This is a genomic window from Streptomyces sp. LHD-70 (assembly GCF_031157275.1).
Classification (GTDB): domain Bacteria; phylum Actinomycetota; class Actinomycetes; order Streptomycetales; family Streptomycetaceae; genus Streptomyces.
The window spans coordinates 112871-170541 of sequence record NZ_JAVIFW010000016.1 but is presented as its reverse complement, the minus strand read 5'-3'; the positions used below and the strand labels follow the sequence as shown (position 1 = coordinate 170541).

The 57671-nt window shown below is 71.3% G+C and carries 45 protein-coding genes and 2 pseudogenes (2 of these 47 running past the window's edge); 28 read left to right on the top strand and 19 right to left on the bottom strand.

What is annotated here, in order from left to right:
* A protein-coding gene (locus tag RCO28_RS28320) for a nitrate reductase subunit alpha (RefSeq protein ID WP_308944117.1) crosses the window boundary here: on the bottom strand, nt 1-197 show its 5' end (the start). 3508 nt of this gene lie to the left of the window's left edge; the window shows 197 of its 3705 coding nt (coding positions 1-197); the start codon lies at nt 195-197; its stop codon lies beyond the left edge, outside the window.
* A gap of 275 nt (nt 198-472) precedes the next feature.
* Here RCO28_RS28320 and RCO28_RS28315 point away from each other — a divergent pair, with 275 nt between their 5' ends.
* Complete coding sequence (locus RCO28_RS28315) at nt 473-874, top strand: hypothetical protein (RefSeq protein WP_308944116.1); 402 nt, start codon at nt 473-475, stop codon at nt 872-874.
* Here RCO28_RS28315 and RCO28_RS28310 read toward each other — a convergent pair.
* The gene (locus tag RCO28_RS28310) at nt 864-1685 is read right to left on the bottom strand and encodes a helix-turn-helix transcriptional regulator (protein WP_308944115.1); all 822 of its coding nucleotides are present in this window, start codon (nt 1683-1685) and stop codon (nt 864-866) included. The two genes, RCO28_RS28315 and RCO28_RS28310, sit on opposite strands and share 11 nt — an antisense overlap.
* Nucleotides 1686-1772: 87 nt before the next feature.
* On the opposite strand from RCO28_RS28310, the gene RCO28_RS28305 reads away from it, so the two are divergent.
* Entirely contained in the window at nt 1773-2081 is a 309-nt protein-coding gene (locus tag RCO28_RS28305) for a 4a-hydroxytetrahydrobiopterin dehydratase (protein ID WP_308944114.1), read from the top strand.
* Nucleotides 2082-2179: 98 nt separating this feature from the next.
* Entirely contained in the window at nt 2180-3058 is an 879-nt protein-coding gene (locus RCO28_RS28300) for a class I SAM-dependent methyltransferase (RefSeq protein ID WP_308944113.1), read from the top strand.
* Between the two features lie 75 nt (nt 3059-3133).
* Here RCO28_RS28300 and RCO28_RS28295 read toward each other — a convergent pair whose 3' ends face one another.
* The 6 genes from RCO28_RS28295 to RCO28_RS28270 all read right to left on the bottom strand — a co-directional run bounded on the left by RCO28_RS28295 (nt 3134) and on the right by RCO28_RS28270 (nt 12044).
* Nucleotides 3134-3967, bottom strand: coding sequence for an aldo/keto reductase (locus tag RCO28_RS28295; protein ID WP_308944112.1), 834 nt, complete (start codon nt 3965-3967; stop codon nt 3134-3136).
* 141 nt (nt 3968-4108) lie between these two features.
* Nucleotides 4109-4885 carry an ABC transporter ATP-binding protein gene (locus RCO28_RS28290; RefSeq protein ID WP_308944111.1) on the bottom strand — a complete coding sequence of 259 codons (777 nt, stop codon included), beginning with the start codon at nt 4883-4885 and terminating at the stop codon, nt 4109-4111.
* Complete coding sequence (locus tag RCO28_RS28285) at nt 4882-7638, bottom strand: ATP-binding cassette domain-containing protein (protein WP_308944110.1); 2757 nt, start codon at nt 7636-7638, stop codon at nt 4882-4884. The genes RCO28_RS28290 and RCO28_RS28285 overlap by 4 nt, the downstream gene beginning before the upstream one ends.
* Before the next feature lie 12 nt (nt 7639-7650).
* Nucleotides 7651-8910, bottom strand: coding sequence for an ABC transporter substrate-binding protein (locus tag RCO28_RS28280; RefSeq protein ID WP_308944109.1), 1260 nt, complete (start codon nt 8908-8910; stop codon nt 7651-7653).
* Nucleotides 8911-9058: 148 nt separating this feature from the next.
* The gene (locus tag RCO28_RS28275; RefSeq protein ID WP_308944108.1) at nt 9059-10882 is read right to left on the bottom strand and encodes an AMP-dependent synthetase/ligase; all 1824 of its coding nucleotides are present in this window, start codon (nt 10880-10882) and stop codon (nt 9059-9061) included.
* A 274-nt stretch (nt 10883-11156) separates the two neighbouring features.
* On the bottom strand, nt 11157-12044 hold the full coding sequence (locus RCO28_RS28270; protein ID WP_308944107.1) for a LysR substrate-binding domain-containing protein: 888 nt from the start codon (nt 12042-12044) through the stop codon (nt 11157-11159).
* 150 nt (nt 12045-12194) lie between these two features.
* On the opposite strand from RCO28_RS28270, the gene RCO28_RS28265 reads away from it, so the two are divergent.
* A complete protein-coding gene (locus RCO28_RS28265; protein ID WP_308944106.1) occupies nt 12195-13274 on the top strand; it encodes a bile acid:sodium symporter family protein in 1080 nt (359 codons plus the stop codon).
* On the opposite strand, the gene RCO28_RS28260 is transcribed toward RCO28_RS28265, so the two are convergent.
* From RCO28_RS28260 to RCO28_RS28230, 7 genes are all read right to left on the bottom strand, one after another.
* Nucleotides 13210-14415, bottom strand: coding sequence for a DUF4185 domain-containing protein (locus RCO28_RS28260; RefSeq protein ID WP_308944157.1), 1206 nt, complete (start codon nt 14413-14415; stop codon nt 13210-13212). The genes RCO28_RS28265 and RCO28_RS28260 overlap by 65 nt on opposite strands.
* Before the next feature lie 106 nt (nt 14416-14521).
* A complete protein-coding gene (locus RCO28_RS28255; RefSeq protein ID WP_308944105.1) occupies nt 14522-16417 on the bottom strand; it encodes an exo-alpha-sialidase in 1896 nt (631 codons plus the stop codon).
* Between the two features lie 419 nt (nt 16418-16836).
* Nucleotides 16837-17721 carry a formate dehydrogenase accessory sulfurtransferase FdhD gene (fdhD, locus tag RCO28_RS28250; protein WP_308944104.1) on the bottom strand — a complete coding sequence of 295 codons (885 nt, stop codon included), beginning with the start codon at nt 17719-17721 and terminating at the stop codon, nt 16837-16839.
* Between the two features lie 7 nt (nt 17722-17728).
* Complete coding sequence (locus RCO28_RS28245) at nt 17729-18589, bottom strand: 2Fe-2S iron-sulfur cluster-binding protein (RefSeq protein ID WP_308944103.1); 861 nt, start codon at nt 18587-18589, stop codon at nt 17729-17731.
* Entirely contained in the window at nt 18586-20601 is a 2016-nt protein-coding gene (locus RCO28_RS28240) for an NAD(P)H-dependent oxidoreductase subunit E (RefSeq protein WP_308944102.1), read from the bottom strand. The genes RCO28_RS28245 and RCO28_RS28240 overlap by 4 nt, the downstream gene beginning before the upstream one ends.
* Nucleotides 20602-20610: 9 nt before the next feature.
* Nucleotides 20611-22548 carry a molybdopterin-dependent oxidoreductase gene (locus RCO28_RS28235; RefSeq protein WP_308944101.1) on the bottom strand — a complete coding sequence of 646 codons (1938 nt, stop codon included), beginning with the start codon at nt 22546-22548 and terminating at the stop codon, nt 20611-20613.
* Nucleotides 22545-23540: a 2-dehydropantoate 2-reductase gene (locus tag RCO28_RS28230; RefSeq protein WP_308944100.1), complete on the bottom strand. Its 996-nt coding sequence runs from the start codon at nt 23538-23540 to the stop codon at nt 22545-22547. Before RCO28_RS28230 ends, RCO28_RS28235 begins: the two co-directional genes overlap by 4 nt.
* Nucleotides 23541-23790: 250 nt before the next feature.
* Here RCO28_RS28230 and RCO28_RS28225 point away from each other — a divergent pair, with 250 nt between their 5' ends.
* From RCO28_RS28225 to RCO28_RS28125, 22 genes and pseudogenes are all read left to right on the top strand, one after another.
* Complete coding sequence (locus RCO28_RS28225) at nt 23791-25140, top strand: OFA family MFS transporter (RefSeq protein ID WP_308944099.1); 1350 nt, start codon at nt 23791-23793, stop codon at nt 25138-25140.
* Nucleotides 25115-25243, top strand: coding sequence for a hypothetical protein (locus RCO28_RS28220; protein ID WP_308944098.1), 129 nt, complete (start codon nt 25115-25117; stop codon nt 25241-25243). Before RCO28_RS28225 ends, RCO28_RS28220 begins: the two co-directional genes overlap by 26 nt.
* A gap of 79 nt (nt 25244-25322) precedes the next feature.
* Nucleotides 25323-25973, top strand: a complete 651-nt coding sequence (locus RCO28_RS28215) for a class I SAM-dependent methyltransferase (RefSeq protein ID WP_308944097.1) — start codon at nt 25323-25325, stop codon at nt 25971-25973.
* 236 nt (nt 25974-26209) lie between these two features.
* Nucleotides 26210-27166, top strand: coding sequence for a beta-ketoacyl-ACP synthase III (locus RCO28_RS28210; RefSeq protein WP_308944096.1), 957 nt, complete (start codon nt 26210-26212; stop codon nt 27164-27166).
* A 214-nt stretch (nt 27167-27380) separates the two neighbouring features.
* Nucleotides 27381-28055, top strand: a complete 675-nt coding sequence (locus RCO28_RS28205) for a GntR family transcriptional regulator (protein WP_308944095.1) — start codon at nt 27381-27383, stop codon at nt 28053-28055.
* 206 nt (nt 28056-28261) lie between these two features.
* Entirely contained in the window at nt 28262-29443 is a 1182-nt protein-coding gene (locus RCO28_RS28200; RefSeq protein ID WP_308944094.1) for an ROK family transcriptional regulator, read from the top strand.
* A gap of 243 nt (nt 29444-29686) precedes the next feature.
* Entirely contained in the window at nt 29687-31177 is a 1491-nt protein-coding gene (locus RCO28_RS28195) for a sugar ABC transporter ATP-binding protein (RefSeq protein ID WP_308944156.1), read from the top strand.
* Nucleotides 31174-32226: an ABC transporter permease gene (locus tag RCO28_RS28190; RefSeq protein ID WP_308944093.1), complete on the top strand. Its 1053-nt coding sequence runs from the start codon at nt 31174-31176 to the stop codon at nt 32224-32226. The genes RCO28_RS28195 and RCO28_RS28190 overlap by 4 nt, the downstream gene beginning before the upstream one ends.
* 68 nt (nt 32227-32294) lie before the next feature.
* Nucleotides 32295-33356 (top strand): substrate-binding domain-containing protein, encoded by a 1062-nt coding sequence (locus RCO28_RS28185; protein ID WP_308944092.1) that lies wholly within the window; start codon nt 32295-32297, stop codon nt 33354-33356.
* 59 nt (nt 33357-33415) lie between these two features.
* The gene (locus RCO28_RS28180; RefSeq protein WP_308944091.1) at nt 33416-34651 is read left to right on the top strand and encodes a Gfo/Idh/MocA family oxidoreductase; all 1236 of its coding nucleotides are present in this window, start codon (nt 33416-33418) and stop codon (nt 34649-34651) included.
* Nucleotides 34652-34657: 6 nt separating this feature from the next.
* A complete protein-coding gene (locus RCO28_RS28175; RefSeq protein ID WP_308944090.1) occupies nt 34658-35662 on the top strand; it encodes a sugar phosphate isomerase/epimerase family protein in 1005 nt (334 codons plus the stop codon).
* Between the two features lie 261 nt (nt 35663-35923).
* On the top strand, nt 35924-38353 hold the full coding sequence (locus tag RCO28_RS28170; RefSeq protein WP_308944155.1) for a PQQ-dependent sugar dehydrogenase: 2430 nt from the start codon (nt 35924-35926) through the stop codon (nt 38351-38353).
* Nucleotides 38354-38383: 30 nt separating this feature from the next.
* The gene (locus tag RCO28_RS28165) at nt 38384-39799 is read left to right on the top strand and encodes a ThuA domain-containing protein (RefSeq protein WP_308944089.1); all 1416 of its coding nucleotides are present in this window, start codon (nt 38384-38386) and stop codon (nt 39797-39799) included.
* A 112-nt stretch (nt 39800-39911) separates the two neighbouring features.
* Entirely contained in the window at nt 39912-41039 is a 1128-nt protein-coding gene (locus RCO28_RS28160) for an inositol-3-phosphate synthase (RefSeq protein ID WP_308944088.1), read from the top strand.
* A gap of 158 nt (nt 41040-41197) precedes the next feature.
* The gene (locus RCO28_RS28155) at nt 41198-42436 is read left to right on the top strand and encodes an SCO3242 family prenyltransferase (RefSeq protein ID WP_308944087.1); all 1239 of its coding nucleotides are present in this window, start codon (nt 41198-41200) and stop codon (nt 42434-42436) included.
* A 148-nt stretch (nt 42437-42584) separates the two neighbouring features.
* On the top strand, nt 42585-43619 hold the full coding sequence (locus RCO28_RS28150; protein ID WP_308944086.1) for a sugar phosphate isomerase/epimerase family protein: 1035 nt from the start codon (nt 42585-42587) through the stop codon (nt 43617-43619).
* The gene (locus RCO28_RS28145; protein ID WP_308944085.1) at nt 43616-44464 is read left to right on the top strand and encodes an EboA domain-containing protein; all 849 of its coding nucleotides are present in this window, start codon (nt 43616-43618) and stop codon (nt 44462-44464) included. Before RCO28_RS28150 ends, RCO28_RS28145 begins: the two co-directional genes overlap by 4 nt.
* Nucleotides 44464-45318, top strand: a complete 855-nt coding sequence (locus RCO28_RS28140) for a TatD family hydrolase (protein WP_308944084.1) — start codon at nt 44464-44466, stop codon at nt 45316-45318. Before RCO28_RS28145 ends, RCO28_RS28140 begins: the two co-directional genes overlap by 1 nt.
* A 3-nt stretch (nt 45319-45321) precedes the next feature.
* Nucleotides 45322-45930, top strand: a pseudogene (locus RCO28_RS39475) (xylose isomerase); the annotation flags it as partial.
* 312 nt (nt 45931-46242) lie between these two features.
* Nucleotides 46243-46797: pseudogene (locus tag RCO28_RS39470) on the top strand (xylose isomerase); the annotation flags it as partial.
* Nucleotides 46794-48197, top strand: coding sequence for an alkaline phosphatase family protein (locus RCO28_RS28130; RefSeq protein ID WP_308944082.1), 1404 nt, complete (start codon nt 46794-46796; stop codon nt 48195-48197). The pseudogene RCO28_RS39470 and the gene RCO28_RS28130, both read left to right, overlap by 4 nt.
* Before the next feature lie 83 nt (nt 48198-48280).
* Complete coding sequence (locus RCO28_RS28125) at nt 48281-49351, top strand: sugar phosphate isomerase/epimerase (RefSeq protein ID WP_308944081.1); 1071 nt, start codon at nt 48281-48283, stop codon at nt 49349-49351.
* 94 nt (nt 49352-49445) lie between these two features.
* Here the strand turns inward: RCO28_RS28125 and RCO28_RS28120 are convergent, their stop codons facing one another.
* The 4 genes from RCO28_RS28120 to RCO28_RS28105 form a co-directional block, all read right to left on the bottom strand.
* Entirely contained in the window at nt 49446-50831 is a 1386-nt protein-coding gene (locus RCO28_RS28120; RefSeq protein WP_308944080.1) for an OFA family MFS transporter, read from the bottom strand.
* Between the two features lie 117 nt (nt 50832-50948).
* Nucleotides 50949-53093: an acetate--CoA ligase family protein gene (locus RCO28_RS28115; RefSeq protein WP_308944079.1), complete on the bottom strand. Its 2145-nt coding sequence runs from the start codon at nt 53091-53093 to the stop codon at nt 50949-50951.
* A gap of 4 nt (nt 53094-53097) precedes the next feature.
* Nucleotides 53098-54330, bottom strand: coding sequence for a formyl-CoA transferase (gene frc / locus RCO28_RS28110; protein WP_308944078.1), 1233 nt, complete (start codon nt 54328-54330; stop codon nt 53098-53100).
* A 14-nt stretch (nt 54331-54344) separates the two neighbouring features.
* Nucleotides 54345-56030, bottom strand: a complete 1686-nt coding sequence (locus tag RCO28_RS28105) for a thiamine pyrophosphate-binding protein (protein WP_308944077.1) — start codon at nt 56028-56030, stop codon at nt 54345-54347.
* Nucleotides 56031-56252: 222 nt separating this feature from the next.
* On the opposite strand from RCO28_RS28105, the gene sucC reads away from it, so the two are divergent.
* Together sucC and sucD are read left to right on the top strand one after the other, a co-directional pair.
* Nucleotides 56253-57377, top strand: a complete 1125-nt coding sequence (sucC, locus tag RCO28_RS28100) for an ADP-forming succinate--CoA ligase subunit beta (RefSeq protein WP_308944076.1) — start codon at nt 56253-56255, stop codon at nt 57375-57377.
* A 25-nt stretch (nt 57378-57402) separates the two neighbouring features.
* Nucleotides 57403-57671, top strand: the 5' portion of a protein-coding gene (gene sucD / locus RCO28_RS28095; protein WP_308944075.1) for a succinate--CoA ligase subunit alpha. It continues 613 nt past the right edge of the window; the window shows 269 of its 882 coding nt (coding positions 1-269); it begins with the start codon at nt 57403-57405; its stop codon lies off the right edge, out of view.

Below are 57671 nucleotides of genomic sequence, written 5' to 3'. Positions count from 1 at the left end.
TGCGTGGAGTTCACCACCTTGTCGTGGCTCCACCGGTCCCGGTAGAACGCGTCGGCCTGCCGCCCGCCCGACAGCTCGATGCTGTGCAGGTCGGGCGCCGCCTTGCCGCGCCGGAAGAACTTCCCGGCGCGCAGCAGCGCGGCGCCCGGTTCCGTCACTTGGTCGGTCACCGCAGAGCTCCCTCGGACGTGGGCCATCGCCTCCGGCGAACGTAAGCGCGATAAGGGGCCGCTACATCTTTGCGGGGGCCGTCCGGGGCGGCCCGTGCGCGGCCCGGGGCTCGGGGCCCTTACCTGGGACGTAATCGACGCCCCCGCCCTCGCCCGGCACAGTCGTCGTACCGGACCCCGGGGCGGCGCACTCCGCCCCGGTGTCCGGGACTCGCGCACCAGACGCGGGCGCCACCCATGACCGCCCACGACCGCCCATGACGGCCATGACCACCCATGACCGCTCACCGAGAGGACCGATCATGTCGACTTCTTCGCTCACCCTGCGCCGTCTGCTCGCCCTCGACGCCGTGGGCACCGGCGCCAACGGCCTCGCCTACACCGCCGCCTCCGGGCCGCTCGGCCGGCTCCTCGGCGTCGACCCCGGGCTGCTGCTCGCCCTCGGCCTGGGGCTCGTGCTCTACGCGGGCGGCGTCGGGCTGCTCGCCTCCAGGTCGCGGCCGCCGGTACTCGCCGTGAACGCGGTCGTCGACATCAACGCCGTCTGGGCCGCGCTCAGCCTCGTCGCGCTCGCCGCGTGGCTGGAGCCGAGCGCGGCGGGCGCCGTGTACATCACGGTGCAGGCGCTCGTCGTCGCCGCGTTCGCCGTCGCGCAGTACGTCGCCCAGCGGGGCGTGCGGGCCGGGGCCGTCGTCAGGGCATGAGCTCCCGCAGGTGCTTCACCGTCGCCGGGTCGGCCGGGAGCAGCGCCTCCACGGCCAGCTCGGCGACCGTCACATCCATCGGCGTGTTGAACGTCGCGATCGACGACACGAACGAGAGCAGCCGGCCCTGGTGCTCCAGGCGCAGCGGCAGCGCGACGTACGGCAGCGGCGGCGCCTCCGGATCCGGCTGCTCGCCCGGATCCGCGACCGGGTAGGCCGCGACCTCCTCGTACAGCTCGCGCAGCGCGTCCGAGCGGCGCAGGGCGATCTGGCGCTCCATCTGGTGCAGCAGATGCCCGCGCCACTCGCCGAGGTTGCGGATCCTCGGGGCGAGGCCCTCCGGGTGCAGGGTCAGGCGCATGGCGTTGAGCGGCGGCGTGAGCAGGCGCTCCGGTACCCCGTCGAGGAGGATCGCCATGCCCCGGTTCGCCGCGACCACCTCGTACGTGGCGTCCACGACGAGCGCCGGGTACGGCTCGTACGCCTGCAGCAGTTGGTCGAGACTGGCGCGCAGGGCGTCGAGGGACGGGTCGTCCAGCGGGGTCTCCGGGAAGCGCGGCGCGTATCCGGCGGCCAGGAGCAGCGCGTTCCGCTCCCGTACGGGGACGTCCAGATGCTCGGCGAGGCGCAGCAGGAACTCCTCGCTGGGCCGGGACCGGCCGGTCTCCACGAAGCTGATGTGCCGGGCCGAGGAGTCCGCGCGCAGCGCCAGCTCCAGTTGGCTCATGCGGCGCTGCTCCCGCCAGCCGCGAAGCAGGGGCCCGACTCCCTTGTCCCGTACGGCAGTTGGCCTTCGGTGAGCGCTGGTCATGACAGGACCGTAACCGATCCCGGGCGGTCGGGCTGTGGCAGGCTGACGGCGAGTACCCCGACTCGTACCCCCGTGAGGAGCACCGCCATGGCACTGGCACCGCTGTCGCAGCAGGAGATCGACGACCGGCTCGCGGAGCTGCCCGGCTGGGAGTTCCGGGACGACAAGCTGACCCGCTCGTACCGCCTCGGCTCGCACTTCGCGGCGGCGGCGCTCGTGGTGCACATCGCGCAGGTGCAGGACGAGCTGGACCATCACTCGGATCTGACGCTCGGCTACAACTCCGTCGAGCTGTCGGTGAATACGCACAGTGTGGGGGGCGCGGTCACGGAGAAGGACTTCGGGCTGGCGGGGCGGGTGGAGGGGGTGGCCACGGCGCACGGGGTCAAGGGCTGAGCTCTTCCCCTACCCGCCCCGGGAAAGATTGCTGGAACCGCAACGAGGTTTGCCCGCCCCGGCCACGTGCGCGCACTCTGCCCCCGTACCCGTACGACATGAGGGGCGACCACATGGGCAACCACCAACACGGCCACGGCGACGTCGACTGGGAACGGCTGAGCGCGAGCCTGACGCGGCGGGCCGAGGCGTACGCGCCGATGACCGCGCAGATCATCGAGCAGCTGCGCACCGCACAGCCCCAACCGCGCCGGATCCTCGACGCGGGCTGCGGCCCCGGCGTCATCGCCTGCGCGCTCGCCGAGTCCTTCCCGGACGCCGAGGTCGTCGCCGTCGACGGCACGCAGGCCCTGCTCGACCTGACCGCGCGGCGCGCCGAGCGCACCGGGGTCGCCGACCGGGTGCGGACACACCTCGCCGACCTGCCGGACGGCCTCGCGGACGTCGGCGAGGCGGACGTGATCTGGCTCGGCCTCGCCCTGCACCACCTCGGCGACCAGCGCGCCGCGCTCGCCGAGTTCGCCCGCCGGCTCGCGCCCGGCGGCACCCTCGTCCTCCTGGAAGGCGGGCTTCCGGCGCGCTGTCTGCCCCGGGACATCGGCATCGGCAGGCCCGGGCTGCAGGCCCGACTCGACGTGGCCCAGGAGGACCGGTTCAACGAGATGCGCGCCGCGCTGCCCGACGTCAAGGACGAGGTCGAGGACTGGGGCGCCCTGCTCACCGCCGCCGGACTCACCCACGTGGAGACGCGCACGCATCTGCTCGATCTGCCCGCCCCCGCGTCCCCCACCGTCCGCGCACACGTCGCCGACCTCTTCGGGCGGCTGAGCGGCGGCCTGCGCGAGGGGCTCGACGCGGACGACGCCGCCACCCTCGACCGGCTCCTCGACCCGGACGACGTGGCGGGCCTGGACCACCGGCCCGATGTGTTCCTCCTTGCCGCGCAGACCGTGCACCTGGGGCGCAAGGGCGCCTGAGCCACGTACGGGAACGGCGGAGCCGCCGCCCGGAGGTGTTCCGGACGGCGGCTCCGCCGCATGCGTGAGAGGGGCTCAGACCACGTCGAACGTCGCCGGGTCCGGGCCGAGGCGCTTGCCCTCGTCGAGCGCGGCGATCGCCGTCAGGTCCTCGTCGTCGAGCTCGAAGCCGAACACGTCGAGGTTCTCCTTGATCCGGGACGGGGTCACGGACTTCGGGATCACGACGTTGCCCAGCTGGAGGTGCCAGCGCAGCACGATCTGGGCCGGGGTGCGGTCGTGCTTCCGCGCGATCGCGACGATCGTCGGCACCTCGAGCAGGCCCTTGCCCTGGCCGAGCGGCGACCAGGCCTCGGTCGCGATCTCGCGGCGCGCGTGGGCCGCGCGGGACTCGGCCTGCTGCAGCTGCGGGTGCAGCTCGATCTGGTTGAGCACGGGCACGACCGACGTCTCGTCGAGCAGCCGCTCCAGGTGCTCCGGCAGGAAGTTCGACACGCCGATGGCCTTCGCGCGGCCGTCGGCGTAGATCTTCTCGAAGGCCTTGTACGTGTCGACATACGTGCCCCGGGCGGGCAGCGGCCAGTGGATCAGGTAGAGGTCGACGTGGTCCAGGCCGAGCTTGGCCAGCGAGGTGTCGAAGGCGCGCAGCGTCGAGTCGTAGCCCTGGTCGGCGTTCCACAGCTTGGTGGTGACGAACAGCTCGTCGCGCGCGATGCCCGAGGAGGCGAGGGCCCGGCCGGTGCCCTCCTCGTTGCCGTACACGGCGGCGGTGTCGATGCTGCGGTACCCGGCCTCCAGGGCGGTGCCGACCGCGCGCTCCGCCTCGTCGTCCGGCACCTGCCAGACGCCGAAGCCGAGCTGGGGCATGGCGACGCCGTTGTTGAGGGTGATGGTGGGGACCTTGCTCACGAGCTCTCGATCCTTCGGTGGTGGGTGGTACTTACATCCTCAACGATCACGCCGTACCGTGCATTCCCGTTCGTCGTCTCGTTCACGACACGTTCACGCTGGTCGGCCGCCTGTGCCGGGACGCGTATCCGGGTACGGCGGTCAGCCCGCCACCGTCCCCAGATACGCGTCCCGCACCCTCGGGTCGGCCCGCACCTGGGCCGGGGTGCCCTCCGCGAGGACCGCGCCGAGGTCCAGGACGACGACGCGGGCGCAGAGCTCCATCACGAACGCCACGTTGTGCTCGACGAGCAGCACCGCACAGCCCCGCTGGTCCGCGAGATGGCGTACGACGGCGGCCAACTGGGCACGTTCCGCGGCCGTCATCCCGGATGCGGGCTCGTCCAGGAGCAGCACCCGGGGCGGGTCGGCGAGCGCCCGCGCCAGCTCGACCATGCGGGCGCGGCCGACCGGCAGGGCGCCCGCGTGCCCGTCGGCGAGATCGTCGAGGCCGCACTCCTTCAGGACCTCCGACGCCCGTTCCCGGCGGGCCCGTTCACGCCTGCGGCGGCCGGGCGCACCGACCGCGTCGGCCACAAGCCCGCCCCCGCCGCCGCGCCACTCCTGGGCGACGAGCAGATTGTCGGCGACGGTCAGCTGGCCGAAGAGCTGCTGACGCTGGAACGTACGCCGCATGCCGTGCCGGGCCCGCCAGACCGGGGAGCGCCGGGTGACGTCCGCCCCGTCGAGCAGGACCCGGCCGGAGTCCGGGCGGCGGATCCCTGAGACGACGTCGAACAGGGTGGTCTTCCCCGCCCCGTTGGGACCGATCAGGCCGCAGACCTCGCCGGGGCGCACCGCGATCCGCGCGTCCCGCAGGGCCCGTACACCGCCGAACCGGACGTCGATCCCGGTCGCTTCGAGCACGTGACGGGTCATGGCCCGCTCACCTCCGTACGTGTCGCGTGCGGGCCGTCGGCCGCGATGCCGAGGTACGCCTCCGTCAGCCGGTCCGCCTCGACCTCCGCGCGCGGGCCGCACCACGAGACGCGGCCCTGGGACAGGTAGGCGACCCGGTCCGCGACGCCCAGGATCTCGGCGGCCTTCTCCTCGACGAGCAGCAACGCCGTGCCCGCGTCCCGGAGTTCGGCAAGCAGCCGGAACACCTCCTCGACGACGCGCGGCGCGAGGCCGAGCGACGGCTCGTCGGCGATCAGCACCTTCGGCGGGCGCTGCAACAGCGGGGCGAGGGCGAGGAGTTGCTGCTCACCGCCGGAGAGCGAACCGGCGCCGACGCTGCGGCGGGCGGCGAGTGCGGGGAAGCGTTCGTACACCGCGTCGCGGTCGGTGCGGTCCGGCAGGTGCAGGGTGAGGTTCTCGTCGATGGTGAGTGCCGGGAAGATGCCGCGGCCCTCGGGGGCGAGGAGGGTGCCTGCGCGGGAGCGGGGGACGGGGCCGGTGCGGGTGACGTCGTGGCCGTCGGCCAGCACCTGGCCGGTGCGGGGCGTGAGGATTCCGGCCGCTACTCGGCAAGTGGTGGTTTTGCCCGCGCCGTTGGGGCCGAGGAGGGCGAGGATCTCGCCTGCTCTTACGGTGAGGTCCACTCCGTGGAGTACGGGGGCTCCGTCGTATCCGGCGTGGATGTCGTGGAGGGCGAGGGCTGCTTCTTCCCCAGTCCCGCCCCTTCCCGAAAGTCCTGCCGGACGGGCCTCCTCAATCGCCGGAGAGGCTGAAAATTCAGCCTCTCCGGCGATTGAGGAGCGGGGGCCCGGGGGCGGAGCCCCCGAAGCTCGGCGCCGGTACCGCCGCACCGAAACCGCCGCCGCATACCCGTCAGGGTCATTCGCCAGCGCCAACCCCGCCAACCCGAACAGAATCACCGGCAGGTGCACGGACTCCGTCACATAGTCCGCGATCAGGTGGGGCACGAGGGCGAAGACCAGGCCCGCCACCACCGCGAACTGCGGCCTGCGCACACCCGCCGCGACGACCACCGCGAGCCAGATCAGGCCCGTCATCGCGGTGAAGTCGGTAGCGGTGATACGGGTGTTGTACGAGGCGTACATGACCCCGCCGAACCCGGCGAGCCCCGCGGACAGCGTGAACAGGAGCAGTTTCGTACGGACCACGGAGACGCCGGAGGCCATCGCCGCGGCGGGTGCGGAGCGTACGGCGAGCATCGCGCGGCCCGTCGGCGAGTGGCGCAGTGCGCTGAGGGCCGCCACGACCGCCGTGACGAGGACGAGCAGGGCCACGCCCATCGCCCGGTCGTCGCCGAGATCGATGGGGCCGAAGACGGGCCGGGGTATCGCCCAGCCCGTGTCGCCGTTCCTCAACCAGCCGGTCTGGAACAGGACTTGGTCGGCGAGGAAGGCGAGCGCGAGCGTCGCGAGGGCGAGGGAGCGGCCGCCGAGGCGCAGCGCGGGCAGCGCGACCACGGCGCCGAGCAGCGCGGCCGCGCAGGTGCCGACGAGCGCGGCGCCGAGGAACGGCCAGCCCTGGCTCATCAGGAGCCCGGCGACCAGGGCCGCGCCGGTGACGAACGTGGCCTGCGCCAGCGAGACCATCGCGCCGAGTCCCGTGACCACCGTGAAGGAGAGGAAGACGAGCGAGACTGCCAGGCCCTGGGCGAGGATGCCGCTCCAGAACGGGGTCGTGACCGTGTAGAAGGCGATCGCGAGCAGCACCGCGCCCGCCGCCCACGGCCCCCAGCGCCGGGCCCAGGAGCTGCCCGCGAGGTAGTCGAGCGGCGGCGCGTCCACGGCGGCGGTGCCCGCGGTGCGCTGCCGCCGCGCCATCAGGAGCAGCCCGCCGAAGAGGATCAGGAACGGTACGGCCGTACGGAAGCCGGTGAGGTCGTCGGCGAACGAGGCGTACCCGGCGACGAGGTTCTGCAGCACACCGAGGGCCAGGCCGCCCGCGAACGCCAGCGGGATCGAGGCGAAGCGGCCGAGGACGGCGGCGGTCGCGGAGACGAAGAGGAACAGGGTGAAGTCGTGGGCGGACAGGCCGAGGAGCGGAGTCGCGAGCACTCCCGCCAGGCCCGCGAGGGCCGACGACAGCATCCAGGCCACCGAGGAGAGCCGGTCCGCGCTCATGCCGCGCAGCTCGACAAGCGACCGGTTGTCGACGACGGCGCGCAGCCGCAGGCCGAGCGGGGTGTGCCGGAGCAGCAGCCACAGGCCCGCGGCGACCACGGCCGTCGTCACCCAGGTGATCAGCTGGTCCGAGTCGACGCCGACGCCGTCCATCAGCTGCCAGGACTCGGCGGGGCTCGGCCCCACACCGGGCAGTCCGAACTGGTTCTCGGCGGGTTTCACCGGCGCACCCGCCTGCTCAAGCAGCTCGACGATCCACAGGCCGAGCGCGGGCAGCGCCACAAGGAGGCCGATGGTGGCGACGATCTGAGCCGTCTCGCCGACTCGCGCCAGCTTGCGGAACATCAGCCGGTCAAGGGCCCAGCCGAGCCCCGGCGCGATCACCAGGACGAGCAGCAGCGCCGTCGGTACGGCGGGCCAGCCGAAGCCGGAGTGCAGTTCGTGGAAGGCGAGCGCGCAGAGGTAGGCGGTCGCGCCGTGGGCGAAGTTGAAGAGCCCGGACGCCGAGTAGGAGAGCACGAGCCCGGTGGCGAGCAGCGCGTACAGCGCACCCGAGACGAGGCCGCTGAGGACGAAGCCGAGAAGGTCAGCCATGCTGGGCCGCCGTCATTTGAAGGGGATGGGTTCGTAGCACCGGAACGGCGAGGACACCTCGTACCTGCCGTTCTTGAGCTGGACGAGCGCGCCGCAGCCGAACGACTCCTTCTGGCCCTTGGGCAGGGCGCGGTCGCCGACCATCGTGCCCTTGTCGGAGAAGCCCTTGGCGGCCTTCTGGAAGGAGGCGGTGGTGAGGTCGCGGCCGGCCTTCTCGGCGACGGCGAGGAACAGGTCGGCGGACATGTAGCCGGTCATCATGTGCATGTTGAGCGGCACGTCCTTCCCGGCGGCCTTCCTGATGTCGGCCTTGAACTGCTTCATCCGCGCGCTGTCCGACTCGAACGGCTCGAAGGTCAGCAGCACATGCACCCCGTCGAGCGCCTTCCGGCTGGCGCTCTTGGTGAGCAGGCCGGGGTCGTAGTCGGTGGGGTCGGTGATCACGCCCTTGAAGCCGCTGCGCTTGACCGCCGTGAACAGGCCGATGTTGTACGGGGTCTGCATCACGGACACCACCGCGTCCGGCGCCTTCCCGCCGTCGCTGCGCAGGATCTCCTTGGTGTACGCGGACCAGTCGCTGGGCGCCGAAGCGGCGGGGACGACGGCCTTCGCGTACGTCACGTCGAAACCGGCGGCGGCGAAGCCCTGCTTGTAGGTGCGGATGGCGAAGGTGCCGGCGTCGTTGTCGTTGGCGAGGATCGCGACGGACTTGCCCTTCGCGCCGCCCATCACCTCGGCGAGGCCCTCGGGCCAGCTCTGCGTGATGGTGCCGCCGGGCATCGGGACCATGCAGCCGCCGTAGCCGTAGATGTACTCGGGCCCGCAGAACTGCGGAAGCGTGCCCCAACCGAAGGTCGGCACCTTCTCCTTGTTCAGGAAGTCCGCCCCGGAGAAGGTGACCGAGCTCATCGGCGATACCGCGAACACCTTGTCCCGCTGGACGAGTTTGCGGGCCGCCGCGAGGTTCTTGGCGGGGTCCTGGCCGTCGTCCTCCGCGCCCAGGTAGTCGATGGTCCGGCCGTGGACGCCGCCCTCGGCGTTGGCGCGGTCGTAGCGGGCCTTGGCGCCGAGGTCGGTGTCCTTCTTGCTGTAGCCGCTGGACGTGGTCATGGAGACGATGCCGCCGACCTTGATGCTGTCGTCGCTCACGCCGCGCGTCGAACCGCCCTTGTCCCCACCGGAGGCGGGGGTCGCGGCGGAGTTGCAGGCGGTGGCGGCGAGCAGCAGGGCGGCCGTGGCGGCGAAGGTGCGGATGCGGTTGTGTCGAGGCACGGGCCGGTTCCCTCCGTCGAAGTGAGGGAGATTCTGTGGCGGACCTGATGAACCGTCAATAACTGACGCATCGGTAATTGATGAACCGTCAGAAGTGGCGCCGGGCCCTCTTGCCGAAGGTGCTCACGCGGTGTACAGGCCTACGTGCTCACGCGCGGTAGAGCGCCTCCACCTCGGCCTCGTAGGTCTGCTCGATCGCCTTCCGCTTGAGCTTCAGGGACGGGGTGAGCAGGCCGTGCTCCTCGGAGAACTGGTGCGCCAGTATCCGGAACGTACGGATCGACTCGGCCTGCGAGACCAGCGTGTTGGCGGCGACCACCGCGCGCCGGATCTCCGTCTCCAGGTCCGGGTCGCGCACCAGGTCCACCGGGCCGAGGCTGGGCTTGCCGCGCATGTTCAGCCAGTGCTCGACGGATTCGCCGTCCAGGGTGACGAGGGCCGCGATGTACGGCCGGTCGTTGCCGACGACGATGCACTGCGCGACCAGCGGATGGTCCCGTACCCGCTCCTCCAGTTGCGAGGGCGAGACGCTCTTGCCGCCGGAGGTCACGATGATCTCCTTCTTGCGGCCGGTGATCGTCAGATAGCCGTCCTCGTCGAGATGGCCCAGGTCGCCGGTGGCGAGCCAACCGTCGTGCAGCGTCTGGTCGGTGGCCTTCGGGTTGCCCAGGTAGCCCTGGAACACCTGGTCGCCGTAGAGCCACACCTCGCCGTCGTCCGCGATGTGCACCGTGGTGCCGGGGATCGGGCGGCCGACCGTGCCGAAGCGGGTCTGCTCCGGCGGGTTGGCGGTCGCGGCGGCCGTCGACTCGGTGAGGCCGTATCCCTCGTAGATCAGGACGCCCGCGCCCGCGAAGAACAGGCCGAGCCTGCGGTCCATGCCGGAGCCGCCGGACATCGCGTGCCGCACCCGGCCGCCCATCGCCGCGCGGACCTTGGAGTACACCAGTTTCTCGAAGAGCTGATGCTGTATCCGCAGCGCCGCCGACGGGCCCGCGCCGGTGCCGAACGCCTTGTGCTCCATCGCGTCCCAGTACTTCACCGCGACCTCGACGGCCTTGTCGAACGGCCCGAGCTTGCCGTCCTTCTCGGCCTTCCTGCGGGCCGCGTTGAAGACCTTCTCGAAGATGTACGGCACGGCCAGGATGAACGACGGCCGGAACGCGGCCAGATCGGGCAGCAGGGCGGCCGCGTTCAGGTTCGGCTGGTGGCCCAGCTTGACCCGGCCGCGGATCGCCGCGACCTCCACCATCCGCCCGAAGACGTGCGCGAGCGGCAGGAAGAGCAGCGTCGTCGCCTCGTCGCCGCGCTTGGAGTGGAAGACCGGCTCCCAGCGGGTGAGCACGGTGTCCGCCTCGTACATGAAGTTGGCGTGGCTGATCACGCAGCCCTTGGGGCGGCCCGTCGTACCGGAGGTGTAGATCACCGTCGCGACCGAGTCGGGCGTCACCGCGCGCCGGTGGCGGTGCACCACCTCGTCGTCGATGTGCTCGCCCGCGGCGCGGAGTTCACCGACCGCGTCCGAGTCCAGCTGCCACAGGCGGCGCAGCGCGGGCAGCCGGTCGATGACCGAGCCGATCGTCATGGAGTGGTCCTCGTGCTCCACGACGCAGGCCGAGACCTCGGCGTCGTACAGCATCCAGAAGACCTGCTCGGCGGAGGACGTCGGGTAGATCGGCACGACCTGCGCGCCGATGGTCCACAGGGCGAAGTCGAAGAGCGTCCACTCGTAGCGCGTACGGGACATGATCGCGACGCGGTCGCCGAACCGTACGCCGTGGGCGAGCAGGCCCTTGGCCAGGGCGAGGACCTCGTCACGGAACTCCGCGGACGTGACGTCCCGCCACTCGCCGTCGACCTTGCGTCCCAGGGCGATGCGCAAGGGGTCCTCGAGGGCATGGTCGAAGACGACATCGGCCAGACCGCCCACCAGCGGCGCCGACGCCAGGGGAGGTGAGGTGAACTCGCGCAATGGTTCTCCTTGTGGCGCTCCACACAGCGCGGGTGACGGTACCCCACGCGGCTTCCGGGCGGGAGGGGTGGCGGGCCTCGGATCGCCGTCATCGTCACAGGTCAGGCGGCGAAATGGGGCGACACGGGCGTGGGCCCGGGCAGAAACCTGACTTCCGGGTAAGTTTCGCTTCCGTAACCTCCACGGAATCTGTACGCGACGGTTACGCGGGGGCGGTCTTTCTCCCCGCTTCGGGGCGGGGAGGGGAAATCACCGCCCCGACCGGCGCGGCGTTTCAGCGGTCCCGTCCGCCCCGGTGCAACCGGTCCCCGCCCGCCAGGATCGCCGCGGCCAGCGCGTCCGCCGCCTCCTGGGCGCGGGCCCGGGTGCGGCCGTGGCGGAGTACGAAGTCGACGCCGCCGAGGTCCGGCAGGCCCGAGCGGATCCGGACCAGGCCCGGCGGGATCAGGCTGCGGGTGTGGGCCATCACGCCGAGGCCCGCGCGGGCCGCCGCCACCAGGCCGTTGAGGCTGCCGCTCGTGCAGGCGACGCGCCACGCGCGGCCGCTTTGCTCCAGGACTTCGAGCGCGCGGGCCCGCGTGATGCCGGGCGGCGGATAGACGATCAGCGGCACCGGCTCCTGGGGGTCGACCCGCAGCCGCTCCCCGCCGGTCTCCGCGCCGATCCACACCAACTCGTCCCGCCACACCAGCGTCCCCTCCGCCTCCCCGTCCCGCGGATGGCGCTTCGCGAGGACCAGGTCGAGCCGCCCGTCCGCGAGCCTGCGGTGCAGCGTGCCGGAGAGCTCGACCGACAGCTCCAGGTCGACCTCCGGATGCTCGCGCCGGAAGGCCTTGAGGATCTCCGGCAGTTCGGTGAGGACGAAGTCCTCCGAGGCGCCGAACCGCAGCCGCCCGCGCAGCCGCGTGCCCGCGAAGAACGCCGCCGCCCGCTCGTGCGCCTCCAGGATCGTGCGGGCGAACCCGAGCATCGCCTCGCCGTCCTCGGTCAGCTCCACGCTGTGCGTGTCCCGGGCGAAGAGCGTGCGGCCCGTGGCGTCCTCCAGGCGCCGCACGTGCTGGCTGACCGTCGACTGGCGCAGGCCGAGCCGGCGCGCGGCCCGCGTGAAGCTCAGGGTCTGCGCCACGGCCAGGAACGTGCGCAGTTGTGCGGGGTCGTACATGCACGCCAGGCTAGCCCTCCTATCACGTATCGCGATAGCAGTCAGTCCCGTATCCCGGATTCCCGATCACGGCGATCAGGAGGACGATGGAGAGGGCACGCTCCGCATCGCGTGCCCGTCCCCGACCACCGCACTGGAGCACAGCGCACCGTGAAACGCCCGACCTGGCCGTCCTGGATGCCGATCGACCCGTACGTCCTGCTGCTGCTCGGCACGGTGGGCATCGCCGCGCTGCTGCCCGCGCGGGGCACGGGCGCCGATGTCGCCTCAGGTGCGGCCACCGCGGCGGTCGCCTTCCTGTTCTTCCTCTACGGCGCCCGCCTCTCCACCCGCGAGGCGCTCGACGGGCTGCGCAACTGGCGGCTCCACCTCACCGTCATCGCCTGCACGTTCGCGGTCTTCCCGCTGCTCGGCCTGGCCGCGGGCGGGCTCGTGCCGTACGTCCTGACGCCCGCGCTGTACAGCGGCTTCCTGTTCCTGACCCTGGTGCCATCGACCGTGCAGTCGTCGATCGCGTTCACGTCCATCGCGCGCGGCAACGTACCCGCCGCGATCTGCGCCGGGTCCTTCTCCTCGCTCGCCGGGATCGTCCTGACGCCGCTGCTCGCCGCCGGGCTCATCGGCGGGCACGCCGGGTTCTCCGCGGACTCGCTCGTCAAGATCGTGCTGCAGCTGCTCGTGCCGTTCCTCGCCGGGCAGCTCCTGCGCCGCTGGATCGGCCCGTTCGTCGCCCGGCACAAGAAGGTCCTCGGCCTGGTGGACCGCGGCTCCATCCTGCTCGTCGTCTACGCCGCGTTCAGCCAGGGCATGGTCGCCGGCATCTGGCAGCAGGTCACCCCGCTGCGGCTGCTCGCGCTCCTCGGCGTCGAGGCCGTGCTGCTCGCCGCGATGCTGGCGCTGACCTGGTTCGGCGCGAAGCGCCTCGGCTTCGGGCGGGCCGACCGGGTCGCGATCCAGTTCGCCGGGTCGAAGAAGTCCCTGGCGGCCGGACTGCCCATGGCCAGCGTGCTGTTCGGCGCGCAGGCCTCGCTCGCGGTGCTTCCGCTGATGCTCTTCCACCAGATGCAGCTGATGGTCTGCGCCGTCATCGCCAAGCGCCGCTCCCGCGACCCCGAGGCCTCCGCCGACGCCGCGCCGCCCGAGGCCGAGCAGGAGCCCGGCCCGATCAGTCGCCTGGAACGAGCCGCAGCCGCAGGAACCGTGGTCGGTACAGCGACACGTTCCGGCTGACGTTCGCCTGCGCCGCCTGCGGGTTCGACTCCAGCCAGTTCACGTCGTAGCTGAGCAGCAGCCGGCCGTCGTCCGCCCGTAGCGCGGGGTGTGCCTGCGGGTTGTAGACGGCGGTGCTCTGCCGCGCCGCCCCGTCCGGTGGCAGCGGCGGCGCGAAGCCCTTCGCCGGGCCGTGCCAGGGCCCGTTCGGCGCGCACGACCAGTACGACGTGATCGTCGACAGGCCCTCCGCCCCCGCCGCCATCGTGAAGAGCACCCACGTCCCCTCGTCCCGGACGACGGTGTACGCGCTGCCCACGCCCTTCTTCTCGCCGTCCCCGAGCACCGGCGCGGCCTTGCGGCCGGTGGACCAGCCCTCGCCGTCCCAGTACCGCCAGGCGCCGGGCTCGGCGAGCCGCCCGTGCGGGACGCGCGCCACGTACGCCTCCGAGGCCGGCCGCACCGCCGTCTTCCCGTCGTTGCCGCCGAAGACGTACGTGTACTCCTCGCCGTCGACCGCCGTCGTCCCGTACAGCACGCGCTCGGCCGGGTCCTTGACGCCGCTCTGGTCGGAGACCCGGACCGTGCCCTCCAGGCGCAGGTCCGGCAGGGAGAGCGTGGCGACCTCGGTGGCGAGGGGAAGCCCGTAGATCCACGGGCCGGTGCCGGTGGCGCGGGTCCACAGCAGGACGCGGACGACCTGTTCGGAGGAGCCGGGGGAGCGGGGCTCGACCTTCGCCGCGACCGGCCAGCGCCACTGCCCCGCCGCCGGATCGGCGAACAGTGGGGCGGGCAGGGTCCGCTCGAGACGACCCGAACGGCCCATCACCACGGCCGAGTTGCGCACGAACGGCGCGGTCGTGTCCCGCCAGGCGTGCGGCTGGCCCGACAGGTTCGGTGGTCCGTGCACCTTGCCGAGGAACGTGTCCGAGAACAGCCACAGGACCCGCCCGTCCGGAAGCCGCACCGAGTGGGTGCCGTCGCCGCCGGACCAGTCGTCGTCCCGGGAGGCGTCGTTGCCGTACCGGGCGAATTCCCCGGTCGTGCGCTGGTCCGCCGTCCAGGACGCCACCTTGCGCGGGGCGCACGCGGCGCCGCCCTCCCGGTCGTCCTGCTCCGGGAGGGCGGTGAACAGGGTGCCCGCGAGGACGGCGGCGAGCAGCAGCACCAGACCGGTGCCGTACTGCCACCGCCGGCCCGCGGGCTTTCCCGTGCGCCTCGTGCGCCTCGTATGCCTCGTTCGTTCAGCGGCTGACACGCACGGGACGTTAACGGCTGCCGTTGATCCGGTCCATCGGCAGCCGCAGCACGGTGCCGAGGGTCACACCGGCACCGGGCCTGCGCAGCCGCTTCAGCTCGGCGTCGCTCAATGCCCGGTCCCACACCTGGACCTCGTCGATCGCACCGGCGAAGTGGGCCCGGCTGTCGACGCGCTGGCCGACATGCACCCCGAACCCGGACGTCCGGCTCACCGAACCGGGCACGGCCCCCGTCGTGGCGACCTTCGTGCCGTCGACGGTGAGGCTGAACTCGCCCTCGGTGCGCCGCAGCACGGCGTGGTGCCACGTGCCGTCGTTCAGCGCGGACGTGCTGCGCACCCACGCCGAGCGGGGCGCCGCGGCGCCGTCCCGCGCGGTCATCAGGCCCATGATCCGCCCCGATGCGGGCTCGCCGCGCAGCCACACCTGCGGCTGATTCGAGCCGACTCCGCCCATCCACAGCAGCGGATGCTCGCCGCTCGCCGCCGAGTAACGGAACCATACGGAGGCAGTGAACTGATCGCCGTAAAGGGGGAGTTGAGAGCGGTACGGAAGGCGTACGGCGTCGTCCTTGCCGTCGAGGGCGAGCGCGCCGCCGAACCGGCCCGAGGTCGGCCGGGCGCCGCCGAGCACCGTGGCGCCGGGCGCGCCGAACGCCAGGTCCCGGGTGGTCGGATCGGGGCCGCGGCGGGGCTTCAGCCAGTCCTCGGTGAAGCGGGCGAAGCGGATCTCGTCGCGCGCGTCCACCGCGCCGCCCTCGTAGAGCAGGCCGACGGTCCCCGGAGCGCCGTCCGCGCCGTTGATCGCCACCAGGTCGGAGTAGCCGGACCAGTCGGTGGACACGACCGTGCCGCGGTCCACGCTGTCCCAGGTGCGGCCCCCGTCGTACGAGGAACGCACCATCATCGTGCGCCGCCGGTCCGGGTCGGCCGGGCAGGACAGCAGCATCCGGCTCTCCAACCCGACGGTCGCGCACTGCACTTGGGGTGCGTACAGGTCCGGGATGGCGCGGAACTTGCCGGTGAAGGACGCGCCGCCGTCCTGGCTCACGGCGTGCGTGCGGTGGCCGAGGTCGGTGCCGTCCTGCTCGCGTCCGCTGACGTAGATCTCGCCGTCGCCGCGCTCGGTGAGCGTCACCTCGGAGGGCTTCTGGCGGAACGTGCCGTCCTGGGCTATCGGCCAGGAGTCGGTCGCGCCGACCTTCCAGGTGTCGCCGCCGTCGTCGCTGTGGATGAGGGCGGCGTGGTTGGCGGTGACCCGACTGCCGTTCCACGTCTCGGTGTTGACGCCGAAGACGAGCCGGCCCGCGTGCGGCCCGCGCTCCAGCTGTATGCCGTGCACGGGGCCCGTCGCGTACCAGGAGTTCCAGTGCTCCGGCAGGATCTGGTCGCTGAGGTCGCGCGGCTGGGACCAGCTGCGGCCGTCGTCGTCGCTGTACTGGAGGTGCGGGGTGCGCTTGCAGGGCACGTCGCAGTTGCCGCCGCCGGGCTTGCCCGGGTTCCAGGTCTCGGCGAGCAGGATGCGGCCGGTCTCGCGGTCCACCATGGGCGCCGGGTTGCCGTGGGTGTCGCCCCCGCCCTCGTTGACGACCTGCAGCGGGCCCCAGGTGCGGCCGCCGTCCGTGGAGCGTTTGACGACGAGGTCTATGTCGCCCGCGTCCGTGCAGTCGTTCACCCGGCCCTCGGCGAACGCGAGCAGGGTCCCTGACTTTGTCTGCACGACGGCCGGGATGCGGAAGCAGGCGTAGCCCGGGTCCTGGGAGGCCTTGAAGAGGACCTGCTGCGTGAAGTCCGCTGTTTCCGGGGCGAGTGGGGCGGCCTGGGCGGCGGTGGCGGGGGCGGCCAGGGCGAGGGCGGTGAGGGTGGCGAGGAGGGGGCGTAAGGCTCTGCGGGGTCCGGACGGCATGTGGAGACCTGCCCTTCTGCGGTCCTGCGCGGCACGTGCCTGTACAAGGATCACGTCATCCGGACATCCCACGTCCAATGTCCGGTTCCCAGAAGGTACTTGGGGGTGGGGGCGCGGACAAGGACTCGCGCGGCCGTTGCTTTTCCCCTCCCCGCCCCTTCCCGAAAGTCCTGCCGGACGGGCCTCCTCAAACGCCGGAGGGGCTGATTGATAGGGGCGCGGGGGAACTGCGCATCTTTTAGGGGCGCGGGGCTGTGACATTGGCGGCTCCGCCGCGGGGCGCGACCAGCCACGACGGCGCCGCAGACGAACGACGGCAGCACTGAACGCCCCTGCGGGGCAGCCGCACGGGCCCGGCCGGCGCAGGGGGCGCTCCTCACCGGCCGGGACCCCGCCGCCGCGTAGGCGGGCGCTCGCGGTCAGCCCTGACCGGCCGCGGCCTGCAGGGCGATGCGATGGTCGCCCGCGTACACGTTCATGGACGTACCGCGCAGGAAGCCCACCAGGGTGAGCCCCGTCTCGGCCGCCAGGTCCACGGCGAGCGAGGACGGCGCGGAGACCGCGGCGAGCACCGGGATGCCCGCCATCACGGCCTTCTGCGCCAGCTCGAACGAGGCGCGTCCGGAGACGAGCAGGATCATGCGGGCCAGCGGAAGCCGGCCGTCCTGCAGCGCGCGGCCGACCAGCTTGTCGACCGCGTTGTGCCGCCCCACGTCCTCCCGCACGTCGACCAGCTCGCCGTCCTCCGTGAACAGCGCCGCCGCGTGCAGGCCCCCGGTCCGGTCGAAGACCCGCTGGGCCGCGCGGAGCCGGTCGGGGAGGCTCGCGAGCAGTTCGGGGGCGAGCCGGACCGGGGGAGTGCCGGGTTCCGTGCCGTGCGTGCCGTCGCCGGTCGCGTCGTCGATGGGCCAGCGCGCCGTCGTCCGCACCGCGTCCAGGCTGGCCTTGCCGCACAGCCCGCACGACGAGGACGTATAGACGTTTCGCTCCAGCGTGATGTCCGGGATCACGACGCCGGGCGCCGTCGAGACGTCCACCACGTTGTACGTGTTGGAGCCGTCCTGCGTAGCCCCCGCGCAGTACACGATCGAGCGCAGCTCCTCCTTCGAGCCGAGCACGCCCTCGCTCACCAGGAACCCGGCGGCGAGTGCGAAGTCGTCGCCCGGTGTGCGCATCGTGATCGCGAGGGGCTTGCCGTTCAGGCGGATTTCCAGCGGCTCCTCCGCGACCAGCGTGTCCGGGCGGGTGGAGACCGCCCCGTCCCGGACACGGATGACGCGGCGTCGCTCGGTGACGCGTCCCATCAGGTGATCAGTCCCGGTTCTGTACGTGTTGATAGCCGAAGCGGCCCTTGATGCAGAGGTTGCCGTGGGTCACCGGGTTGTCGTGCGGCGAGGTGACCTTGACGATCTCATTGTCCTGCACGTGCAGCGTCAGGTTGCAGCCCACACCGCAGTACGCGCACACCGTGGTCGTCTCCGTCTGGGCCGACTCGTCCCACGTACCGGCCGCCCGCATGTCGAACTCGCTCTTGAAGCTGAGCGCGCCCGTCGGGCACACCTCGATGCAGTTGCCGCAGTACACGCACGCGGAGTCGGTGAGCGGGGCGTCGTGCTCGACGGCGATCCGGGCGTCGAATCCGCGCCCGGCGACCGCGATCGCGAAGGTGTTCTGCCACTGCTCGCCGCAGGCGTCCACGCACTTGTAGCAGAGGATGCACTTGTCGTAGTCGCGTACGTACAGGTCGTTGTCGACCTTCGGGGACTCGTTCAGGCGGGCGGCGTCCGGGCCGAAGCGGTCGGGCTTCGCCTCGTACTCCTTCAGCCACTCCTGGACGCGCGGCGTGGTCGACAAGTCGACCGAGGACGCGAGGAGTTCGAGGACCAGTCTGCGGCTGTGCCGGGCGCGCTCGGTGTCCGTACGGACCTCCATGCCGGGCTCGGCCTTGCGGGAGCAGGCCGGGGCCAGCGTGCGCGCTCCCTCGACCTCGACGACGCACACCCGGCAGGCGTTCTTCGGGGTGAGCGTGTCACCCTCGCAGAGCGTCGGGATGTCCTTGCCCGCGGCCCGGCAGGCGTCCAGGACGGTGGACCCCTCCGGGACCCGTACGGGTTCGTCGTCCAGCGTGAACTCCACGAGGCGACGCGGCGGCTGCAGCGGAATGGCGGTCATGCGTACGCTCCCAGACGGTCGATGGCGGACTCGACGGCGTTCCACGCGGTCTGCCCCAGACCGCAGATCGAGGCGTCCTTCATGGCCCGCCCCACGTCCCTCAGGAGTGCGATGTCGTCGGCTGCGGCGGCCCCGGTGCGCTCGGCGATCCGGTGCAGGGCCTCCTCCTGTCGTACGGTGCCGACCCGGCAGGGCACGCATTGGCCGCAGGACTCGTCGCGGAAGAACTCGGCGATACGGAGGAGCATGCGGGGGAGTGGGACGGTGTCGTCGAGGGCGAGCACGACGCCTGAGCCGAGGGTGGTGTTGGCCTCGCGGGTGCCCTCGAAGGTCAGCGGGATGTCCAGCTCGTCCCCGCGCACGAACCCGCCCGCGGCGCCGCCGAGCAGCACGGCCCTCAACTGGCCTGGTTTCCCGGCGAGTTCGAGCAGATCGCCGAGCGTCGCGCCGAACGGCAGCTCGTAGATGCCGGGCCGTTCGACGTTCCCGGAGACGCAGAACAGTTTGGGTCCGGTGGACTTCGGCGTCCCGATGGCCGCGTACGCCTGGGCCCCCATCGTGAGGATCGGCAGGACGTTCACGAGCGTCTCGACGTTGTTGGCCGCGGTGGGCTTGCCGAACAGGCCCTTCTCGACGGGGAACGGCGGCTTGGAGCGGGGCTCGCCCCGGTACCCCTCGATGGAGTTGAACAGCGCGGTCTCCTCACCGCAGATGTACGCGCCCGCGCCCCGCCGGATCTCGATGTCGAAGGCGTAGCCCTGCCCGAGGACGTTCTCCCCGAGGAGGCCGCGGGCGCGGGCCTGCGCGATGGCGTGGGTGAGGCGTTCGAGGGCGCGTGGGTACTCGCCGCGCAGGTAGAGGTAGCCGAGGTGGGCGCCGGTCGCGTACCCGGCGATCGTCATCGCCTCGATCAGCGCGTACGGGTCGCCCTCCATCAGGACGCGGTCCTTGAAGGTGCCGGGTTCTGATTCGTCGGCGTTGCAGACGAGGTAGTGGGGCTGGTCGGGCTGGGAGGCGGTGGCCTGCCACTTTCTTCCCGTGGGGAAGGCGGCTCCTCCTCGGCCGACCAGACCGGCGTCCGTTACCTCGCGGATCACTTCGGCGGGGCCGAGCTTGAAGGCTCTGCGGAGGGCTTCGTAGCCGCCGGCTGCCCGGTAGTCGTCGAGGCTGTGCGGGTCGATCCTGCCGATCCTCTTGAGCAGGATCAGGCCTTCCTGGCCTGCTTGGGGGAGGGCCATCGTGGCCGGGGGTTCGGGTTCCGCGGACTCCGGTTCGGCGGCGGCTCGGGTGATCGCGTCCACGGTCGCGGGGGCGAGGACGGCGGTGGCCCTGCGGGGCGCTTCTTCCCCACCCCGCCCCTTCCCGTAACTGGGGCTCCGCCCCAGACCCCGCTCCTCAAGCGCCGGAGGGGCTGAATTTTCAGCCCCTCCGGCGCTTGAGGAGGCCCGTCCGGCAGGCCACGCGGCGCCAGCCGCATATCGGACACAGCCGGGAAGGGGCGGGGTGGGGTGAGAGCCCGCCGCAGGCGGACCCGCACGCGTCACCAAGGCCGCCGGAGCCCGTTCGCACAAGCCCAGGCACGGGCTCTTCTCCCACACCGCGCCGGACGGCCCGAGGCGGGACTCGAGCTCCGAGCAGAGCTCGGAAGAACCGCGCGTCGCGCAGGCCAGGTCCGTGCAGACCTGGACGCGCGTCGCCGGTCGCGGGCGCACCGCGAACAGGGAATAGAACGTCGCCACCCCGTACGCCTCCGCCGGCGGCACCGTCAGCCGCCTGCACAGGTACGCGAGCGCGCCCTCGCTGATCCAGCCGACCCGGTCGTTCACCGCGTGCAGCCCCGGCAGCAGCAGATCGCGCCGGTCCCGGGCCGTGCGGCCGCCGCGGGCCCAGCGCAGGTCCGTGTCGGGGCGGTCCGACGCGCCCTCCCAGGGGGACTCGGGCGGGCCGAGGAGGGCGTCGACGGCGGCGCGCTCCTCGTCGGTCGGCTTGCTGTCACCGAAGTGCAGATCCATGTCAGCTCCTCAGCTCCTCACGGCCACATCGAGCTTCTCGATCCGGATCGCCGACGCCTTGAACTCCGCCGTGCCCGCGATCGGACAGTTCGCCTCGATCGTGAGCAGGTTGGTGTCCACCTCGTCGGGAAAGTGCATGGTCATGAAGGCGAGGCCGGGGCGCAGGCCGGGGTCGACCCAGACCGGTGCGACGACCGTGCCGCGCCGCGAGGCCACCCGTACCTCCTCGCCCACCACCACGCCGTACCGCTCCGCGTCCTCCGGGCACAGCTCCACGTACTCGCCGCGCCGCAGCGGAGAGGCGAAACTGCCGCTCTGCACACCGGTGTTGTACGAGTCGAGGCGCCGGCCGGTGGTGAGGCGGAGGGGGTACGACTCGTCGGTGAGGTCCACCGGCGGGTCGTGCTCGACCAGGCCGAACGCCGCCCGTGGGCCCCGCAGTTCGGGGTCGGGGTCCCACAGACGGCCGTGCAGGAAGCTCGACGGCAGCTGCTCCAGGTCCGGGCAGGGCCACTGCAGGCCCTGCTGCTCCTCCAGGCGGTCGTACGTCATGCCGAAGTGGTCGGGGGACAGGGCGCGCAGCTCGTTCCAGACCGACTCCGCGTCGGCGAACTTCCAGGCGTGGCCGAGGCGTTCGGCGATCTCGCAGATGATGTCGATGTCCTCGCGGGCCTCGCCGGGCGGGGTGAGCGCGGACCGTACGCGCTGGACGCGGCGTTCGCTGTTGGTGGTGGTGCCGTCCGTCTCCGCCCAGGAGGCCGTGGCGGGCAGGACGACGTCCGCGAGCTCGGCGGTCTTCGTCAGGAAGATGTCCTGGACGACCAGGTGGTCGAGGGCGGCCAGGCGGCGCAGGGCCTGCTCGCTGTCGGCCTCCGACTGGGCCGGGTTCTCGCCGATGCAGTACACCGCGCGCAGCGAGCCGTGCTCCATCGCCTCGAACATGTCGGTGAGCGTCATCCCGTACCGCGGTGGGATCACCGTGTCCCAGGCCGCCTCGAACTTGGCGCGGTGGCCGTCGTCGAGGATGTCCTGGAAGCCGGGGAGCCGGTTGGGGATGGCGCCCATGTCGCCGCCGCCCTGGACGTTGTTCTGCCCGCGCAGCGGCTGCACCCCGGCGCCGTACCGTCCGACGTGCCCGGTGAGCAGCGCCAGATTGATCAGGGCGCGGACGTTGTCGGTGCCGTTGTGGTGCTCGGTGATGCCCAACGTCCAGCACAGCTGGGCGCGTTCGGCTCTCGCGTAGGCGTGTGCGAGGTCGCGGATCGCGGCGGCCGGGACTCCGGTGACCTTCTCGGCGAGGGACAGCGTCCAGGGTTCGACGAGGGCGCGGAACTCCTCGAAGCCGCTGGTCGCCCGCTCGATGAACGCCTCGTTGTGCAGCCCGGCGTGGATGATCTCGCGGGCGACGGCGTGCGCGAGGGGGATGTCGGTGCCGACGTTCGGCCCGAGCCAGGACTCGGCCCACTCGGCGGTGGAGGTGCGGCGCGGGTCGACCGCGTACATCCGCGCCCCGTTGCGTATCCCCTTCAGGACGTGCTGGAAGAAGATCGGGTGCGCGAAGCGGGCGTTGGAGCCCCACATCACGATGAGGTCGGTGTGCTCGACCTCCTCGTACGAGGACGTGCCGCCGCCCGAGCCGAAGACGGCGGAGAGCCCGGCGACGCTCGGGGCGTGGCAGGTGCGGTTGCAGGAGTCCACGTTGTTGGTGCCCATGACGACACGCGTGAACTTCTGTGCCACATAGTTCATTTCATTGGTCGCGCGGGCGCAGGACAGCATCGCGAACGCGTCGGGGCCGTGCGCCACGCGCGCGTTCCGGAAGCCTTCGGCGGCCTTGGCGAGCGCCTCGTCCCAGGTGGCGGGGCGCAGCGGCCCGCCCTTGCCGTCGCGGACCAGGGGGTGGGTGAGCCGGTGGTAGGTCTTCGGGGTGCGGTCGCGTTTCCTCATGCCGCCTCGCTTTCTGGACTGGTCGGCAGGGTGCGCGTGGCAAGGAGGTCCGAGAGGGCGTGCACGGTGCGGAGCGTGGGCACCGGAACGCCGGTGATCGTGGCGAGTTCCACCACCGCGGCGAGCAGCACGTCGAGTTCGAGGGGCTTGCCGCGCTCCAGGTCCTGGAGGGTGGAGGTGCGGTGGTCGCCGACGCGTTCGGCGCCCGCGATGCGCCGCTCCACGGAGATCTCCGGGCGGCAGCCGAGCGTGTGCGCGACGGCCAGGGTCTCCCGCATCATCTGCTCGATGACCTCGCGCGTCGTGCCGTGCACGCACATCTGGCGCATCGTCGCCCGGGTCAGGGCGCTGATCGGGTTGAACGAGATGTTGCCGAGCAGTTTGATCCAGATGTCGTCGCGCAGCTCCGGCTCGACGGGGCACTTCAGTCCGCCCGCCCGCATGGCCTCGCTGAACTCCAGGCACCGCTTCGAGGTGGACCGGTCGGGCTCGCCGATGGAGAACCGGGTGCCCTCCAAGTGCCGTACGAGGCCCGGCGCTTCGAGTTCCGTGGCCGCGTACACCACGCAGCCGACGGCCCGCTCCGGGGCGAGCACCGCGCTGACCGAACCGCCGGGGTCGACGCTCTCGATCCGGTGCCCGTCGTGCGGCCCGCCGTGCCGGTGGAAGTACCACCAGGGGATGCCGTTCTGGGCGGCGATCACGCTGGTGTGGTCCTGGAGCAGCGGCGCCACGAGCGGCCCGCACGCCGCGTACGAGGTCGCCTTCAGGCCCAGGAAGACATGGTCGACCGGGCCGATCTCGGCGGGGTCGTCGGTGCAGTGCGGCCGCGCGGTGAAGTCGCCGCGGGGGCTGAGCACACGCACGCCGTGCTGCCTCATGGCCGCCAAGTGCGGTCCACGGGCGACGAGATGGACGTCGGCGCCCGCGCGGTGCAGCGCGGCTCCGACGTAGGCGCCGATCGCTCCGGCGCCGAGGACTGCGACTTTCACGGTGTGGCTCCTGTCGGTTGAGGGGACCGAGGGAGTTGAAGCACCGGTGGGTGCTTCAGGGAGTCGCACGGTGTCGCACCTGTGTCGACGAAATATTGTCTACAGTATGGAAGTTGGGGCGACAAGGGTTCGCACGGCACATTGCCAACCGTTGACGCGGGTGGGTGTGGCGGGCGGTCTGCGTGCACGACAGGTCGAACACTGTTCGCGCTCTTCCCAACTGCCCTTCCCCTTCCTAGGGTTCGCGACCATGACCACCCCGCCCCTCGCCCCACCGGGATGGAGCCGCTGGCTGGTACCCCCGGCCGCGCTCTCCGTGCACCTCTCCATCGGACAGGCCTACGCCTGGTCCGTCTTCAAGCCGCCCCTCGAATCCGCCCTCGACCTCTCCGGCACGCAGAGCGCGCTGCCGTTCCAGCTGGGCATCGTGATGCTCGGCCTCTCCGCGGCGTTCGGCGGCACGCTCGTCGAACGCAACGGTCCGCGCTGGGCGATGACGGTCGCCCTGTGCTGCTTCTCCTCCGGGTTCCTGCTCGCCGCGCTCGGCGCCGCCACCGAGCAGTACTGGCTGATCGTCTTCGGCTACGGCTTCGTCGGCGGCATCGGACTCGGCATCGGCTACATCTCGCCCGTATCGACGCTGATCAAGTGGTTCCCCGACCGGCCCGGCATGGCCACCGGCATCGCGATCATGGGCTTCGGCGGCGGCGCGCTCATCGCCTCACCCTGGTCCTCGCAGATGCTGGAGTCCTTCGGCAGCGACTCCGACGGCATCGCCCTCGCGTTCCTCGTGCACGGTGTGACGTACGCCGTCTTCATGACGCTCGGAGTGCTCCTTGTGCGGGTGCCGAGGGCCCCTACGGGGGCGGCGGAGGCCGTGCGGGCGACCGCCGACGGACCGCAGGTCTCCGCGAAACAGGCGATGCGCACCCCGCAGTTCTGGTGCCTGTGGCTGGTGCTCTGCATGAACGTGACCGCCGGGATCGGCATCCTGGAGAAGGCCGCCCCGATGATCACCGACTTCTTCGCCGAGACCCCGACCCCGGTCTCCGCCTCCGCCGCGGCCGGTTTCGTGGCGCTGCTCTCCGCCGCCAACATGGCGGGCCGCATCGGCTGGTCCTCCACGTCCGACCTCATCGGCCGCAAGAACGTCTACCGGCTCTACCTCGGCGTCGGCGCCCTCATGTACCTGCTGATCGCCCAGTTCGGGGCCGACTCCAAGCCGCTGTTCATCTGCTGCGCCCTGGTGATCCTCTCCTTCTACGGCGGTGGCTTCGCCACGGTCCCCGCGTACTTGAAGGACCTGTTCGGCACGTACCAGGTCGGCGCCATCCACGGCCGGCTGCTCACCGCCTGGTCCACGGCCGGTGTGCTCGGCCCGCTGATCGTCAACTGGGTGGCCGACTCCCAGGAGGCCGCGGGCAGGAGCGGCCCCGGCCTGTACGGGCTCTCGCTCACGATCATGATCGGCCTGCTGCTGCTCGGCTTCGCCGCGAACGAGCTGGTCCGACCCGTCCACCCGCGCCACCACCACGTATCCGCCGGGCCCGCGCCCGCCACCGCAGAGGTAACCGATGCCGCACCCCGACACCCCGCCTAGCCGCCGCGCCCTGACCGCCTTCGCCTGGCTCTGGGTGGGACTGCCGCTCGCCTACGGGCTGTACGAACTCGTGCAGAAGGCGACGCAGCTCTTCACCGGATGAGGAGGCGCGCCGCACGCCCGGTTTGCCGTACCGGCAAGATTTGTGGGCGTCGCGGAGGCGGCCGAGGCACGGTGGGCGCATGACAGACGACATCGCAGCACCCCGTACCGACGGCTACCTCGGCGACGCTTCCGTACGCGCGGAGTGGGACGACCGGTACGCCGACCGACAGCAGCTCTGGAGCGGCCGGCCCAACGGCGCGCTGGTGGCCGAGGTCGCCGGGCTCACGCCGGGGCGGGTCCTCGACGTGGGCTGCGGCGAGGGCGCCGACGCCATCTGGCTCGCGCGCGGCGGCTGGGACGTGACCGCGGTCGAGGTCTCCGGCGTCGCGCTCGACCGGGCGGCCGCGCACGCGCGCGACGCCGGGGTCTCCGTCCACTGGATCCACGCCGAACTGACCGAGGCGGATCTCGCGCCGGGCTCCTTCGACCTGGTCTCCGCCCAGTACCCGGCCCTGCTCCGCACCCCCGAGGCGACGGCGGAGCGCGCGCTGCTCGCATCCGTGAAGGTCGGCGGCGTCCTGCTGCTCGTCCACCACGTCGTCGACGCCGAGCACGCCCAGGAGGCGGGCTTCGACCCGGAGGACTACGTCCTGCCCGCGACGGTCGCCGCGCTGCTCACCGGGGACTGGGAGGTCGAGGTGCATGAGCAGCGGCCTCGCGAAATTGAGGGCGGGGCGGGGGCGCATCATCATGAGGACGTGGTGCTCCGGGCTCGCAGGGTGCGCTGAGTTTTTTTCCCCTACCCGCCCCTTCCCGAAAGCCTGCGGCGCTTCGGGGCTCCGCCCCGGACCCCGCTCCTCAATCGCCGGAGGGGCTCAAAATTGAGCCCCTCCGGCGATTGACGGGTAAGGGAAAGCTCCAACCAAGGCGGCCAAATACTGTCACCTTGCGTGCCCTCGTACCCGTGAGTCGCTGACGAGACTGGGGCCTCCTGCTCAGCACCCGGCGTCGGAGGCCCCGCACCATGTACGGCACGAACGGCACGCGTATCACCGCGGTCGGCCACCATCAGCCCACGAAGGTGCTCACCAACGACGACGTCGCGCGGCTCGTCGACACCAGCGACGAGTGGATCAGCAGCCGCGTCGGCATCCGCACCCGGCACATCGCGGGCCCCGACGAGCCCGTCGACGCGCTCGCCGCGCAGGCCGCCGCCAAGGCCCTGGCCGGTGCGGGCCGCACCGCCGACGAGATCGACCTCGTCGTCGTCGCCACCTCCACCGCGGTCGACCGCTCCCCGAACACCGCCGCCCGCGTCGCCGCCCGCCTCGGCATGCCCTCGCCCGCCGTGCTCGACCTGAACGTGGTCTGCGCCGGGTTCCCGCACGCCCTGGCCACCGCGGACCACGCGATCCGGGCGGGCTCGGCGACCCGCGCGCTGGTGATCGGCGCCGACAACATGTCCGCCGTCACGGACTGGAGCGACCGTACGACCTGTGTCCTGGTCGGGGACGGCGCGGGCGCCGCGGTCGTCGAGGCCGTGGCGGACGGGGAAGAGGCGGGCATCGGGCCCGTGCTCTGGGGTTCCGTGCCCGAGATGGGGCACGCCGTGCGCATCGAGGGCACACCGCCGGTCTTCGCGCAGGAGGGCCAGAGCGTGTACCGGTGGGCGACCACCCAGCTCCCGCCCATCGCCCGGAAGGTGTGCGAGCGCGCCGGACTCGCGCCCGAGGACCTCGCCGGGGTCGTCCTCCACCAGGCCAACCTGCGCATCATCGAACCCGTCGCCCAGCGCATCGGGGCCGTCAACGCGGTCGTCGCCCGGGATGTCGTGGAGTCCGGCAACACCTCGGCCGCGAGCATCCCGCTCGCCCTGTCCAAGCTCGTCGAACGGCGCGAAGTCCCGCCCGGGGCGCCGGTGCTGCTCTTCGGCTTCGGCGGGAACCTGTCGTACGCCGGTCAGGTCGTGCGCTGCCCCTGAGGAGCGCCCTCGTCGGCGAGTACGCAGACCGGGGCGGACCGGTCGATTCCGGCCGCCGGTGCCGAGTGTGACGAGCGTGTGACGAGCCCAACTCCCCTGTGTACTGGCCATTGTGCTCGGTAGACTGTAGACGATAGCCAATGTGGAAGCGGCTCCGTCCTGTCTGCGGCGGCCGCTCCGTGCCGACGATCCGAGGCCGACGAGGGGGACCGCGATGTTGTCCGCAGGACTGCCGCACGGTGCCGTGCCGAAACTGGAGCGGCCGGGCCCGCTGCGCGAGCGGGTGTACGAGGCCCTGCTCGAACTCATCACCACCCGCGCCCTGCGCCCGGGCCAGCACCTGGTCGAGAGCGAGCTGGCCGGGCACCTGGGCGTGTCCAGACAGCCGGTGCGCGAGGCGCTGCAGCGGCTGAACACCGAGGGCTGGGTCGACCTGCGGCCCGCCCAGGGCGCGTTCGTGCACGAGCCGACGGAGGAGGAGGCCGATCAACTCCTCACCGTCCGCACGCTGTTGGAGGCCGAGGCCGCCCGGCTCGCCGCGGCCAACGCCACCTCGGCCGGGATCACCGCACTCGAAGAGCTCTGCGCGACCGGCGAACAGGCCGTGGCCGACGGCGAGGTGGACACCGTCGTCGCCACCAACGCCGCCTTCCACGCCAAGGTGATGGAGCTCGCCGGCAACCTCGTCCTCGCCGAACTCGCGGGCCAGGTCGACCGGCGGGTCCGCTGGTACTACACGCCCGTGGCCCGGCAGCGCGGCAAGCAGTCGTGGATCGAGCACCGGGCGTTGATCGCGGCGATCAGCGACCGGGACGAGAGCCGTGCGACGGAGGTCATGCGCGCGCACACGGAGCACACGCGGGCGACGTACCACCAGCGCAACGCGTAGCACGCCCGCTCGCCCTGCACGACGACCACCCTTTGTCCTGCCGCAGGAAAAAGTAGGACCCACTTCCTGCGCAAGTTCTTCCCACCCCCGGCAGCCGCTGCTACGTTCCCCTCGAAAGCAGGCGCCACCGACGGCCCGTAGCGGCTGAAGGGCGGTGGTGCCGTCCGATGAGGCCTGTCGACGGCGGGAGGGGCGGCGTGAGACGGATGACGGCTCGACCCGCGAACGCGCACCAGGCGCGACTGCTCCGCCTGCTGCGTGACGGCGGGCCCAACTCCCGTGCCCAGCTGGGTGATCAGGTCGACCTCTCCCGGTCGAAGCTGGCTGTCGAGGTCGACCGGCTCCTGGAGACCGGCCTCGTCGTCGCCGACGGACTCGCCGCCTCGCGCGGCGGCCGCCGCTCGCACAACATCCGGCTCGCGCCCGAACTCCGTTTCCTCGGCGTGGACATCGGCGCCACCTCGGTCGACGTGGCCGTCACCAACGCCGAGCTGGAAGTGCTCGGCCACATCAACCAGCCGATGGACGTACGCGAGGGGCCTGTCGCGGTCTTCGAGCAAGTCCTCGCCATGGCGGCCAAGTTGAAGGCCTCCGGGCTCGCCGAGGGCTTCGACGGCAGCGGCATCGGAGTGCCGGGACCCGTCCGGTTCCCCGAGGGCATCCCCGTCGCACCGCCGATCATGCCCGGCTGGGACGGCTTCCCGGTGCGCGAGGCGCTCAGCCAGGACCTCGGCTGCCCGGTCATGGTCGACAACGACGTGAACCTCATGGCCATGGGCGAACAGCACGCCGGAGTCGCCCGTTCCGTGGACGACTTCATCTGCGTCAAGATCGGTACGGGCATCGGCTGCGGCCTCGTCGTCGGCGCCGAGGTCTACCGCGGTACGACGGGCAGTGCCGGGGACATCGGCCACATCCAGGTCGAACCCGACGGACGGCCCTGCGCCTGCGGCAACAAGGGCTGCCTGGAGGCGCACTTCAGCGGTGCCGCCCTCGCGCGGGACGCCGAGGAGGCCGCCATCCAGGGCCGCTCGGCGGAACTCGCCGGCCGACTCGAAGCCGCGGGCTCCCTCTCCGCCGTCGACGTGGCCGCCGCCGCTGCCGCGGGCGACCCCGTCGCCCTCGAACTGATCCGAGAGGGCGGCAACCGCACCGGCCAGGTCATCGCCGGACTCGTCAGCTTCTTCAATCCCGGCCTGGTGGTGATCGGCGGTGGCGTGACCGGACTCGGGCACACGCTCCTCGCCGCGATCCGCACCCAGGTCTACCGCCAGTCGCTGCCCCTCGCGACCGGCAATCTCCCCATCGTCCTGGGCGAGTTGGGCCCCACCGCCGGAGTCATCGGCGCCGCCCGCCTGATCAGCGACCACCTGTTCTCACCGGCCTGACCGGTACGTACGCCCGCACAGCAGCAAGCCCGTACGACAGCACCCGCGTAGCCCGTACGACAGCACAGCGCGTCCCGCACCGCCCGCTTTGCCCTGCTCTGCCCTGCCCTGAACCTGCTCTGCCCTGAACCTGCTCTGCCTGAACCTGCCCCGCACCCGCAAGGGGAACCACCCATGGCACCAGAACCACCGCTGCCCGCCGCCGAGTCGGTGACCTCCGCCGACGCGCCGCCCCTGCTCACCATGTCCGGCATCACCAAGTCCTTCCCCGGCGTCCGCGCGCTCGACGGCGTGGACCTGGAGGTGCGCGCCGGTGAAGTGCACTGCCTGCTCGGGCAGAACGGCGCCGGCAAGTCCACCCTCATCAAGGTGCTCGCCGGCGCTCACCAGCCCGACGGCGGCCGCATCACCTGGCGCGGCGACACCGTCACCCTGAAGTCGCCGATCGCCGCCATGCGCCTCGGTGTCGCCACCATCTACCAGGAACTCGACCTGGTGGAGGGGCTCTCCGTCGCCGAGAACGTCTTCCTCGGGCACGAGCCCACCGCCGCCGGTTTCGTCGTACGCGGCCGGGAGGCACGGAACACCGCCGCCGGGCTGCTCAGCCGGCTCGGGCACGCCGAGATCGACCCGGCCCGGCTCGTCGGCGAACTCTCCGCCGCGCAGCAGCAGATCGTCTCCATGGCGCGGGCGCTCTCCCACGACGTACGGCTCATCGTGATGGACGAGCCGTCCGCCGCACTCGACCCCGACGAGGTCGCCAACCTCTTCCGGATCGTCGCCGACCTCACCGCCGAAGGCGTCGCCGTCGTCTACATCTCGCACCGCCTCGAAGAGATCCGGCGCATCGGCGACCGCGTCACCGTCCTCAAGGACGGCCGCGCCGTCGCCGGCGGACTGCCCGCCAAGTCCACCCCGACCCGTGACGTGGTCGCCCTGATGACCGGCCGCAACGTCGAGTACGTCTTCCCCGAGCGGCCCGCTCAAGTGCCGCTTGGCGAGCCCCTGTTGAGCGTGCGGGGCCTGACCAGGGCCGAGGAGTTCGAGCCCGTCGACCTGGAGGTGCGCCCCGGCGAGATCGTCGGGCTCGCCGGACTCGTGGGCTCCGGGCGCTCCGAGATCCTGGAGACCATCTACGGCGCACGCAAACCGGATGCCGGTCAAGTGCTCGTCGACGGGCGGCCGTTGAAGACCGGGAGCGTGCGGTCCGCCGTGCGCGCCGGGCTCGGTCTCGCCCCCGAGGAGCGCAAGGCACAGGCCCTGCTGATGCTGGAGTCCATCACCCGGAACGTCTCCGTCTCCTCCATGTCCCGCTTCTCGCGCGGAGGCTGGCTCGACCGGGGCGCCGAGTTCACCGCCGCGCGCCGCGCCACCCGCGAACTGTCCCTCAAGCCCGACCGGCCCTCCGCGCCCGTGCGCACCCTCTCCGGCGGCAACCAGCAGAAGGCCGTACTCGCCCGTTGGCTGCTCCGCGGCTGCCGGGTACTGCTCCTCGACGAGCCCACCCGCGGCGTGGACGTCGGCGCCCGCGCCGAGCTGTACGCCGTGATCCGCAGGCTCGCCGACGACGGGCTGGGCGTGCTCCTCGTCTCCAGCGAGGTCCCCGAAGTCCTCGGCCTCGCCGACCGCGTCCTCGTCCTGCGCGAGGGCCGCGTCGTCCACACTGCGCCCGCGCGCGACCTCGACGAACACCGCGTACTCGATCTCGTGATGGAAGGGAGCCCGGCGTCATGACGCAGCCAGCGACGCCCGCACGGCAGGAGGGACCCCTGCTCGACGGCGGCGGACCCGGATCTGGGAAGTCCGCTTCCGGCGGCGGCGACGGCAGCCCCTGGAGCGCCCGCCTGTTCCGCGCCGACGTGCGCACCCTGTCCCTGATCGGCGTCCTCGTCGGGCTCGCCCTGATCGGCGGTCTCACCAAGCCCGACGCGTTCCTCGCCACCAGCAACGTCCAGCTGATCCTCACGCAGGCCTCGGTGATCGGCGTGGTCACCGTCGGCATGACGTTCGTGATCACCTCCGGCGGCATCGACCTGTCCGTCGGCGCGATCGTCGCCCTCGCCTCGGTCTGGGCCACCACCGTCGCCACCCAGGAGTACGGCTTCGCGGGCATCCTCTTCACCGCCGTGATCGTCGGCCTGGGCTGCGGACTCGTCAACGGCGTGCTCATCGCGTACGGCGGCATGGTGCCGTTCATCGCCACCCTCGCCATGCTGGCCTCGGCGCGCGGGCTCGCCCTGCAGATCACCGAGGGCAAGACGCAGATGGTGACCATCCCGTCGGTCCTCGACCTCGGCGAGCGCGACGCGTACCTCCTCGGCATCCCGCCGCTCGTCCTGGTCTTCGCCGCCGTCACGGTGATCGGCTGGCTGGTCCTCAACCGGACCACGTTCGGCCGCCGCACCGTCGCCGTCGGCGGCAACGCGGAGGCCGCCCGGCTCGCCGGCATCGACGTCCGCCGTCAGCGCCTCTACCTGTATCTGCTGTCCGGCCTGTGCTGCGGCATCGCCGCGTTCCTGCTGATCGTGCTCGCCGGGTCGGGCCAGAACACCAACGGCAACCTGTACGAGCTGGACGCCATCGCCGCCGCGATCATCGGCGGCACCCTGCTCAGCGGTGGCCGGGGCACCGTCACCGGCTCCGTCCTCGGCGTACTGATCTTCATCACGATCCAGAACATCTTCGCGCTCAACAACCTGGAGAGCGCGACCCAGCAGATCGCCAAGGGCGCGATCATCGTCGCCGCGGTGCTCGTCCAGCGGCGTACGTCGCACACGCCCTGACCAGCCCGAACTTCCCCGTGCAGCACCGCACTTCCCCGTAGAGACCGGCCTTACGCGAAGGGTCCGCCATGTCTGACAAGCCAAGCCTGCCAACCGCCGCCACCCGCAGAAGGCTCCTCTTCGGAGCCGCCGCTCTCTCCGGCGGAGCGTTCCTCACCGCCTGCACCAGCAACGAGCCCAAGGAGGGCAGCGGCGGCCAGGCGGCCGACGCGCCCGTCGCCGACGACAAGCCGGGCAAGCCCGTCACCATCGGCTTCGCCGGGCCCCAGGCCGACCACGGCTGGCTCAACGCCATCAACGTCAACGCCAAGGAACGCGCCAAGAAGTACAAGGACGTCACCCTGGAGATCACCGAGGGCTCCAACGACACGGCGGCGCAGATCGGGCAGATCGACACCCTCATCAACAAGAAGGTCGACGTCCTCGTCATCCTGCCCGCCGACGGCAAGGCCATGACGCAGGCCGGGCTCAAGGCGATGCGGGCCGGCATCCCCGTCGTCAACCTCGACCGGATCTTCGCGAACCCGCAGGCGTACCGCTGCTGGATCGGCGGCGACAACTACGGCATGGGCCTCAACGCCGGGCACTACATCGGCGAGCAGCTCAAGGACAAGAAGAACGCCAAGGTCGTCGAGCTCGCCGGGCTCGACAACCTGGAGCTCACCAAGCAGCGCACCGAGGGCTTCGACGCCGCCCTGAAGAACTACCCGAACATCAAGAAGGTCGCCCGGCAGGCCGCCGAGTTCACCGTCGAGTCCGGCCAGTCCAAGATGTCCCAACTCCTCCAGGCGCAGAAGAACTTCGACGCCCTGTGGAACCACGACGACGACCAGGGCGTGGGCGCCCTGCGCGCCATCGAGCAGGCCGGCCGGGACGACTTCTTCATGGTCGGCGGGGCGGGCGCGCTCTCCGCGATGAAGGCCATCGAGTCCGGCGAGGGCGTCCTCAAGGCCACCGTCCTCTACCCGCCGACGATGGCCGCCTCCGCGATCGACCTGGCCCGCGCACTCGGCCAGGGCAAGGGCGTCGGCGGCATGGCGGAGTTCGAGATCCCGTCGTCGATCACGCTCTACTCGGCCGTCGTCACCAAGGACAACGTCAAGCAGTACATGTCCACCGGCTTCAAGTGAGCGGCCCGGAACCAGGGTTGACCACACCCCCCACCGCCGTCGACGAGGAGGCATTTCGTATGCAGCACAACGGGGAGCAGGGCGAGACCGAACGGCCGCACCTGGGCGTCGGCATGGTCGGCTACGCCTTCATGGGGGCCGCGCACTCCCAGGGCTGGCGCACCGTCGGCCGCGTCTTCGACCTGCCGCTCGCACCGCGGCTGACGGCGATCTGCGGCCGCGACGGAGGCGCCGTACGGGCCGCCGCCGACCGCCTCGGCTGGTCCCACGCCGAGACCGACTGGCGTGCCCTCCTCGACCGCGACGACGTGCAGCTCGTCGACATCTGCACGCCGGGCGACAGCCACGCCGAGATCGCGATCGCGGCCCTGGACGCGGGCAAGCACGTGCTGTGCGAGAAGCCGCTCGCCAACTCCGTGGAGGAGGCGGAGGCGATGGCCGATGCGGCCGAACGGGCGCGTGGGCGCGGCCAGTTGGCGATGGTGGGGTTCAACTACCGTCGCGTGCCCGCGATGGCCCTGGCCCGCCGCATGATCGCCGAGGGCCGCCTCGGCCGCATCCGGCATGTGCGCGTGGTGTATCTCCAGGACTGGCTGGTCGACCCGGAGTTCCCGCTGACCTGGCGCCTGGAGCGGGAGCACGCCGGTTCGGGCGCGCTCGGCGACCTCGGCGCGCACATCGTGGACCTCGCGCAGTACGTCGCGGGCGAGCACATCGTCGGCGTCTCCGCGATGACCGAGACCTTCGTACGGGAACGGCCCCTGCTCGCCGGGGCGTCCGCCGGGCTCGCGGCGGGCGGGGGAGCCTCGGGAACCGCGCGCGGGCCCGTGACCGTCGACGACGCGGCCGTGTTCACCGCGCGGCTCGCCTCCGGGGCGCTCGCCACGTTCGAGGCGACCCGGTTCGCGACCGGCCGGAAGAACGCGCTGCGCCTCGAAGTCAACGGCGAGAAGGGCTCGTTGGCCTTCGACCTGGAGCGGCTCAACGAGCTGTCCTTCCACGACGACACCGAGCCCGCGGTCTCGGCGGGCTTCCGGCGCATCCTCGTCACCGAGGCCGACCATCCGTACTTGGAGGGCTGGTGGCCGCCGGGGCACGCCCTCGGCTACGAGCACACCTTCGCGCACCAGGCCCGCGACCTCGTGCACGCCATCGCCACGGGCACCCAGCCCGAGCCGTCCTTCGCCGACGGCCTGCGGGTGCAGCGGGTCCTCGCGGCGGTGGAGGAGAGCGCGGCGAAGAACTCCTCGTACACCCCGATCCCGGCACTGGACGCTTCGGACCTGGAGGTTTGAGAACCGATGCCACGTTCCTTCACGCTCTTCACCGGACAGTGGGCCGACCTGCCCCTGGAGGAGGTCTGCCGGCACGCCCGCGACTTCGGCTACGACGGCCTCGAACTCGCCTGCTGGGGCGACCACTTCGAGGTCGACAAGGCCCTCGCGGACCCCGCGTACATCAAGGGCAGGCACCAGCTCCTCGACAAGTACGGCCTCAAGTGCTGGGCGATCTCCAACCACCTCGTCGGCCAGGCCGTCTGCGACGCGATCATCGACGAGCGGCACCAGGCGATCCTGCCCGCCCGCATCTGGGGCGACGGCGAGGCCGAGGGCGTACGGCAGCGGGCCGCGGCGGAGATCGAGGACACGGCGCGGGCCGCGGCGGCGTTCGGCGTGGACACCGTCGTCGGCTTCACCGGCTCGGCGATCTGGCACCTCGTCGCGATGTTCCCGCCCGTCGTGCCCGGCATGATCGAGCGCGGCTACCAGGACTTCGCGGACCGCTGGAACCCGATCCTCGACGTCTTCGACGCGGAGGGCGTCCGCTTCGCCCACGAGGTCCACCCCAGCGAGATCGCGTACGACTACTGGTCGACGGTTCGCGCCTTGGAGGCGGTCGACCGCCGGCCCGCGTTCGGCCTGAACTTCGACCCCTCGCACTTCGTCTGGCAGGACCTCGACCCGACAAACTTTCTCTACGACTTCCGCGACCGCATCTACCACGTCGACTGCAAGGAGGCCCGGCGCCGCCTCGACGGCCGCAACGGGCGCCTCGGCTCCCATCTGCCCTGGGGCGACCCGCGGCGCGGCTGGGACTTCGTCTCGGCCGGCCACGGCGACGTGCCCTGGGAGGACGTCTTCCGGATGCTCCGCTCGATCGGCTACGAAGGGCCCGTCTCGGTGGAGTGGGAGGACGCGGGAATGGACCGCCTCCAGGGCGCTCCCGAGGCCCTGCGGACGTTGAAGGCGTACGACTTCGAGCCGCCCACCGCGTCGTTCGACGCGGCCTTCGGGGGTGCGGAATAGATCATTCCCCCACACTTGAGCACTTTGTCCAGACTCAGGGAAAAGTCCAACTCCTGTTCTGTGCAAGGGCTTTCTATCGGGGACAAACGTGGCTACCTTCCCTGAGATGTAGGGAAACGAGCCCCTCCGGGGTGACGGCGCACCCCGGCGCACCGCACGTATCGCACACGCCAAGTACCACCGGCCGCATTCCGGAGGACATTCGTGCACAGAGACAGGCTCAGACTGCGCAAGACGCTCGCCCTGCTCGCCGGCGCCGTGATGGCGACCGCATCGCTGACCCTCGCCGCCCCCGCCGCCGCCGTACCGGACGCGCCCACATCGGGCGTCGAACCCGCGGCCGGGAAGAAGGGCAAGGACCCCAAGGCCGAGGACTTCCAGCAGGTCACCCTCGCCAAGGGCGAGCCCGAGATGGGCGAGCCGATGACACTCGACGTGCTCCCGGACCGCTCGGTCCTGCACACCTCCCGCGACGGCACCCTGCGCCTCACCGACGCCACCGGCACCACCAAGGTCGCCGGGAAGATACCCGTCTACTCGCACGACGAGGAGGGCCTCCAGGGCGTCGGCGTAGACCCCAACTTCGCCCAGAACCGGGCCGTTTACCTCTACTACGCCCCGCCCATGGAGACCCCCTCCGGTGACGCGCCCAACGAGGGCACCGCCGAGGACTTCGCCAAGTTCGACGGCGTGAACCGGCTCTCCCGCTTCGTCCTCAAGGAGGACGGCACCCTCGACGCGGCCAGCGAGAAGAAGGTCCTCGACATCCCCGCCAACCGCGGCATCTGCTGCCACGTCGGCGGCGACATCGACTTCGACAAGGACGGCAACCTCTACCTGTCGACCGGCGACGACTCCAACCCCTTCGCCTCCGACGGCTTCACCCCCATCGACGAGCGCGCGAACCGCAACCCGGCCTACGACGCGCAGCGCACCTCCGGCAACACCAACGACCTGCGCGGCAAGATCCTCCGCATCAAGGTCGCCGAGGACGGCTCGTACACCGTCCCGGACGGCAACCTCTTCGCCAAGGGCACCGAGAAGACCCGCCCCGAGATCTACGCGATGGGCTTCCGCAACCCCTTCCGCATGAGCGTCGACAAGCCCACCGGCACCGTCTACGTCGGCGACTACGGCCCCGACTCCGGCACCGCCGACCCCAAGCGCGGCCCCGCGGGACAGGTCGAGTTCGCCCGCGTCACCAAGCCCGGCAACTTCGGCTGGCCGTACTGCACCGGCAAGAACGACGCGTACATCGACTACAACTTCGCCGACCAGACCTCCGGCGCCGCCTTCGACTGCGCCGCCCCGAAGAACGAGTCGCCGCACAACACCGGCCTCACCGACCTGCCGCCCGCCCAGGCAGCCTGGATCCCCTACGACGGCGGCTCCGTCCCCGAGTTCGGCACCGGCTCCGAGTCCCCGATGGGCGGCCCCGTCTACCGCTACGACGCGAACTCCGACTCGCAGGTGAAGTTCCCGGAGGCCTACGACGGCAACTTCTTCGCCGGTGAGTTCGGCCGCCGCTGGATCAAGCGGATCGCCCAGGACGACGCGGGCGCCGTGCAGTCCATCAACGACTTCCCCTGGACCGGCACCCAGGTCATGGACATGGACTTCGGCCCCGACGGCGCCCTCTACGTCCTCGACTACGGCACCGGCTTCTTCAACGGCGACGAGCACTCCGCGCTCTACCGCATCGAGAACGCCACCGACGGCCACTCGCCCGTCGTCGAGGCCGACGCCGACGTCACCAGCGGCCAGACCCCGCTGAAGGTGCAGCTCAAGGCCGACGCCACCGACGCCGACGGCGACAAGCTCACGTACAAGTGGGACTTCGGCGACGGAGCCACCTCAACCGAGCAGAACCCCACGCACACCTTCGAGAAGAACGGCGTCTACGCGGCCACCGTCACCGCCACCGACAAGACCGGCCGCACCGGCTCGGCCAGCGCCCACATCACCGTCGGCAACACCGCGCCGACCGTGAAGCTCGAACTCCCGGCCGACGGCCAGCTGTTCACCTTCGGCGACAAGGTGCCCTTCAAGGTCACCGTCACCGACCCGGAGGACGGCACCATCGACTGCTCCAAGGTCAAGGTCACGCACATCCTCGGCCACGACAGCCACGGCCACCCGGTGACCTCCGCCAACGGCTGCGAGGGCACCATCCAGACCTCCGCCGACGGCGAGCACGACCCCAACGCCAACATCTTCGGGGTCTTCGACGCCGAGTACACCGACAAGGGTGCCAACGGCCAGCCCGCCCTCACCACCCACGACCAGAACGTCGTCCAGCCCAAGCACCGCCAGGCCGAGCACTTCGACGACAACCAGGGCGTGTCCGTGGTGAGCCGCGGCGCCGCCCACGGCGGCAAGGCCGTCGGCGAGATCAACAACGGCGACTGGGTCTCCTTCAAGCCGTACGCCCTCGGCAACGCCACCAAGGTCACCGCCCGCGTCGCCTCCGCCGGAGCCGGCGGCACCCTCGAAGTCCGCGCCGGAGCCGCCGACGGCAAGCTCCTCGGCACCGCCAAGGTCGACCCGACCGGCGGCGCGGAGACCTACGCCGACGTGAGTGCCGACCTGAGCGGCGCCCCCGCCGAGACCACCACGCTCTTCCTGGTCTTCAAGGGCGAGGGCACCGAAGCGCTCTACGAGGTCGACGACTTCAGCTTCACCACCGGCTGACCCATCGAGCAGAGAGAGGGAGTGACCGCAATGCGCACACGAGCCCGACTGCTCACCGCGACCGCGACGGCGGCCCTGCTCATCGGCTGCGTGTCCGGACCGGCGGCGTCCAAGCCGGACCCGGACTCCGGCCACCGGCCCGGTAAACCCGGCAAGGACGGTGAACAGGTCCTGGTCTTCTCCAAGACCGCCGGCTTCCGCCACGACTCCATCCCCGAAGGCATCGCCACCGTCAAGGAACTCGGCGCCGCCCACGGCTTCACCGTCGATGCCACCGAGGACGCCGGCGCCTTCACACCCGGCAACCTCGCCAAGTACGACGCCGTCGTCTGGCTCTCCACCACCGGCGACGTTCTCAACGAGGAACAGCAGTCCGCCTTCGAGAAGTACGTCAAGGACGGCGGCGGCTACGTGGGCGTCCACGCCGCCGCCGACACCGAGTACGACTGGCCCTTCTACGGCGAACTCGCGGGCGCCTACTTCCAGTCCCACCCGCACATCCAGCCCGCGAAGGTCGACGTGGAGGACCACGCCCACGAGGCGACCGCCCACCTCGGCCCGACCTGGGACCGCACCGACGAGTGGTACAACTACCGCTCCAACCCGCGGACACGCGCCCGCGTCCTGGCCTCCCTCGACGAGTCCTCGTACACCGGCGGCACCATGAACGGCGACCATCCCATCGCCTGGTGCCAGGAGTTCGAAGGCGGCCGCTCCTTCTACACCGGCGGCGGCCACACCAAGGAGTCGTACGCCGAACCCGCCTTCAAACAGCACCTGTTGGGCGGCATCCGCTACGCCACCGGTGCCGTCAACGCCGACTGCCGGCCCGAGCAGGGCTACACCAAGCTCTTCGACGGCTCCTCGGTGGACGGCTGGAAGCAGGCAGGACCCGGCTCCTTCGAGCTGAAGGACGGCACGCTCACCACCGTCGGCGGCATGGGCATGCTCTGGTACGAGGCCAAGGAGTTCGGCTCGTACTCCCTGAAGCTGGACTGGAAGATGGCCGGCGAGGCCGGGGACGACAACTCCGGGATCTTCATCGGCTTCCCGCCCTCCGACGACCCCTGGTCGGCGGTGGACAACGGCTACGAGATCCAGATCGACGCCACCGACGTACCGGAGAAGACCACGGGATCGGTGTACGGCTTCCAGTCCGCCGACATCGAGGCCCGCGACAAGGCGCTCAACCCGCCGGGGCAGTGGAACACCTACGAACTCCGCGTCGAGGGCGAGCACCTGCAGATCTGGCTCAACGGCGTGAAGATCAACGACTACACCAACACCGATCCGGCACGGAGCCTGGCCCAGGGACACATCGGCATCCAGAACCACGGAGACAGCGACCGCGTGGCGTTCCGCGACATCCGGGTGAAGGAACTCGCCGAGGCGTCCGGTGAACCCGCCGACAGGACCGGTGAATCCGCCGGTCCGTCCGGCGGCTGACGGCTCCGGCTCTGTACGTCCGCGCTCTCCCGGGCGCGGGCCGTTGAACGGCGGCGGGCGGGGGACGCCGGACCTCCGCCCGCCGTCTCCACCCATCCAAGGAGGCTGTGCCGTGACCCCTTCGTCCACTCCTGTCCCCTCCTACGGCGTCTGGTTGATCGGCGCCCGCGGCTCGGTCGCCACCACGGCGGTCGCGGGAAGTGCGGCGGTGGCCGCCGGACTCCACCCGGCGACCGGCATGGTGACCGAAACACCTCCCTTCGCCGACTCCGGCCTGCCACCCCTCGGCTCCCTCGTCTTCGGCGGCCACGACACGATGGAGTGCCCGCTGCCCAAACGCGCCGAGCACCTCGCCGCCGGGGGAGTCCTGCCGCACGGACTCCCGTCGGCGGTACGCGCCGAACTCGCCGCCGCCGACACCGAGATCAGGTCGGGCGGGCCGGTGAGTGGCGACGGCCGGTCGGACGACGAGCTGATCGCCGCCTTCGCCGCCGACATCAGCGACTTCACCCGCCGCCGCGGCCTCGCCCGGACCGTCGTGGTCAACGTCGCCTCCACCGAACCCGCCCCGGCCGACGGCGACCCGCGCCTCCCGGCCAGCTCCCTGTACGCCGCGGCCGCCCTCCGCTCCGGCTGCCCCTACATCAACTTCACCCCCTCCACCGGACTGCACCACCCCGCGCTCGGCGCCTTGGCCGCTTCATCGGTCTTGCCCTACGCCGGACGCGACGGCAAGACCGGCCAGACCCTGCTCCGCGCCGTACTCGCGCCGATGTTCCTGCAGCGCGCCCTCGACGTCCGCGCCTGGTCCGGCACGAACCTCCTCGGCGGCGGCGACGGCGCCGCCCTCGCCGACCCGGCCGCGGCCGCCGCCAAGAACGCGGGCAAGGAACGCGTCCTCGCCGACGTCCTCGGCACCGCCCCCGAGGGTGAGGTGCACATCGACGACGTACCGTCCCTCGGCGACTGGAAGACCGCCTGGGACCACATCGCCTTCGACGGCTTCCTCGGCTCCCGCATGGTCCTGCAGACCATCTGGCAGGGCTGCGACTCCGCCCTCGCCGCCCCCCTCGTCCTTGACCTCGCCCGCCTCCTCGCCCGCTCCGCCGACCTCGGACTCACCGGCCCACGCCCCGAGTTGGGCTTCTACTTCAAGGACCCCGACGGCCACACCTCCGCCCTCGGCGAGCAGTACGCCGACCTGCTGACCTTCGCGGAGCGACTGGGGGAGGGGCAGTGAGGCGGCGCGGACGTAGGGGTGGGGTCGGTGCGGCGGGGCGGTCCCTGAACGGCGACGGGGGGCGTTCTGGTGTGTCCGGTGCGGCTGGCGTGCCTGGCGTGCCTGGCGTGCCCGGCGCGTCTGGTGCTTCTGGTGCTTCTGGTGTGTACGAGCCGGGGGTGAGCTCTCGTTCCGATGGTCGGGGCGTCGACTGGGCGCCGGGCCCGGGCGCGGCTCCCGGGCCCGACGGGGCTTCGGGGGCGAACGGGGTATCGGCCGCGAATGGGGCTTCGGCCGCGAACGGGATTTCGGCCGCGAACGGGCGCTCCCGGGATGGGGGTTCGCCGTCCGACGCACGGCGACCACGCCTCGGTCGCGCCCGTGACTGGGCCGAACTCCTGCGCATCTCCGCCCTGTTCACCGTCCCCGGGGACGCCCTGGCCGGTGCCGCCGCCATCGGCGTCCGCCCCAACGCCCACACCCTTGCCGCCATCGGTTCCTCCCTCTGCCTGTACGAGGCCGGCATGGCCCTGAACGACTGGGCGGACCACGACGAGGACGCCGTCGACCGCCCCCACCGCCCCCTGCCCTCCGGCCGGATCCCACCCGGCGCCGCACTCGCCGCCGCCGGTGTCCTCACCGCTACCGGCCTCGGCCTCGCCGCCCGCGCCGGCCGCCCCGCCCTGACCGTGGCGAGCCTCCTCGCCGGCTCGGTCTGGGCGTACGACCTGAAGCTCAAGCACACCGCCGCCGGCCCGGCAGCCATGGCCACGGCCCGGGGCCTGGACCTCCTGCTGGGGGCCGTGGCTTCGGGGGCCGTGGCTGAGAGGGCCATGACTTCGGCGGCCGTAGCTTCGGGGGTTGGGGCCGAGGTGGGGGCGGGTACCGGGGCGAGGACTGGTGCCGGGGTCGGGGTCGGGGGTGCGGGCACGCGTGCGGGGGTGACGGCGGACGCGGTGCGTCGCGCGTTGCCCTCCTCGGCCGTGCTCGCCGCCCACACCCTGGCGGTCACCACCGTCTCCCGCCGCGAGGCCCAGGGCGGCTCAGCCCTGACACCCCTCGCCGCCCTGGCCGCAACCACTCTGCTGGGACGGGTCGTTGCATCACCCGGCGGGCCCAATGCCGTCCGGCTCCCCGGGCCCGCCGCGATCCGTCTGCCCGGCCCGGCCACCGTCCGCCTCGCCCCGCACCACCTGTTGGGCGCCGCGTATGTCGCCACGGCCGCCCGCCCCCTGTGGCACGCCGCCCTCAACCCCTCCCCGCAACTCACCCAACGTGCCGTCGGCGGCGGCATCCGCGCCATGATTCCCCTCCAGTCCGCCCTCGCCGCCCGCGCCGGTTCCCTGGGTACGGCCCTCGCCACGGCAGCCCTCGCCCCCCTCGCCCGCCGACTGGGCAAGCGGGTGAGCGCCACGTGAGCCGCCGCAGGTTCCCTCCCTCCGAGACGCCTCACCTGCCCTCCGGGCAACGTGCGTGCGTCGACGGCTTGACCGCCTTTCCGTCCGGCCCGTGTGCGTGCAGCGACGGCTTCACCCCCTTCCCCTCCGGCAGCAGGACGGTGCCCTCATGACCCTCCGCTTCGGCTACGGCACCAACGGCCTCACCGACCTCCGTCTCGACGACGCCCTCGCCCTCCTCTCCGACCTCGGCTACGACGGCCTCGGCCTGACCCTCGACCACATGCACCTGGACCCCCTGGCGCCGAACCTGGCCGACCGCACCCGTCACGTCGGGCGCCGCCTCGACCAGCTGGGGCTCACGGTGACCATCGAGACGGGCGCCCGCTACGTACTCGACGCCCGCCGCAAACACGGCCCCTCCCTGCTCGACCCCGACCCGGACGGCCGCTTCGCCCGCGTGCAGCTGCTCCAGCGCGCCATCCAGGTCGCCGCCGATCTGGGCGCCCATGCCGTGCACTGCTTCAGTGGCACCCTGCCGCCGGGCACGGACGCCGAGACCGGCTGGAAGCGGCTGGCCGAGACCATGGAACCGGTCGTCACCGCCGCCACCGAGGCCGGAGTTCCGCTCGCGGTCGAACCCGAACCGGGCCATCTGCTCGCCCGCCTGGCCGACTTCCACCGTCTGCGCCGCGACCTCGGTGACCCGGCCGCGCTAGGCCTCACCCTCGACATCGGCCACTGCCAGTGCCTTGAGCCCGAGCCCCCCGCCGGCTGCGTCACCGCGGCCGGCCCGTGGCTACGGCACGTCCAGATCGAGGACATGCGCCGCGGCGTCCATGAACACCTCCCCTTCGGTACCGGCGAGATCGACTTCCCGCCCGTCCTCGACGCCCTGGCCGCCACCGGCTACCAAGGCCTGACCGTCGTGGAACTGCCCCGCCACTCCCACGCCGGCCCCCAACTCGCTGAAGAATCCCTCCACTTCCTGCGCCAGGCCGCAGCCGCGCAACCCGAAGCCGGGGCCACGACCGCACCGGCGACCACACCCGCGACCACGGCTGCAACACAGACGCCCACGACGACCGCCGCCACCACGCCCGCGCCTCCGACCAGCGCCACGAACACCGCCTCGCCCTCGACCAGAGCCACGAACACCGCCTTGCCCCTCACGTTCGTACCGGGACAGGGAGGCCCCCGGTGACCGACACTTCCTCCGCACTCCGTGCCGCCCTCGACGACCCGGCCCGCGCCTGGTTCGACAAGGCGCTGGAGCAGGCGACGGCCCACGCCAAGTCCTCCACCGGCAAGCCGTCCGATGCCTCCGCCGACCCCCAAGGGCCACCACCTCTCTGGGAGTTGCGGTTCGCCGAGGCCGGCCGCCGCTGCGGTGCCGCCCACGCCGACGCCGCCCGACTCCTGCTCCTCCAGGCCGCCCAGTCCGACCTGGCCACCGTGACCCGCCTCTACCAGCAGGGCACCGCCGATGAACGCCGCGCCGTCCTCCTCTCGTTGCCGCATCTCGTCCAAGGCCCGCAGGCCCTGCCACTGACCGAGGACGCGTTGCGGACCAACGACCCCCGTCTGGTCGCCGCCGCAGTCGGCCCGTATGCCGGGGAGCACCTCGACCGCCACGCCTGGCGACACGCGATCCTCAAGTGCCTGTTCATCGGCGTACCGGTCGCAACTGTCGCCCGCCTGCGCGTCCGAGCCCGAGGCGACGCCGAACTCGCCCGCATGCTCGGCGACTATGCCGCCGAACGCTCCGCCGCCGGCCGACCCGTCCCCGACGATCTCCACCGCGTCCTCGGCCTCACCCAGCCGCCGGTCGAGGGGGAGGGCGAGGGCGAGGGCGTGAGCGGGGGTGCGGGTGCGGGCAAGGAGCTCGCCGGGCCGACCGGCCCCGCAGCGTCGTCCGAGTCCGCCACGCCGACCGAGTGCGCCGAGCCCGCCGCGTCGTCCGCGCCCGCAGCGCCGACCGAGCCCGCGCCCGCCGAGTCCGACGAGGACGTGTCCCGCGCACCCCGCGTGTCCCGCAAGGAGTCCTGATGCGAATCTTCGACCCGCACATCCACATGACCTCCCGGACCACCGACGACTATGAAGCGATGTATGCCGCGGGGGTACGCGCCGTCGTGGAGCCCGCCTTCTGGCTCGGTCAGCCGCGCACGTCCCCGGCCTCCTTCTACGACTACTTCGACGCCCTCCTCGGCTGGGAGCCCTTCCGCGCCGCGCAGTACGGCATAGCCCACCACTGCACGATCGCCCTCAACCCGAAGGAAGCCAACGACCCCCGCTGCACCCCGGTCCTCGACCAGCTGCCCCGCTATCTCGTCAAGGACGGGGTGGTAGCCGTCGGCGAGATCGGCTACGACTCGATGACCCCGGCCGAGGACCAGGCCCTCGCCGCCCAGCTGCAGCTCGCCGCCGACCACGAACTCCCCGCGCTCGTGCACACCCCGCACCGCGACAAGCTCGCCGGCCTGCGCCGCACCCTGGACGTCGTCGCCGAGTCCGCGCTCGACCCGCAACGTGTCCTCCTCGACCACCTCAACGAGACCACCGTCAAGGAGGCCAAGGACGCGGGCTGTTGGCTCGGGTTCTCCGTCTACCCCGACACCAAGATGGACGAGGACCGCATGGTGGCGTTGCTGCAGACCTACGGCCCCGAGAAGGTCCTGGTCAACTCGGCCGCCGACTGGGGCAGGAGCGACCCGCTGAAGACCCGCAAGGTGGCCGAGGCCATGCTCGCGGCGGGCTTCACCGAGGACGACGTCGACCAGGTGCTCTGGCAGAACCCCGTCGCCTTCTACGGACTCAGCGGCCGCCTCACCCTCGACCCACCCGGCACGGACACCGGGGCGACCCATGAAGGGAACTCCATCCTGCGCGGAGGGGAGTGACCCATGCGCTTCCGGCACCCCGACGGCTCCCTCGTCCACCTCGCCTACTGCACCAACGTCCACCCGGCCGAGACCCTCGACGGCGTCCGCGCCCAGCTGCGCGACTACTGCGAGCCCGTCCGCCGCAGACTCGGCCGCGACCGCCTCGGCATCGGCCTGTGGCTGGCCCGCGACGCAGCCCGCGCCCTGATCTCGGACCCGGCCGCCCTGCGTGAGCTGCGCGCCGACCTCGACCGGCGTGGCCTCGAAGTGGTCACCCTCAATGGCTTTCCCTATGAGGGATTCGGCGCCCAGGAGGTCAAGTACCGGGTCTACAAGCCGGATTGGACCGACGCCGAACGGCTCACCCACACCACCGACCTGGCCCGGCTGCTCACCGCACTGCTGCCCGACGACGTCAGGGAAGGCAGCATCTCCACCCTGCCGCTGGCCTGGCGCACCCCGTTCACCGAGCAGGACGCGGCCACCGCACGCGGCGCCCTCGTCACACTCGCCGAACGGCTCGACGCCCTGGAGGAGCTCACCGGCCGCTCCATCCGTATCGGCCTCGAACCCGAGCCCGGCTGCATCGTCGAAACCACCGCCGACGCCATCGCCCCCCTCACAGCCATACGCGAGGAGATACACCGGCGCGCCGCGACCACCACGCCCGCCGCCCCGACCGCCACGCCCGCCGCCGCGAGCAGCGGTACGCCCGCCGCCGCGAGGGGCGGCACGCCCGCCGTCCCGGGTGCCACGCCCGACGGCGCCACCACCACGCCCGCTGACGCCGACGCCGACGCCAGCGCTCCGGCCGCCTGCCGTTCCGCCGCAGTCGCCGCGGCCACGCAGTCGCCCTCCGTGCCACGCCCCCGCCAAGCGGCGCAGCCAACTCGCCCCGGCAGCAATGGCCTTGGGGACCACGCGGCCCCAAGCGCCGCTCCCGATCGCATCGGCATCTGCATCGACACCTGTCATCTCGCCACCTCCTTCGAAGATCCCCACACCGCTCTCGACGCCCTGGAAACAGCCGGTATCGCCGTCCCCAAGGTCCAGCTGTCCGCCGCCCTGCACGCCGAACACCCCCAACACCCCGAAGTCCGCGAGGCGTTGTCCGCCTTCGACGAGCCCCGGTTCCTGCACCAGACCCGCACCCGCACCGCCGGAGCGCTGCACGGCACCGACGACCTCGGCCCCGCCCTCTTTGGCGACACGCTGCCCGACACCACCCCCTGGCGCGCCCACTTCCACGTACCGCTGCACGCGGCACCGGCGCCTCCGCTCACCTCCACCCTGTCCGTGCTGCGCGAGACGCTCGCCCGCCTGGTAGGCGGCGCCCATCCGCGCACCCGCCACCTGGAGGTCGAGACGTACACCTGGCAGGCCCTGCCCGACGCGCTGCGGCCCCGCGCGCGCAGTCAGCTCGCCGACGGCATCGCCGCCGAACTCACCCTCGCCCGCGATCTCCTCGTCGACCTCGGCCTCAAGGAACTGCCATGACGCACCCGCCGGCCCCGACAGCCGCTCCCACCCCACTGCTCGTCCTGGACGTCGTCGGCCTCACCCCCCGTCTCCTCGCCCACATGCCGCGCCTCAAAGCCCTCGCCGAGGACGGTTCGAGCGCCGAACTCGGCACCGTCCTCCCGGCGGTGACCTGCGCCGCCCAGTCCACGTTCCTCACCGGAGCCCCACCCGCCGAGCACGGCATCGTCGGCAACGGCTGGTACTTCCGCGAGCTCGGCGACGTACTCCTGTGGCGCCAGCACAACGGACTGGTCTCCGGCGACAAGCTGTGGGATGCCGCACGGCGCGCCCACCCCGGCTACACGGTCGCCAATATCTGCTGGTGGTACGCCATGGGCGCAGACACCGACATCACCGTCACCCCCCGTCCCGTCTATTACGCCGACGGCCGCAAGGAACCCGACTGCTACACCCGGCCCCCGGCCCTGCACGACGAACTCACCGAGAAACTCGGCAGGTTCCCCCTCTTCCACTTCTGGGGTCCGGGCGCCGACATCGTCTCCTCGCAGTGGATCGTCGACGCGACCCGCCACATCCTCGACACCCGCAACCCCGACCTGGCGCTCTGCTACCTCCCCCACCTCGACTACGACCTGCAGCGCTACGGTCCCGACGATCCGCGCTCCCACAAGGCCGCCTCCGACCTGGACCAGACCCTGGCCCCCCTCCTCGACGACGCCGCCCGCGAGGGCCGCACCGTCGTCGCGCTCTCCGAGTACGGCATCACCAAGGTCAGCCGCACCGTCGACATCAACCGCGCCCTGCGCCGCGCCGGACTCCTCGAGGTCCACACCCAGGACGGCATGGAGTACCTCGACCCGATGGCGTCCCGCGCCTTCGCCGTGGCCGACCACCAGATCGCCCATGTGTACGTCCGCCGCCCGGAAGATCTCGACGCCGCTCGTGAGGCACTCCAGGGCCTGGCGGGAATCGATCAACTCCTGGACGACGAGGGCAAGAAGGAGTACGGCCTGGACCATCCGCGCGCCGGCGAACTCGTCGCCGTCGCGGAGCCGGACGCCTGGTTCACGTACTACTACTGGCTCGACGACGCACGGGCACCCGACTTCGCTCAGCTCGTGGAGATCCACCGCAAGCCGGGATACGACCCGGTCGAGCTGTTCATGGATCCCCTCGACCCGTATGTGAAGGTCAAAGCCGCGAAGGCGCTCGCCCGCAAGAAACTCGGGATGCGCTACCGCATGGCGGTGGTGCCGCTGGACGCCTCACCTATTCGCGGCAGCCATGGGCGCCTTCCTGATGACCCGAACGACGGTCCGCTCATCCTCTGCTCCACCCCCCGCGCTGTCACCGGCCCGATCCGGGCCACCGATGTGAAGTCCCTGCTGCTTCAGCTCGCCGGTCTGCATTCCTGACCGCGACTGAGAACAACTCGCCGACTGAGAACAACTCAACCAGACACCACTGACAACGCCCCGTGACCGCAAGGAGTTCCCGCATGCCCCGCAACGCCCGCACGTCCACGTCCGACCCCGAACTCGCCCACAGACTCAGCCGCCGCGGCATGCTCGGCGTCGCCGCGGGAGCCGGCGCCGCCGCGCTCGTCGGCGCCGGCGCGACCTCCGCAGCGGCCCAGACCTCCGCAGGGGCGACAACCACGACGGCCATGGCCGCCAGCAAGGGCCGCCCCGTACTGCCGCCCGGCCGCCTCGGCATCCAGCTCTACAGCCTGCGCGACAAGGTCTCCACCCTCGGATTCGCCCCTGTCTTCCAGGAGTTGAGCGAACACGGCTACGACGAGATCGAGTTCGCCGGCTACACCCAGGGCTCCGCGGGACCCATCACGCTCGCCCAGCTCAAGCGGCTCGCCGCCGACCACGGCCTCAACCCCATCGGCAGCCACGTCGGTTACTACGCCGACGACCCGAACGCGTACACCTTCGCGCAGAACCTCGAAAAGGTCCTCGACGAGGCCCAGGCCCTCGGCCTGAAGCACATCGGCACGGCCTCGGGCCCCTGGCGCTACGGCACGACCGTCGACGGCTGGAAGCGCTGCGCCGAGGAGTTCAACGCGTACGGCGCGGCCGCGAAGAAGCGCGGCATGAAGTTCTACCAGCACAACCACGCCGAGGAGTTCTCCTTCGCGACCGACCGGCCCGACGTGCGGCTCTACGACGTGCTGCTCGCCGAGACCGACCCGGATCTGGTGTACCTGGAGATGGACATCTACTGGGCGTACGCAGCGCAGTTCCGTTTCTCCAAGCGGGTCGACGGCACTCCGGCGCCGTTCGAGCCGCTGGACTACGTGCTCAAGCAGCCGCACCGGTATCCGCTGTTCCACGTCAAGGACGGCGAGCACGACGAGGCCGCCAAGGACGGCTACCGGATGGTGGACGTGGGCGACGGCGACATCGACTACCGGCGGTTCCTGTCCGAGGTGACGCGCCGCACGCCGACCGGCCGGCGTTACCACCACTGGCAGGTCGAGCACGACAACCCCGTGGACTCGCTCGCCTTCGCCCGCAAGTCCAGCGCGCACCTGCACTCGCTGCGCGAGCAGGACCGCTGACGGCGCTCCCGCAACCGACGCCCCGCACACGCAGAGCCCCCGGCACGGTGCCGGGGGCTCTGCGTAGGAGAGGTGCGGATCGAGAGGTGGGACGTCAGTGCGCGTCCCGGCTGATGGGCTGCGGATTCGGTGTGATCTTCCCGGGCTTCGGCCGCCCGGGCGGGCTCAGGAACAGCGCCACGAACCCGGCGAAGAACGAGATCGAGCCTGCCAGGATGAACGCGCCGGAGTGCCCCCAGGTGCCCACGACCACGGCGCCCATACCCGCGCCGAGGCCGGAGACGAGCTTCGAGCTGTACACCATGCCGTAGTTGGTGGCGTTGTTGTTCTCGCCGAAGTAGTCGGCGGTGAGCGCCGCGAACATCGGGAAGATGGCGCCGCCGCCGAAGCCGGAGACCGCGGAGAAGATCAGGAACAGCGTCAGGTTCTGCAGGTCCGCGGACCAGATGATGCCGAACTGCGCGAGGCCGAGGATGACGCACACGGCCAGCAGGCACTGCTTGCGGCCGTAGCGGTCGGAGAGCCAGCCGATGACGCCGCGCCCGGTGCCGTTGACGATCGCCTTGAGGGACATCGCGGTGGCCACGATTCCGCTGGCGAAGCCCGCCTCCTTGCCGATGTCGACCTGGAAGGCGATCCCGAAGATGTTCACACCCGAGGTGCACGCCAGACAGAACCACATCAGCGCCACCCGACCGGTCTTCCAGGCCTCCACGGGGGAGTACTGCTTCACGGCCGGCGGGTTCTTCTCAAGCGACCGGCGGGCGCGCGGGTCGTCCGGCGGGTTGAGCGGGTCGACGTCGCCGGGCCACCAGTTCTTCGGCGGGTCCTTGAAGAAGAACCCCGCCACGGCCACGACGGAGGCCAGGAAAAGGCCCACCAGAACAAGCACCGTACGGAAGTTGGTCAGGTCCATGACGCCGGTGAAGATGAACACGAACGGCACGGAACCGTAGGCGAAGCCGCCGTTGACGAAGCCGGTCTTGCCGCCCCGGCGCTCCGGGTACCACTTGCCGACCATGTTGACGCAGGTCGCGTACACCATGCCCGCGCCCATGCCGCTGAACATGCTGAAGCCGATGTAGGCGAACACGACGCTCGGCGCGTACGCCAGGGACAGATAGCCGAGCAGGGTTCCCACCGCGCCGAGCATCATCGCCCAGCGGGCCGGCAGTTTGCCGCTCTCGCGCAGCCGCCCCGCGGGGAAGGCCACGGCGGCCTGGAAGAACACCCAGACGGTCATCATCCAGAAGATGTGGCCGCTGGCCCAGTGATGTGCGGTGTGCAGGGTGTCCTCCGCGGACGCGAACGCGTACTCCGCGGAGCTGATGCCCATCATGCCCACCCAGGGCAGGATGACCATCCACTTGCGCTTGCGCCCCATGATGTCGATGTCGGACTCGCCGAGCCGGTACGTACGGCCGTTGGCGTCCGTCACCTCCCGATAGGGGACGGTGGTTGGCAGGTCGGTTGTCGTCATGTCGATCGAACCCCTCGCGTGGAAGAAGTCTGGCCAGCGCCCCCTGTCCGTTCTCTTCGCACCGGGGCCCGCGGCGAGCGGCCGCCGCAGGCCCCGTGGTTCGAGCCGTCGCTCAGCTCATCGACCACCTCCGAGCAGCCCCGCCGCCCGCGCCCACCGGTACTTCGCACCGAGCACGGCGACGGGCTTCTCGGTCGTGTACGGGTAGGCGACGACTCCGTGCTCGAAGAGGTACGCGCACGCCTCCTCGACCTCGACATCGCCCGCAAGGGAGGCCACAACCGGCTTCTCTATGCCGCGCTTTCTGAAATCGGCCACCACGCGCGCGGTGAGCTCGGCGAACACCATCGGTGGAGTGACGATCGTGTGCCAGTAGCCGAGTACGAGGGCATGGATCCGCGGGTCCTCGAGACCGAGCCGGATCGTCGCCTCGTACGTGGAGGGGGGCTCGCCGCCCGTGATGTCCACGGGGTTGCCCGCTGCCCCGAAGGGCGGGATGAACTCGCGGAACGCGGCGTCCAGGTCGTCCGGAATCTCCATCAGGGAGAGCCCGTTGTCGGTCACCGCGTCCGACAGCAGCACACCAGAACCGCCCGCGCCGGTGATGATGACGACGTTGTCCCCCTGCGGGGCGGGCAGCACGGGCAGCGCACGCGCGTACTCCAGCATGTCGTTGAGGCCCGGAGCCCTGATCACGCCGGCCTGCCGCAGGATGTCGTCGTACACCGCGTCGTCGCCCGCGAGCGCCCCCGTGTGCGAGCCCGCGGCCTTCGCGCCCGCGGCGGTGCGGCCCGCCTTGAGGACGACGACCGGCTTCTTCGGAACGGTCTCCTTGGCCGCCGCGACGAACGCCCGCCCGTCCTTGAGGTCCTCCAAGTGCATGGCGATGCACTGGGTGTTGGGGTCCTCGCCGAACCAGGTCAGCAGGTCGTCCTCGTCGATGTCGGACTTGTTGCCGAGCCCGACGATCGCGGAGACACCGGTCTTGGTGGCGCGGGCGAAGCCCAGGATCGCCATGCCGATGCCGCCCGACTGCGAGGTCAGCGCGACCCCGCCCTTCACGTCGTACGGCGTGCAGAACGTGGCGCACAGGTCCTGCCACGTCGAGTAGTAGCCGTAGATGTTCGGACCCAGGAGGCGTACGCCGTGCCGTTCGGCGATGGCGACGATCTCCTCCTGCAACGCGTGCTCTCCGGTCTCCGCGAAGCCGGACGGGATCAGCACCGCGTTCGGGATGCCCTTGCGGCCCACCTCCTCCAGGGCGGAGGCCACGAACTTGGCGGGGATCGCGAAAACCGCCACATCCACCTCACCCGGAACGTCGGTGACACTCTTGTACGCCTTGCGGCCCTGAATGTCATCGGCCTTGGGGTTCACGGGGTGGATCTCGCCGGAGAAACCTCCGTCGATGAGGTTCCGCATCACCGAATTGCCGATCTTGCCCTGCTCGTTGGAGGCACCGATGACCGCCACCGAACGCGGCTGCATCAGGCGCTTCATGGAGCGCAGAATCTCGTCCCTACCGTAGGTGCGCCGGGTTTTGGGCGCCTCCGCCGACAGGATCACGCGGATGTCGGCGGCGAGCGCGCCCTCCGGTGTGGCGATCACCGGGTTGAGGTCGACCTCCGCGATCTCCGGGAAGTCCGTGACCAGTTCGGAGACCCGGCGGATCTGCTCGGCGACCGCCCAGCGGTCCACGCCGGCCGCGCCGCGCACGCCCCGCAGGATCGCCGCCGCCCGGATCGAGTCGAGCATGGAGACGGCCTCGTCCGCGTCGACGGGCGCGAGGCGGAACGTCACGTCCTTCAGGACCTCGACCAGGACCCCGCCGAGCCCGAACGCCACCACCTTCCCGAACGTCGGGTCGGTGACCGCTCCGACGATCACCTCTTGCCCCTTCGGCAGGAGTTGCTGCACCTGTACGCCCTCGATGCGGGCGTCCGCGTCGTAGGCACGGGCGTTGTCGACGATCGTGTGGAACGCGGTCCGCACCTCGGCGGGGCCCTCCACCCCGACGATCACGCCGCCCGCGTCGGTCTTGTGCAGGATGTCCGGCGAGACGATCTTCAGGACGACCGGCCCGTCGAAACGCGCCGCCGCCGCGACCGCCTCGTCCACGTCCCGCGCCAGCTCCTCGCCCGGTACGGCGATTCCGTACGCGTCCGCGATCACCTTGCCCTCGGGCGCGGTCAGCGCGGTGCGGCCGTCGGCACGTACGGCGTCGAGCAGCGCCCGCACCGTCTGCGTGCGGTCCTCTGCCATCACGTCAGATCACTCCGTTCGACTTGAGCAGGTGCAGCTCCTCGTCCCCGAGGCCGAGTTCGCCGACGTACACCTCTTCGTTGTGCTCTCCGAGCAGCGGTGAACTGATCACGTCCACGGGGGAGTCGGAGAGCTTCAGCGGGGAGCCGACGGTGGTGAACTCACCGCGCTCGGGGTGCTGGACCTTGACGACCATCTCGTTGGCGGCCAGCGAGGCGTCCTCGACGATCTCCTTCGTCGACAGGATCGGTCCGCACGGGATGTTGTGGGAGTTGAGCTGTTCCAGGACCTCCCACTTCGGCAGGGTCGAGGACCATTCCTCGATCAGCTGGAACATCTTGTTCAGCTTCGGCAGCCGGGCCTCGGGCGTGTTCCACTCGGGGTCGTCGCCCAGTTCGGGCCGGCCGATGAGGTTGGCGATCGGCTGCCAGCCGACGGGCTGCACGATGACGTACACGTAGTCGTTCGGGCCGCCCGGCGCGCACTTGACCGCCCAGCCGGGCTGACCTCCGCCGGACGCGTTGCCGGATCGGGGAACTTCCGTGCCGAAGTCCTCGTTGGGATATTCAGCGAGCGGGCCATGGGCCAGGCGCTGCTGATCGCGCAACTTCACCCGACAGAGGTTGAGCACGGCATGCTGCATGGCCACGTTGACCCGCTGCCCCCGCCCGGTGCTCTCCCGCTGCAGGAGCGCCGCGAGAATTCCGGCGACGGCATGAATGCCGGTTCCCGAGTCGCCGATCTGGGCCCCCGTCGCCAGCGGTGGTCCGTCCTCGAAGCCCGTGGTCGACATCGACCCGCCCATGGCCTGCGCCACGACCTCGTAGGCCTTGAAGTTGGTGTACGGACCGTCACCGAAACCCTTGATGGAGGCATAGACGATTCGCGGATTGATCTCCTGGATGCGATCCCAGGTAAACCCCATGCGGTCCACGGCCCCGGGGCCGAAGTTCTCGACCATGACGTCCGAGCGCCGGATCAGCTCGGTGAGGATCTCCTTGCCGCGCTCGGTCTTGGTGTTGAGGGTGATGCTCCGCTTGTTGCAGTTGAGCATCGTGAAGTAGAGGGAGTCGACGTCCGGCAGATCGCGCAGCTGCTTGCGCGTGATGTCGCCGCTCGGCGCCTCCAGCTTCACCACGTCCGCGCCGAGCCAGCCGAGGAGCTGGGTGGCGGACGGGCCCGACTGGACGTGCGTCATGTCGAGGACGCGCACGCCCTCAAGAGCCTTGGTCGTCATGACGATTCAGCTCCTCACTTGTACATGGTCTGGTTCATGGTTCCGGGGGCGTACGCGTCCGGGTCCACCCAGACGTTGATGAGCGAGGGCTTGCCCGACTCGCGGGCCCGTCGCAGCGCGGGGCCGATGTCGGCGGGGTCGCGGACCTCCTCGCCGTAACCGCCGAGCATCTGGGCGAACTTGTCGTAGTGAACGTCGCCGAGGGTGTTGCCGACGCGCTCGCGCTCGTCGCCGTACTTGGCCTTCTGGCCGTAACGGATCTGGTTCATCGAGGAGTTGTTGCCGACGATGCCGACGAAGGGGAGCTCGTAGCGGACGAGAGTCTCGAAGTCCCAGCCGGTCAGGGAGAACGCGCCGTCACCGAAGAGTGCGACGACCTCCTTGTCGGGGCGGGCCTGCTTCGCGGCGAGCACGAACGGTATCCCGACGCCGAGCGTGCCGAGCGGACCGGGGTCCATCCAGTGGCCGGGCGACTTGGGCTGCACGACCTGGCCGGAGAAGGTGACGATGTCGCCGCCGTCGCCGATGTAGATCGAGTCCTCGGTGAGGAAGTCGTTGATCTCACTGACCAGGCGGTAGGGGTGGATGGGGGAGGCGTCCGAGCGCAGGTTCGGCAGTCGCTTCTCCAGGGCGGTCTGCTCGGCGGCGCGCAGTTCGTCCAGCCACTCCTTGCGCTTGGACGCACCGCCGTTGAGGCGGCCCGAGGCGGCCTCGGTGACGGCCTTCAGGATGAGGCCCGCGTCGCCGACGATGCCGAGGTCGACGTCGCGGTTCTTGCCGACGGTGCGGTAGTCCAGGTCGATCTGGACGACGGTCGCGTCCGGCGAGAGCCGCTTGCCGTAGCCCATCCGGAAGTCGAAGGGGGTGCCGACGATCACGATGACATCGGCGTTGGAGAAGGCGTACCTGCGGGAGAGCTGGAAGTGGTGCGGGTCGCCGGGAGGGAGGGTGCCGCGTCCGGCGCCGTTCATATAAGCGGGCACGTTGAGGGTGCGGACGAGTTCGGTGGCGGCCTCGGTGCCGCGGGTGGTCCACACCTGGGAGCCGAGCAGGATCGCGGGCTTCTCGGCGTGTACGAGGAGGTCGGCGAGCTTCTCGACGGCCTCGGGGTCGCCGGCCGAGCGGGTGGAGGCGCGGTAGTGGCCGGACTGCGGCACGCGTGCCTTGTCCACGGGGACCTTGGCGTCGAGGACGTCGCGCGGTATCTCCAGGAAGGAGGGCCCGGGGGCGCCGTGGTAGCACTCGCGGAACGCCATGGACACCATGTCCGCGGCGCGCGCCGTGTCCGGCACGGTCGAGGCGAACTTGGTGATGGGCGTCATCATGTCGACGTGCGGCAGGTCCTGCAGGGAGCCCATCTTGTGCTGGGTGTGGGCCCCTTGGCCGCCGATGAGGAGCATCGGTGACTCGGCGCGGAAGGCGTTGGCGACGCCGGTGACCGCGTCGGTGGTGCCAGGGCCCGCGGTGACGACGGCGCAGCCGGGCTTGCCGGTGATGCGGGCGTAGCCGTCGGCGGCGTGGGCGGCGACCTGTTCGTGGCGTACGTCGACGACTTCGATGCCTTCGTCGACGCAGCCGTCGTAGATGTCGATGATGTGGCCGCCGCACAGGGTGTAGATGACCTCCACGCCCTCCGCTTTGAGTGCCTTGGCGACCAGGTGCCCACCGGAAATGAGTTGCTGGCTGTTCTCGTCGGGCATGGCGAAGTCCTGTCCCTTCGTAGGGGAGTTGGCGTCCTCACTCACAGCTCACGGATGGCCCGTGGACTGCTGTAGCGCACGTGTCAGACACGCTTCACGCACTGCGTTCACCGCTGTCGCGGCAGATTGCATACAGTCGACGAATACTGTATGAAGCTTGTTATCCCGCATCCGGTCAGTGGTGTCCAGGGGGCGTGCGGCACTTTTGAGTCAGGAGCCGAAATGGACCTGTTCGAGTACCAGGCAAGGGAACTCTTCGAGGAGTACGGCGTGTTGGTGCCGGCGGCCGAGGTCGCCGGCACGGCCAAGGAGGCCCGCCTCATCGCGGACCGCCTCGGTGGCCGCGTCGTCGTCAAGGCCCAGGTGAAGACCGGCGGACGCGGCAAGGTGGGCGGCGTCAAGCTCGCCGAAGACCCGGCCGACGCCGAGCTGACGGCACGCCGGATCCTCGGCATGGACATCAAAGGGCACACCGTGCACCAGGTGATGCTCGCCCAACCAGTCGAGATCGAGACCGAGTTCTACGTCTCGTACGTACTCGACCGCGCCGCAGGGCGTTTCCTCGCGATCGCCTCCGCGGAGGGCGGCATGGAGATCGAGGAGGTCGCCGCGACCCGCCCCGAGGCCGTCGCCCGCATCCCGATCGACCCCGCGCACGGCGTCACCGCCGACAAGGCCGCCGAGATCGCCCGCGCCGCACAGCTCCCGCCCGAGGCGGCCGACGTCCTCGTCAAGCTGTGGACCGTCCTGACCGAGGAGGACGCCGTACTCGTCGAGGTCAACCCCCTCGTCCGCACCCGCGACGCCCGGCTCCTCGCCCTCGACGGCAAGGTCACGCTCGACGACAACGCCCGCTTCCGCCAGACGCGTTGGGGCGGCGCGGACACGGACCACGACGACCCCCTGGAGGCGCGGGCCGCCGCCAAGGGGCTCAACTACGTCAAGCTCGACGGCCGGGTCGGCGTCATCGGCAACGGCGCGGGCCTCGTCATGTCGACCCTCGACGTCGTCGCCGCTTGCGGCGCCCGCCCCGCCAACTTCCTCGACATCGGCGGCGGCGCCTCCGCCCAGGTCATGGCCGACGGACTCTCCGTCATCCTCTCCGACCAGGACGTCAGGTCCGTCTTCGTCAATGTCTTCGGCGGCATCACCGCCTGCGACGCCGTGGCCGACGGAATCGTGCAGGCCCTCGACGAGATCCGCCTCACCAAACCCCTCGTCGTACGCCTCGACGGCAACAACGCCGCGCAGGGCCGCGCCATCCTCGACGACCACCGGCACCCGCTCGTCGAGCAGCTGACCACCATGGACGGCGCCGCCCAGCGCGCCGCCCAGCTCGCCAAGTAGCGCCCGGAGCAGAGGAGTTCACACCATGGCGATCTACCTCACCAAGGAGAGCAAGGTCCTCGTCCAGGGCATGACCGGCGCCGAGGGCATGAAGCACACCCGCCGCATGCTCGCCGCGGGCACCGACATCGTGGGCGGCGTCAACCCCCGCAAGGCCGGCCGCACCGTCGACTTCGACGGCCGCGCCGTACCCGTCTTCGGCTCCGTACGCGAAGGCATCGAGGCCACCGGCGCGGACGTGACCGTCGTCTTCGTCCCGCCCGCGTTCTGCAAGGCCGCCGTCACCGAGGCCGC

What these genes read in the sequence shown, in the direction of transcription:
- RCO28_RS28225 (WP_308944099.1), top strand. Translation starts at nt 23,791, where the DNA reads ATGACCACCCCGCCCCTCGCCCCACCGGGATGGAGCCGCTGGCTGGTA.
- RCO28_RS28175 (WP_308944090.1), top strand. Translation starts at nt 34,658, where the DNA reads ATGCCACGTTCCTTCACGCTCTTCACCGGACAGTGGGCCGACCTGCCC.
- frc (WP_308944078.1), bottom strand. Translation starts at nt 54,330, where the DNA reads ATGACGACCAAGGCTCTTGAGGGCGTGCGCGTCCTCGACATGACGCAC.
- RCO28_RS28220 (WP_308944098.1), top strand. Translation starts at nt 25,115, where the DNA reads ATGCCGCACCCCGACACCCCGCCTAGCCGCCGCGCCCTGACCGCCTTC.
- RCO28_RS28235 (WP_308944101.1), bottom strand. Translation starts at nt 22,548, where the DNA reads ATGAGGAAACGCGACCGCACCCCGAAGACCTACCACCGGCTCACCCAC.
- RCO28_RS28185 (WP_308944092.1), top strand. Translation starts at nt 32,295, where the DNA reads ATGTCTGACAAGCCAAGCCTGCCAACCGCCGCCACCCGCAGAAGGCTC.
- RCO28_RS28290 (WP_308944111.1), bottom strand. Translation starts at nt 4,885, where the DNA reads ATGACCCGTCACGTGCTCGAAGCGACCGGGATCGACGTCCGGTTCGGC.
- RCO28_RS28105 (WP_308944077.1), bottom strand. Translation starts at nt 56,030, where the DNA reads ATGCCCGACGAGAACAGCCAGCAACTCATTTCCGGTGGGCACCTGGTC.
- RCO28_RS28140 (WP_308944084.1), top strand. Translation starts at nt 44,464, where the DNA reads ATGCGAATCTTCGACCCGCACATCCACATGACCTCCCGGACCACCGAC.
- RCO28_RS28300 (WP_308944113.1), top strand. Translation starts at nt 2,180, where the DNA reads ATGAGGGGCGACCACATGGGCAACCACCAACACGGCCACGGCGACGTC.
- RCO28_RS28305 (WP_308944114.1), top strand. Translation starts at nt 1,773, where the DNA reads ATGGCACTGGCACCGCTGTCGCAGCAGGAGATCGACGACCGGCTCGCG.
- RCO28_RS28125 (WP_308944081.1), top strand. Translation starts at nt 48,281, where the DNA reads ATGCCCCGCAACGCCCGCACGTCCACGTCCGACCCCGAACTCGCCCAC.
- RCO28_RS28205 (WP_308944095.1), top strand. Translation starts at nt 27,381, where the DNA reads ATGTTGTCCGCAGGACTGCCGCACGGTGCCGTGCCGAAACTGGAGCGG.
- RCO28_RS28285 (WP_308944110.1), bottom strand. Translation starts at nt 7,638, where the DNA reads ATGGCTGACCTTCTCGGCTTCGTCCTCAGCGGCCTCGTCTCGGGTGCG.
- RCO28_RS28315 (WP_308944116.1), top strand. Translation starts at nt 473, where the DNA reads ATGTCGACTTCTTCGCTCACCCTGCGCCGTCTGCTCGCCCTCGACGCC.
- RCO28_RS28130 (WP_308944082.1), top strand. Translation starts at nt 46,794, where the DNA reads ATGACGCACCCGCCGGCCCCGACAGCCGCTCCCACCCCACTGCTCGTC.
- RCO28_RS28215 (WP_308944097.1), top strand. Translation starts at nt 25,323, where the DNA reads ATGACAGACGACATCGCAGCACCCCGTACCGACGGCTACCTCGGCGAC.
- RCO28_RS28245 (WP_308944103.1), bottom strand. Translation starts at nt 18,589, where the DNA reads ATGACCGCCATTCCGCTGCAGCCGCCGCGTCGCCTCGTGGAGTTCACG.
- RCO28_RS28310 (WP_308944115.1), bottom strand. Translation starts at nt 1,685, where the DNA reads ATGACCAGCGCTCACCGAAGGCCAACTGCCGTACGGGACAAGGGAGTC.
- RCO28_RS28255 (WP_308944105.1), bottom strand. Translation starts at nt 16,417, where the DNA reads ATGCCGTCCGGACCCCGCAGAGCCTTACGCCCCCTCCTCGCCACCCTC.
- RCO28_RS28170 (WP_308944155.1), top strand. Translation starts at nt 35,924, where the DNA reads ATGGCGACCGCATCGCTGACCCTCGCCGCCCCCGCCGCCGCCGTACCG.
- RCO28_RS28210 (WP_308944096.1), top strand. Translation starts at nt 26,210, where the DNA reads ATGTACGGCACGAACGGCACGCGTATCACCGCGGTCGGCCACCATCAG.
- sucC (WP_308944076.1), top strand. Translation starts at nt 56,253, where the DNA reads ATGGACCTGTTCGAGTACCAGGCAAGGGAACTCTTCGAGGAGTACGGC.
- RCO28_RS28120 (WP_308944080.1), bottom strand. Translation starts at nt 50,831, where the DNA reads ATGACGACAACCGACCTGCCAACCACCGTCCCCTATCGGGAGGTGACG.
- RCO28_RS28195 (WP_308944156.1), top strand. Translation starts at nt 29,687, where the DNA reads ATGTCCGGCATCACCAAGTCCTTCCCCGGCGTCCGCGCGCTCGACGGC.
- RCO28_RS28270 (WP_308944107.1), bottom strand. Translation starts at nt 12,044, where the DNA reads ATGTACGACCCCGCACAACTGCGCACGTTCCTGGCCGTGGCGCAGACC.
- fdhD (WP_308944104.1), bottom strand. Translation starts at nt 17,721, where the DNA reads ATGGGACGCGTCACCGAGCGACGCCGCGTCATCCGTGTCCGGGACGGG.
- RCO28_RS28240 (WP_308944102.1), bottom strand. Translation starts at nt 20,601, where the DNA reads ATGGATCTGCACTTCGGTGACAGCAAGCCGACCGACGAGGAGCGCGCC.
- RCO28_RS28180 (WP_308944091.1), top strand. Translation starts at nt 33,416, where the DNA reads ATGCAGCACAACGGGGAGCAGGGCGAGACCGAACGGCCGCACCTGGGC.
- RCO28_RS28200 (WP_308944094.1), top strand. Translation starts at nt 28,262, where the DNA reads ATGACGGCTCGACCCGCGAACGCGCACCAGGCGCGACTGCTCCGCCTG.
- RCO28_RS28165 (WP_308944089.1), top strand. Translation starts at nt 38,384, where the DNA reads ATGCGCACACGAGCCCGACTGCTCACCGCGACCGCGACGGCGGCCCTG.
- RCO28_RS28115 (WP_308944079.1), bottom strand. Translation starts at nt 53,093, where the DNA reads ATGGCAGAGGACCGCACGCAGACGGTGCGGGCGCTGCTCGACGCCGTA.
- RCO28_RS28190 (WP_308944093.1), top strand. Translation starts at nt 31,174, where the DNA reads ATGACGCAGCCAGCGACGCCCGCACGGCAGGAGGGACCCCTGCTCGAC.
- RCO28_RS28150 (WP_308944086.1), top strand. Translation starts at nt 42,585, where the DNA reads ATGACCCTCCGCTTCGGCTACGGCACCAACGGCCTCACCGACCTCCGT.